Source organism: Streptomyces sp. NPDC018029, assembly GCF_044327655.1.
Lineage (GTDB): Bacteria > Actinomycetota > Actinomycetes > Streptomycetales > Streptomycetaceae > Streptomyces.
In genome coordinates, this window is the sequence record NZ_JBIRFV010000003.1 from 564,193 (window position 1) to 620,001 (window position 55,809).

Sequence of the window (55,809 nt, forward strand, 5' to 3'; positions counted from 1 at the left end):
ACGGACGTACGACAGGGCCTCGTCCAGCGGCCGTCCCGGATCGCCCAGCGGCAGCACGGAGTTGGCGCGCCGCGTGAACCCCGCCGCCGACCGCAGCTGCCACTCGCCGAGCCGCTCGCTCTCCACGGGCCGCCAGGCCCGGGCGGAGACCCGCGCCAGCTCCTCGTACGAGGCGGCGGGCCCCCGGCGGCGTGCGGGCGCGGCCGGCACGACCTTGCCCGCCACCAGGGAGTGTTCCGGAATCCGGACGCTCTCACCGTTCCGTCGTGTGATGAGCACCACACCGTCGTCCCACGATGTGAGAACACCAACCGTGTCGGTGAACTTCTCCGTCGGCGCGGAAGCGCCGCTCAAGCGACGGATCGAGACTCGTTTGCCCACGTCAGCAGGGGTGATGCGGACCTCGAGTCGTCCGCCGCCGGTGATTTCCACAGCTCTGCAAGCCCCTCCTGTTCGGATCATGCCCGGGAACGGAGATACTAGGGGCGGGCATCGACGACGCCGCGCTCCCGCGCGCCAGGCGAGCGGAGCCTGAAGACGGCCCGCCAACGCCCGTATCGAGGAGGAACGACAGCGTGACCTACGTCATCGCGCAGCCTTGTGTCGACGTCAAGGACAAGGCGTGCATCGAGGAGTGCCCGGTCGACTGCATTTACGAGGGCCAGCGGTCCTTGTACATCCACCCGGACGAATGCGTCGACTGTGGAGCCTGCGAACCGGTCTGCCCGGTCGAGGCGATCTTCTACGAGGACGACACTCCTGAGGAGTGGAAGGACTACTACAAGGCGAACGTCGAGTTCTTCGACGAGCTCGGTTCGCCCGGTGGCGCGAGCAAGCTCGGCCTGATCGAGCGCGACCACGCCTTCATCGCCGCCCTGCCGCCGCAGAACCAGTAACGGCAGCCTGAGCGTCGCCCCGGTCCCGTACGGCATCTTCGCCGCACGGGACCGAGGCATACGCAACGACCAGCACCAGCACGGGAGTCAACACGTGTCCGCAGTCTCCGACCGGCTTCCCACCTTCCCCTGGGACAAGCTCGAGCCGTACAAGGCCACGGCGGCCGCCCACCCCGGCGGCATCGTCGACCTGTCGGTCGGCACCCCGGTGGACCCGGTTCCCGAGCTGATCCAGAAAGCGCTGATCGCCGCCGCGGACTCGCCCGGCTATCCGACGGTGTGGGGCACGGCCGAGCTGCGCGACGCGCTCACCGGCTGGTGCGGACGGCGGCTCGGCGCCCGGGACCTCACCCACCGCAACGTCCTGCCGATCGTCGGCTCCAAGGAGCTCGTGGCCTGGCTCCCGACGCAGCTGGGCCTCGGCCCGGGCGACGTGGTGGCCTACCCGCGGCTCGCCTACCCGACGTACGAGGTGGGCGCGCGCCTGGCCCGCGCGGAGTACGTCGCCTATGACGACCCGACCCGGCTGGACCCGACGAACCTCAAGCTCCTCTGGCTCAACTCGCCCTCGAACCCCACCGGTCGCGTCCTGTCGAAGGAAGAGCTGACCCGTACCGTCGCCTGGGCGCGGGAGCACGGCGTGCTGCTCGTCAGCGACGAGTGCTACCTGGAGCTCGGCTGGGAGGCCGATCCGGTCTCCGTCCTGCACCCGGACGTGTGCGGCGGTTCGTACGAGGGCATCGTGGCCGTCCACTCGCTCTCCAAGCGGTCCAACCTGGCGGGGTACCGCGCGGCGTTCGTCGCCGGTGACGCGGACGTCCTCGGGGACCTCCTGCAGATCCGCAAGCACGGCGGCATGATGACCTCCGCGCCGACCCAGGCCGCCGTCGTGGCGGCGCTCGGCGACGACGAGCACGTGCGCGAGCAGCGCGAGCGGTACGCGGCCCGGCGCACGGCCCTGCGCGACGCCCTGGTGAAGCACGGCTTCCGCATCGAGCACAGCGAGGCGAGCCTGTACCTGTGGGCCACCCGCGACGAGTCCTGCTGGGACACCGTCGGCCACCTCGCGGGCCTCGGCATCCTGGTGGCGCCCGGCGACTTCTACGGCCCGGCGGGCGACCGGTTCGTGCGCGTGGCGCTGACGGCGACGGACGAGCGGGTCGCGGCGGCGGTCGAGCGACTGACGTGACGCGGCTGGTGTGACGCGGCTGGTGTGACGCGGCGCTGAACCGTCGCTTCCGAGTACGGCGAAGGGCCCGGAGCCAATGGCTCCGGGCCCTTCGTGCGCATGCCCCGCGATCAGCCCAGCGGCAGGCTCTTGACCGGCAGCTGGTCGGTCGGCAGACCGCCCTTGGTCAGCGAGTCGGTGGGCAGGCCCTGACCCAGCGCGCCGTCGGTCGGCAGCCCGCCCTCGGTGGCCGAGTTCGCGGTCTCGCCGAGCACCTCGCCCGTGCTGCCCGCGACTTCGCCGGCGGCCCTCTGCGCGGCGGGGGTCGCCGTCTTGCCGGCCCGGCCGATGGCCTTGGTCGCGGCCGGGACGGACTTCTTCACGGCCTTGCTGCCGGTGTCGCCCGCGAGGTTGCCGACGTTCTGAGCCGCGTCGTCGACGGTGTTGCCGAGGCTGTCGCCGTCCACGGCGGACACTCCGCCCAGGTCGGGGCCGGCCGGGAGGTCAACGGCGCTCGCGGAGCCGGCCGCACCGACCACGGAAGCTGCACCCGCTGCGCTCAGCAGCGCGGCACGGGCGATCCGGCGGGTCAGGGGGAGGGACATGGTGCTCCTTCAGACGGGAGAGAACGTTGGGTTGTCCGGCCGGATCGGCTCCGGCGTCGCGCCGGACGGCTTCCGGCGATCAGACGCAGTGACTACCGCTCGAAGCCCCCGAAGGTTGCGGTGCGCCAACGTAAAGAGTTGGCAATGCGTCGCATTATCGGCTGCGGAGAAAAGGGGGCAAACGGCTTACGGGCCAATTCGCTGCAGAATCCTTCATCCTCCGCGTCCACAAGGGATTCGGGGATTGTGCGGAGCGTGGGCGGAAAACTCGGACACGGTCTCGCCCCGTCACGCCCGGCGTGCCCCGGACGAGTGAAGCGCCGTACTACTGCCCAGTGACGATTCGAACCTCGCCCGCGGCCCGGCCCGCACCCGCGGCGCCGGCCGCCCGCACCTTCCGCCACTCCCCGGAGCCTCCGGCGCGCCACTCCCTGCCGTCGTACGAGACCCGCTCGATGTGGAGCGCCGAGGACTGCGCCACGGCCCAGTGCGCCAGCTCCCAGCCGCGGCGCGACGCCCGGTCGTCGGCCGGGCGGGCGGGCGCGGGGACCGTCACCGTGCGCCCCTGGCCGCCGCTGGGGCGCACCTCGCGGCCGAAGTCGCGGGCCAGGGCGGCCCGCACCCGCGCCGGGTCCGCGGGGACGGTGCCGGCGGCGGGGCGGCCCTCGCAGCCGAAGGTCGCGGGGCCGCGGCCGGTGAGCGCGGCGGCGAGCAGCGCGGCGTCCGGCTCGTGCTTGGCGTAGGCCTGCGGAAAACCGCTGCGCTGCACGCGCTGCGCGGCGACCGTGAGGGGCAGGCGCGAATAGCCCGGGACGTCGGCCAGATGCTCGTAGAACCGGGCGGCGGAGTACGCCGGGTCCATGATCTGCCGCTCGTCGCCCCAGCCCTGCGAGGGGCGCTGCTGGAAGAGGCCGAGCGAATCCCGGTCCCCGTGCGTGATGTTGCGCAGGCCGGACTCCTGCAGAGCGGTGGCCAGGGCGATGGTCACCGCGCGCTCCGGCATCCCGCGCGAGGTGCCGGCCGCCGCCACCGTCGCGGCGTTCTCCGCCTGTTCGGCCGTGAAGGTGTACGAAGCGCCGTCGCCCTTCCCCGACACGACCGTGCACCGCGGCTCGCGCTTGCCCCCGTACACGTACTGGAGCGCCACATAGCCCACGACGGCGAGCAGCACGGCGGCCGCGGTCCCGATACGCAGGAGACGGCCGTGCCGGAAGAGGGTGGCGGGCTCAAGCACGCGTCCAAGGTACTGGAGACCTCTGACAGGCCCGCGCGCCCGCTGGCGTTAGGGTCGTCGGCATGCCTCAGACACCGCTTGACCTCACGCTCGACGCCGCGGAGCTGACCGCGCGGCTGGTCGACTTCCCGTCCCCGAGCGGCGAGGAGAAGGCGCTCGCCGACGCCATCGAGACGGCCCTGCGCGCCCTGCCGCACCTCACGGTCGACCGGCACGGCAACAACGTGGTGGCCCGCACGAACCTCGGACGCGCGGAGCGGGTCATCCTCGCCGGGCACATCGACACGGTGCCGATCGCGGACAACGTACCGTCCCGCCTCGACGAGAACGGCGTCCTCTGGGGCTGCGGCACCTGCGACATGAAGTCGGGCGCCGCCGTCCAGCTGCGCATCGCCCAGACGGTGCCCGAGCCCAACCGCGACCTCACCTTCGTCTTCTACGACAACGAAGAAGTGGCCGCCCACCTCAACGGCCTCGGGCACGTCGCCGAGGCCCACCCCGACTGGCTGGCGGGCGACTTCGCCGTCCTCCTGGAGCCGACCGACGGCCAGGTCGAGGGCGGCTGCCAGGGCACCCTGCGGGTCCTCCTCAAGACCAAGGGCGTGCGGGCGCACTCCGCGCGCGCGTGGATGGGCTCCAACGCCATCCACGCGGCCACCCCCATCCTCCAGAAGCTCGCCGCGTACGAGCCCCGCAAGCCGATCGTGGAAGGCCTCCAGTTCCACGAGGGCCTCAACGCCGTCCGCATCGAGGGCGGCGTCGCCACCAACGTCATCCCCGACGAGTGCACCGTCACCGTCAACTTCCGCTACGCCCCGGACCGCACCGAGGAAGAGGCCCTCGCCTTCGTCCGCGACTACTTCGCGGACTGCGGCGTCGACGAGTTCGTCGTCGACGACCACACGGGCGCGGCCCGCCCCGGCCTCACCCACCCGGCGGCAGCGGCCTTCATGGCGGCCGTCGGCGGCGAGGCCCGCCCCAAGTTCGGCTGGACGGACGTCTCCCGCTTCAGCGCGCTCGGCGTGCCCGCGGTGAACTACAGCCCCGGCAACCCGCTGCTCGCCCACAAGATCGACGAGCGCGTCGAGGCGTCGCTGATCCCGGTGGCGGAGGAGAAGCTGCGGGCCTGGCTGACGTCGTAGGCCGGTGAAGGCACCCGGTGCCGCTCCTGGTACCGGACATCCCGAGGTCCCTCGGACGTAACCCGCGTAGATCTACGCTGTGGGTCACGTACGCATGGAGGGAGCAGACGATGAGCCACCCCGACAACAGCGCCGAGCGCGCTGCCCACGCTGCCAGGAAGCGTCCTGAGGAGCAGCGGCTCGGCCCGGTGCTGCGCAGGCGGGACAAGGTGCAGGCCGGCACGACCGACCAGCGTCTCCTCGACTCCGACGGTCCCTCCGAGTGGGTGCACACGGACCCCTGGAGAGTCCTGCGCATCCAGTCCGAGTTCATCGAGGGCTTCGGCACCCTCGCGGAACTCCCGCCCGCGATCAGTGTCTTCGGGTCGGCGCGCACGGGGGAGGGCTCTCCGGAGTACGCGGCCGGCGTCGAGATCGGCAAGGCGCTCGTGGAGGCCGGCTTCGCCGTGATCACGGGCGGCGGTCCCGGCGCGATGCAGGCCGCCAACCAGGGCGCCGTCGAGGCGAAGGGCACCTCCGTCGGCCTCGGCATCGAGCTCCCCTTCGAGCAGGGCCTCAACCCGTACGTCGACATCGGCGTGAACTTCCGCTACTTCTTCGTCCGCAAGACGATGTTCGTGAAGTACGCGCAGGGCTTCGTGGTCCTGCCCGGCGGCCTCGGCACGCTGGACGAGCTCTTCGAAGCGCTCACCCTCGTCCAGACCCGCAAGGTCACGCGCTTCCCGATCGTCCTCTTCGGCTCGCAGTACTGGGGCGGCCTGGTCGACTGGCTGAAGAACACGGTCATCGCCCAGGGCAAGGCCTCAGAGGCGGACCTCCTCCTCTTCCACGTCACGGACGACGTGGACGAGGCGATCTCGCTGGTGACGAAGGAAGTCGGGAAGTAGCCCGGAAGTAGAACTCCCCGAAGGGGAGTTCACCGCGCGCGCCTCACGCAAGCCCCCGACGGGCGACCGCCGGGGGCCGGTGTCCGGCGATCGTCGCCACCATGTCCAGCACCTGCTTGGTCTCGGCGACCTCGTGCACGCGGTAGACCTGCGCGCCCAGCCACGCCGACACCGCCGTCGTCGCCAGGGTGCCGAGAACGCGTTCCTTGACCGGCTTGTCGAGGGTCTCGCCCACGAAGTCCTTGTTGGACAGGGAGACCAGGACGGGCCAGCCCGTGTCCACCATCTCGCCGAGCCTGCGGGTGGCCTCCAGGCTGTGGCGGGTGTTCTTGCCGAAGTCGTGGCCAGGGTCGATCATCACGGACTCGCGCGGGACGCCCAGCTCCACCGCGCGTTCGGCCAGGCCGAGCGTCACGCGCAGGATGTCGGCCATCACGTCGTCGTACGTGACGCGGTGCGGCCTGGTGCGCGGCTCGGCGCCGCCCGCGTGCGTGCAGACCAGACCCACCCGGTACCGCGCGGCGACCTCCGCGAGCTTCGGATCGACACCGCCCCAGGCGTCGTTGAGCAGATCGGCGCCCGCCTCGCAGACCGCCTCACCGACGTCGTGCCGCCACGTGTCGACGCTGATCACCACGTCGGGGAACCGCTTGCGGACCTCGGCGACGAAACCGACCGTGCGGCGCGCCTCCTCCTCGGCGGTCACCTCCTCGCCCGGACCCGCCTTGACCCCGCCGATGTCGACGATGGCGGCGCCCTCGGCCACGGCCTGCTCCACGCGCGCGAGCGCGGGTTCGTCGCGGAAGGTGGCCCCCTGGTCGTAGAAGGAGTCCGGGGTCCGGTTGACGATCGCCATGATCACCGGCTCGTGCGCGTCGAACTCGCGCCTGCCAAGCCTGAGCATCCCCTGTGGCCCTCCTGGGTCCTTGTCGCGGTTCGGCCGCCTGCGACCTTAACTGTCACAGGCGCATGGCACGATCGGACCCTGACAGTTTGAGCACGGGCAGTCGAGCGTGAGGGCCTGAAGAGATGGTCTTGTTCTTGTTCCTGGTCATCGCCCTCGTCGTGGTGGTCGGCGCGGTGACCCTCGCCGTGATCGGCGGCGGCGAGAGCGGCGCGCTGCCCGACGCCGCGCCCGAGCGGTTCACCGACCCGCTGCCCCTGGACCGCCCCCTGCGCCGTGCCGACGTCGACGCGGTGCGCTTCCCGATGACCCTGCGCGGCTATCACATGGCGGAGGTGGACGAGGTGCTCGGCCGTCTCGGCGCCGAGCTGGCCGAGCGGGACGCCCGCATCGCCGAGCTGGAGGCGGCCCTGGCCGGCGCGCAGGCCACGGCGGTCGCGGGCCGCTCCCTCTTCGAGGGGTATGAACCACGCGGGCCCGAGGAGAAGAAGGGCGACGACCAGTGAGCACGGAGAGCGGCGCGGTTCCGGGCCCGGACGGCGGCCTCCGCTGCCCCTGGGGCCTGTCCACCGCGGACTACGTGGCGTACCACGACGAGGAATGGGGCCGCCCGGTCCACGGCGACGACGCGCTGTACGAGCGGCTCTGCCTGGAGGCCTTCCAGTCCGGCCTGTCATGGATCACGATCCTGCGCCGCCGCGAGGGGTTCCGCGCCGCCTTCGCCGGCTTCAGGATCGCCTCGGTCGCGGAGTTCACCGACGAGGACCGCGAGCGGCTCCTCGCCGACCCGGGGATCATCCGCAACCGCGCCAAGATCGACGCCACCCTCGCCAACGCGCGCGTGCTCGCCGACTGGCCCGAGGGCGAACTGGACTCCCTGATCTGGTCGTACGCACCGGATCCCGCGACCCGCGAGGCCCCCCGCACCATCGCCGATGTGCCCGCGATCACCGACGAGTCCATGGCTCTGTCGAAGGCCCTCAAGAAGCGCGGCATCCGCTTCGTCGGCCCCACCACGGCGTACGCACTGATGCAGGCCTGCGGTCTGGTCGACGACCACCTCGCGGACTGCGTGGCCCGCGAGGCGGCGTAAGGAGCCGGCTCCCCGGATATCGCGGTCAGCGCCCCAGGTACTTCGGCTTCTCCTTGGCGATGAAGGCCTGCACGGCGATGGCGTGGTCCTCGGACGCGCCCGCCCTCGCCTGCAGCTCGTCCTCCTTGTCCAGCGCCTCGTCCAGGGAGTGGCCCGCCGCGTAGGCGAGGGACTCCTTGAGCGCCGCGTAGGCCAGGGTGGGGCCCTCGGCCAGGGCACGGGCCACCTGCGCGGCCTCGTCGGCGAGGTCGTCGGCGGGCACGATCCGGTTGGCGATGCCCAGCTCGTACGCCTCCTGCGCGGAGATGTTGCGGGGGAAGAGCAGCAGGTCGGCGGCCCGGCCGGGACCGATCACGCGCGGCAGCGTCCAGGAGACCCCGGAGTCGGCGGTCAGGGCGACACCCGCGAACGACGTGTTGAACTTGGCGGTGTCCGCGACCACCCGGTAGTCGGCGGCGAGCGCGAAGCCGAGGCCCGCGCCGGCGGCGACGCCGTTGACCCCCGCCACGACCGGCTTCGGCATGCTCGTCAGCGCCCGCACGATGGGGTTGTAGTGCTCTTTGACCGTGCTCATGGTCTGCCCGGTGCCCGCCTCGCGGTCCGCCGCGAGGGAGCCGATGTGCTCCTTGAGGTCCTGGCCCACGCAGAAGGCACGGCCCGTCGCGGTGAGCAGCACCGCGCGCACGGCCTCGTCGGCGGCGGCAGACCGGACGGCCTCCCGGAGGGCGACCTTGGCCTCGGTGTTCATGGCGTTCATCGCCTCGGGACGGTTGATCGTGATCGTCGCGAGTCCGTCGCTCACCTCGTAGAGCACGCTGTCGGCCATGGTGGTCCCCTCCGCTGGTCCAGTACGTAGAAGCTCAGCATGACGGAGATCATCGGGCTCCGGCATGCGCCCGGTCATGTGACCTGCGTCAAAGAATTTCGGGCCCACGGGGCGTATGGGACGGCGAAGTATCGCAGCCACATCGCCGAAATGAGGGGTTTTGCGGGCGCGCGTTGCCCAAGCGATGCCGACCGATGTTGGTCATCGGGTCCTGCCATGCGGGATAATGACCTGGAAGCAATGTGTTCGATGCCGGTGACACCTGGGTTGTCGGCTGCGATGAGCTGGTTTCAGGAAGGGGAACGAGCATGGCGGCCATGAAGCCGCGGACGGGCGACGGCCCGCTCGAGGTGACCAAGGAGGGGCGGGGCATCGTCATGCGCGTTCCGCTCGAAGGCGGCGGACGACTTGTCGTCGAACTGACTCCGGACGAGGCCGACGCGCTCGGCGACGCCCTGAAGAAGGTCGTCGGCTGACGCGGAAGCGCGCACAATTTTCCACTGCCCCGGCATCGTACGACGAGCCGGGGCAGTGCTGTGTCCGGGCCCCGGGGCCTTTAGGGGGCGGGGAGCTTTTAAGGGGCGCGGGGAACTGCGCGCCCAGCCACAGCGCACCCGCACAAGAAAAACCGCCCAAGCCAGCGCAGCGCAGTGCAGCGCGACGCAGCGCTACCGTTTCACGGCACAGAGGAGACCGTCTCCCACAGGGAGCAACGACGGCACCAGGTCAGGACTCTCCCGCACCGCCCGCAGCAGCTCACGCAGGTGCAGGACCTCGACCGGCTGCGGCCCGGAGTCCACGGTCCTGCCGTCCGCGAAGACGCCCTCGAAGCAGACGAGCCCGCCGGGCCGGAGCAGGCGCAACGATTCAGCGAGATAGTCGAGCGACTCCAGTCGGTCCCCGTCGCAGAAGACGAGGTCGTAGCCGCCGTCCGCGAGGCGAGGCAGGACGTCGAGGGCGCGGCCGGGGATGAACCGGGCGCGGTTGCCCGCGAAGCCGGCCGCGCGGAAGGCCTGACGGGCGAACTGCTGGCGGTCCGGCTCGGGGTCGACGGTGGTCAGTACGCCGTCGGGCCGCATGCCGTGCAGCAGGTGGATGCCCGACACCCCGGTGCCCGTGCCGATTTCGGCCACCGCTTTCGCGTCAGCCGTGGCGGCGAGCATCCGCAGCGCGGCGCCGGTGCCGGGCGACACCGAGGGCAGGCCTGCCTCCCGGGCCCGGTCCCGGGCCCAGCGCAGTGCCTCGTCCTCGGCGACAAAGGCGTCGGCGAACGCCCAGCCCGTCTGCCGGTTGCCGGTAATGGCCCTCTCCTGTCCCCGTGGTTGCCTGGCCGTGACTGTATCCGTTGGGGGCGGGAACCCGCAGATGAGGCCGGGCGTTTATAGGGGGTGGGAGCACAGCGGGGGTAGCGGATGGATCAAGACCTGAAGCGGACGGCTCGCAGGGGCAGGACACCTGCAGAGAAGCCCGTACCAAATTCACGTAAAAACGCTTATCCGGAGCTAACGGGCGAGGTGGTTATGGTAGGGGCTCCACTGGACACCACCAGAGCCGACAGGGGAGGTGCGGCTGCGTCTGCGAATCGGGGAGGAGCGCTCCGGCGTTTTCTCGGATTGGCGGGTGAGCCGAAATCCGTGACCGACACCGCTGACCGCATCCGTGCCAACGACTCCGCTCAGACCGCGACCTTTGCCGCTGACGCGGAATCGCAGGCGTGGACTCCGCCCACCTGGGAGGAGATCGTCAGCACGCACAGCGGCCGCGTGTACCGCCTGGCGTACCGCCTGACCGGCAATCAGCACGACGCCGAGGATCTCACGCAAGAGGTCTTCGTCCGTGTCTTCCGGTCCCTGTCGACCTACACCCCCGGCACGTTCGAGGGCTGGCTGCACCGCATCACCACCAACCTCTTCCTGGACATGGTGCGCCGCAAGCAGCGCATCCGCTTCGACGCGCTCGGGGACGACGCCGCGGAGCGGCTGCCGAGCCGTGAGCCGTCGCCGCAGCAGGTCTTCAACGACACGCACTTCGACGCGGACATCCAGCAGGCACTCGACACCCTCGCGCCGGAGTTCCGCGCCGCGGTGGTCCTCTGCGACATCGAGGGCCTTTCGTACGAGGAGATCGCAGCGACCCTCGGCGTCAAGCTCGGCACGGTCCGCAGCCGTATCCACCGGGGCCGCTCGCAGCTGCGCAAGGCCCTCCAGCACCGCTCTCCCGAGGCCCGCGCCGAGCGTCGCTCGCTCGCGGTCACCGGGGCCGTGGCGCTGGGAGGAGGGGGCGCGACCGCGTGAGTGGATCACGGTCGAATCCTGCCGAACGGCAACTAGCCGAGGCCGAGCAGCACCTGGGGGACCGGCTCGCCGCGCTTGTGGACGGCGAGTTGGGCCATGACGCGCGCGAGCGCGTCCTCGCGCATCTGGCGACCTGTCCGATGTGCAAGACCGAGGCCGACGCGCAGCGTCGCCTGAAGAGCGTCTTCGCGCAGGCGGCCCCGCCGCCGCCCACCGAGAGTTTCCTCGCCCGCCTCCAAGGTCTTCCAGGAGGCGGTTCCGGGCCGTCCGGAGGGCCCGGCGCCGACGACGGATTCGCCACCGGAGCCACCGATTCCGCCGGACTGCCGCGGAACGGGATCTTCGGCGTGAACCGCGACCCCTTCGTGGAGTACGTCCCGGCGGGCGCCCACGCCGCGGTGCTGCCCAGCGAGCACCGGGGCTTCCGCATCCATGACGTCACGCGGCACGACGGAGAGAGACCGACCTGGCGCGGTCGCCGCTTCGCGTTCGCGGCGGCCGGCGCGGTGTCGCTGGCCGCCATCGCGCTGGGCGGGGTCACGGTCGGCGTCCCCGCCGACTCGGGTGACACCCGCGCGGGCGGCTCCGGCAGCAATGTGACACCGCAGCGCTCCCAGGGGTCCGGCACCGCCGTGACCCCCGACTCCGTGCGCCGCCGGGGCAGCGGCAATCCGCTGTCGGTGCAGGGGCAGCGGCCCGGTGTCCTGACGGCACCGGTCGCGCCGACCGAGGTGACGGGACCCCTGCTGCCCGGGGCACCCACCCACCCGATGCGCACCCACGACTCCGTGCACCAGCTGACGGCGCCGATGCTGGCGGGCGCCGCCGCGATCTCCCCGCTGATACGCCCGGCGCCGCCCGGCCGTCACATGGCGGAGGACCGCCTGATGCCGGGAGACGCCGATCCAGTGCGGACCACCGCCGCCCCACCGGGCACCGGACCGCTGCAGGGCACGTCGCAGATGCGCTGACACGACGGTGCCCTCCGCTTTCCCGGGGGAACCTGGTTGAATCCTCGGTGGGCCGTGCCCGCCGAGGAACCGGCGAGCGCGGGGTTGAGCATGCAAACGGCGTCCGCCGCGGGCCAGTTGTGGGGAGAACATGGACGAGGGGAAGCCCACGAAGGCGAATTGGTGGAGCCGCCCCCGGCCCAAAACGCCGGGCACACAGGACCAGCCTTCGGCCCCCCAGCCCCCGACACCGGCCGATCCCGGCGCCCCGGCGCAGGCCTCGGACGCTTCCGCGCAGGGTCCGGACGCTTCCGTACAGGGTCCGGATGCTTCCGCGCAGGGCGCGCTGGCTCCGGGACGGCTTGGGGAGGCTCCGGCCACCTCGGGGCAGCCCGTAGAGGCCCCGGCCGCGCACCAGGCACCCACCGCGGCCCCGCACGGCACCACGCCGGCCGAGCCCGGTGCCCCGGCGCAGGGTCCGGATGCTTCCGTGCAGGGCGCGCTGGCCCCGGGACGGCCCGGGGAGGCCCCGGCCACCTCGGGGCAGCCCGTGGAGGCCCCAGCCGCGCACCAGGCACCTACCGCCGCTGACTCGCACGGCACCATGCCAGTGGCTGAGCCCGGGGCTCCGGCCCAGGGCGCGGACTCCGCGGCCCTGCACGGCACCACGTCGGCCGAGCCCGGGGTCGCTGCTGCCTCGCGCGGAGCGGCGCCGGCTGAGCCCGGTGCCCCGGTGCAGGACACCTCCGCTCCGGGCCCGCACGGCTCGGCGGGCGGGGAGTCCATATCGGTTGGCGGAGGGGACGCTGCGGAGCGGCCTCGGCCGTTGCACGACCCGGATCCGTACGGGACCCCGCCCTACGGTGAGCCCGGTCCCTGGGCGCCCGCGCCTCCGGTGCAGCACCCCGCGGCGACCCCGGCCCACGGCACCTCGTTCTCCACGGCCCCGCAAGGCGGCCCGCACGTCTACGGGACACCTGCTCAAGGAACCCCCGCTCACGGCACCGAAGGCCCAGGGGCCCACCACGGTGGGACGCCTCCGCACGGCACCCCCGGTGCCGCCCAGGCACCCGCACCGGACCCGTACAGCGGGGCCTCCCCGCACCCGGTACCGGGGGAGACCCGGCCGGCGTACGACCCGTGGAACGTGCCGCTGCAGCAGATCGGGTCGTTGCCTCCGGAGACGCAGGAGAAGCGGCAGAAGCGGGGGCGGCGGGTGCTGCTCGTCGGGGTCGCGCTGATCGCTCTCGTGTCCGGGCTCATCGGTGGGGCGACCGGCGCGTATCTGGAGCGGAACGGCACGGGTGACGTCGAGCTCCGGCAGCCGGACGCCGACGAGTCCAAGGACCGCCCCAAGGGCAGCGTCGCGGGCATCGCCTCCGCCGCGCTGCCCGGCGTCGTGACCCTGCACGTCAGCGGCGACTCCGCACAGGGCACCGGCACCGGCTTCGTCCTCGACGGCAAGGGCCACATCCTCACCAACAATCACGTCGTCGAGCCCGCGGGCACCGGCGGCGAGGTGTCGGTCACGTTCAGCGGCGGCGAGACCGCCAAGGCCGAGGTCATCGGCCGCGACTCCGGGTACGACCTCGCGGTCGTCAAGGTGTCCGGCGTCCGCGGCCTGCGTCCCCTGCCCCTCGGCAACTCGGAGAACGTCCAGGTCGGCGACCCCGTCGTGGCCATCGGCGCCCCCTTCGACCTGGAGAACACCGTCACCTCCGGGATCATCAGCGCCAAGGAGCGGCCCATCACCGCCGGCGGCGAGAAGGGCGACGGCAGCGACATCTCGTACGTCGACGCCCTGCAGACCGACGCGCCCATCAACCCCGGCAACTCCGGTGGCCCGCTCGTCGACTCCAAGGCACGCGTCATCGGCATCAACAGCGCCATACGCTCCGCGAACGAAGGCTCGGACGCGGACCGGGGCCAGGCCGGCTCCATCGGCCTCGGCTTCGCCATCCCGATCAACCAGGGCAAGCGCGTCGCCGAAGAGCTGATCAACTTCGGCAGGGCGACGCACCCCGTGATCGGTGTCACGCTCGACACCCGGTTCAACGGCGACGGCGCCCGCATCGCCGACAAGGGCAAGAACGGCGGCCCCGCCGTCAACGAGGACGGCCCCGGCGACCGGGCCGGCCTCAGGCCGGGCGACGTCATCACCGAGGTCGACGGCCGTGCCGTGCACTCCAGCGACGAGCTGATCGTCAAGGTCCGCGCGCACCGCCCGAAGGACCGCCTGCGCCTCACGGTCGAGCGCGACGGCGACGACCGCGAGGTGACCCTGGTGCTCGGCTCGGCGGCCAGTGACTGAGTAAAGGACTGGCCACGGTGGTCCGCGTTGTCGTGCAGCGGCTACCGGACGGACATCCGCGCCGGGTACCGTGGTCACGGTCCAGACCACGGAGGACATCGCAAGGAGCTCTAGGTGTTCAATGACATTGGCGCACTCGAGATAGTGGCGCTGGTCGTCCTCGCCGTGCTCATCTTCGGTCCGGACAAGCTGCCGAAGGTCATTCAGGACATCTCCCGCACGATCCGCAAGATCCGCGAGTTCTCCGACAGCGCGAAGGCGGACATCCGCGAGGAGCTGGGCCCGGAGTTCAAGGACTTCGAGTTCGACGACCTGAACCCGAAGAAGTTCATCCGCAAGCAGCTCGACAACGACGAGCTCGGGCTCAAGGAGATCCGCAACGGCTTCGACCTGAAGAAGGAGATGAACGAGGTCGCGGACGCCGTGCACGGCCGCGACAGCGACTCCTCGGACGGCGGCTCGGCGGCCCGGGCTGCCTCGGGTGGCGGAGCCCGCGTCGACATGCAGAAGAAGTCCGTGGAGGCCGAGAAGCTCGACGTCGGCGACCGTCCGCCGTTCGACGCGGACGCCACCTGAGCCCTCTCCTGAACTGCCGCCGCCAACGGGTGTGGCTATCCTGCCTTGTTGTCCGGCGTGAGGACGCCCGAGGGGGGCGGGCCGCTCCGGACACCCGAGAGCGAGGAGGCGGCCGGGTACATGGAGACGACAAGTCGGGTAGGCGCACAGGTGCAGACCGCGGACGGCGCCGCACAAGCGGTGCCCTCCGCCCGGCGCACGGTCGACGGCTACCTGCTGGCGCCCTTTCCCTGGTACGGCCTCGACGAGGCCTACACGGGGCCGCGCTGGCTGATGCAGGTCGGCGCGTCGGCGGACGGTGCCGTGGAGCACGGTTCGATCGGCCACGGCGACGAGCCGTCGGTCCGTGCCGAGGGCACCCTCGGCAACAGCGACAAGGAGCGCTTCGCGGTCGTGGTGACCGTCGCGGCCAACCCGGTGCGGCGCAGCGCGGACGGCACGGGTGTCCTGGAGGCCACCTCGGTCTCCTCGGCGGCCTGGCTCGCCGGGGTGGGCCTGCTGTCCTTCACCTGGCCGGGCCAGATGGACCACACGCTGCGCGACGACTGGCTGGACCAGCAGACGGAGACGGCCTGGTTCCTCGCCGACGACCTGGAGGGTGACGACTGGTCGTCGCTGTCGCTTCCGGTGGACGGGGTGCCGACGCCGTTCCACTACCGCGAGTCGGAGTACGGCTGGGTGCTCGCGGGCTCCACGAAGGAGGGCGTGCACCTGGGGGCGTACGGGCGCGGCATGAGCGCGTACGGGCTCGGCTTCTCCGTCATCAAGGACATCGGCGCGTACGCCTAGCACTGCGTGGGGCGCGTGGCCGTCTGCGGGCTCGCTGTGGCTGGTCGCGCAGTTCCCCGCGCCCCTGGAGGACGCGCCCCTCACGGGGCGGCCCTCTCAGCGCGTGCTCAGAACTTGTTGCGCGGCGTGATGCCCAGGGACATGCCCGAGAGGCCGCGCTGGCGGCCGCCCAGCTTGCCCGCGATGGCGCGGAGCGCCGCACCCGCAGGGGACTCCGGGTCGGTCAGGACGACCGGCTTGCCCTCGTCGCCGCCCTCGCGCAGGCGGACGTCGATCGGGATGGAGCCGAGGACGGGCACCGTCGCGCCCGTCGTCTTCGTGAGGCCCTCGGCGACCTTCTGGCCGCCGCCCGTGCCGAACACGTCGACCATCTCGTCGCAGTGCGGGCAGGGCAGCCCCGACATGTTCTCGACGACACCGACGATCTTCTGGTGGGTCTGCACGGCGATGGAGCCGGCGCGCTCGGCGACCTCGGCCGCCGCCTGCTGAGGCGTCGTCACGACCAGGATCTCGGCGTTCGGCACCAGCTGCGCCACGGAGATCGCGATGTCGCCGGTGCCCGGCGGCAGGTCGAGCAGCAGCACGTCGAGGTCGCCCCAGAAGACGTCCGCGAGGAACTGCTGGAGCGCGCGGTGCAGCATCGGGCCGCGCCACACGACCGGCGCGTTGCCCGGGGTGAACATGCCGATGGAGATGACCTTCACGCCGTGCGCGGACGGCGGCATGATCATGTTCTCGACCTGGGTGGGCTTGCCGTCGGCGCCCAGCATGCGCGGCACGGAGTGGCCGTAGATGTCGGCGTCGACGACACCGACCTTGAGGCCGTCCGCGGCCATCGCGGCGGCGAGGTTCACCGTCACCGAGGACTTGCCGACGCCGCCCTTGCCGGACGCGACGGCATAGACCCGGGTCAGGGAGCCGGGCTTGGCGAAGGGCACCTCGCGCTCGGCGGTGCCGCCGCGCAGCGCGGCCGCCAGCTCCTTGCGCTGCTCGTCGCTCATCACGTCCAGCGTCACGTCGACGCGCGTGACGCCTTCGACGGCGGCGACCGCGTCGGTCACGTTCTTCGTGATGGTTTCGCGCATCGGGCAGCCGGAGACCGTCAGGTACACGGTGACCGCTACTGCCCCATCGGCGGAGATATCCACCGATTTGACCATTCCCAACTCGGTGATGGGTCGCTGGATCTCGGGGTCGTTCACCGTCGCCAGTGCTTCACGCACCGCGTCTTCCGTAGCCATAGGACCGATAGTACGGCGCGGTAACCCCGCCCCGGAAAGGTCTGTCAGCGGTCGCCTACATCACTCCGGCGCGAGCCGTCCGCCGGGAATACCGCGCGGTGCTCCTCCAACTCCTTGACCAGGTCCTGGAGCTCCGAGCGGATCCAGTCGCGGGTCGCCACCTCGCCGAGGCCCATGCGCAGCGAGGCGATCTCGCGGGTGAGGTACTCGGTGTCCGCGATGGACCGCTCGTTCTGCTTGCGGTCCTGCTCCAGATTGACGCGGTCACGGTCGTCCTGACGGTTCTGCGCGAGGAGGATCAGCGGGGCCGCGTACGACGCCTGCAGCGACAGCATCAGGGTGAGGAAGATGAACGGGTACTGGTCGAAGCGCAGGTGGTCGGGGGCCGTGACGTTCCACACCACCCACAGGATGATGACGACCGTCATCCAGACGATGAACCTGCCGGTGCCCAGGAACCGCGCGATCCGCTCCGAGAGCCGCCCGAAGGCCTCCGGGTCGTAGTCGGGCAGGAGCCTGGGGCGCGGGTTCCTCGGCTGGTCGAGACGGAATCGGGGGCTCCGCGACTCGGCGCGGCTCTCGCGCTCGCGGTCAGCTGCCATGGTCCGCCTCTTCCTCCTCCAAGTGGAACTCCGTCTCGCGCCAGTCGTCGGGCAGCATGTGGTCGAGCACGTCGTCGACGGTGATCGCCCCGAGCAGCGAGCCGCCCTCGTCGACGACGGGCGCCGCCACCATGTCGTACGTCGCGAAGTACCCGGCGACGACGGGCAGTGTGGTGCCGGGCGCGAGCGGCAGCAGATCGTCGTCGAGGATCGAGCCGACCAGGGTGTACGGCGGGTCGCGCAGCAGCCGCTGGAAGTGGACCGTGCCCAGGTACTTGCCCGTCGGCGTCTCGTCCGGCGGGCGGCACACGTACACCTGCGCGGCGAGCGCGGGGGAGAGGTCCTGCTGGCGGACGCGCGCGAGGGCGTCGGCGACCGTCGCGTCGGGCCGCAGCACGATCGGCTCGGTCGTCATCATGCCGCCGGCCGTGCGCTCCTCGTACGCCATCAGACGCCGCACGTCGGCCGCGTCGCTCGGCTGCATCAGGGTGAGCAGCCGTTCCTTGTCGTCCTCGGGCAGCTCGGCGAGGAGGTCGGCGGCGTCGTCGGGGTCCATGGCCTCCAGGACGTCGGCGGCGCGCTCCTCCTTGAGCTTGCCGAGGATCTCGATCTGGTCGTCCTCGGGGAGCTCCTCCAGGACGTCGGCGAGCCGGTCGTCGTCGAGGGCCGCGGCGACCTCGGCCCGGCGCTTGGGGGTGAGGTGGTGCAGGACATTGGCGAGGTCGGCGGGGCGCAGCTGTTCGAAGGTGGCGAGGAGGGTCTCGGCGCCCTGGCCGTGCTCCTCCACGGAGAAGCCGTCGAGGGCGGACCATTCGACGGTGAGGGTCTCCCCCTTGCGGCGGAACGTTCCGCCCTTTCCCTTGCGGGCGAAGACCCGGTCGATCTCCCAGTCGCGGCGGGCGGGGAGCTGCTGGACCGACACGTCGAGGACGGTGACCTCCTCGCCCGTCTCGATGAGCCGCACCCGCCGGTCCAGCATCTCGCCGAGGACGAGCCGCTCGGTGGGCCGCTGCTCGAAGCGCCGCACGTTCAGTACGCCGGTGGTGATGACCTGGCCCGACTCGATGCCGGTGACGCGGGTCATCGGCAGGAAGATGTGGCGCCGGGTGGCGAGCTCGACGACGAGGCCGAGCAGCCGGGGCGGCCGTCTGGCCACCCTGAGCATCGCCACCAGGTCGCGCACCCGGCCCACCTGGTCGCCGTTCGGGTCGAAGACGGGGATGCCGGAGAGGTGCGAGACGAAGACCCTGGGGGCGCCTGCCGCCATGCGCGCGCCTCCTTCTGGTCGTGGTTTACATGCTGGTTCGTCCGTCAATACGGGCTTCAGGCTAGCCCGTCCCGCTCGGACACGCCCCGGCGGAGGGTCCGGAAGGACTGCCGCCGGTTGACTCGGCCGGCACCGGTACGCTGCCGTACTGCCGTAGCCGTAGAGGTCGTCCGCACGAGAGGCAGCGCCACCTGTGACCGCACTTCCCCTGGCCAGCCGCGCCCGCAGGACAGCCTTCGTGAGCGCGATGTGCGCGGGCCTGGTCGCGGCGGCCACGAGTCTGACGGGCTGCAGCAGCGGCGAGGATCCGGACGCGGGCACGAACGGCGTCGGGAAGCTCTCCGCGGCGAAGATCCAGGGCAAGGCGGGCCGGGCGGCCGACGCGGCGTCGGCGGTGCGGCTCTCCGGCACGGTGGTGAGCAAGAACCACACGTACACCCTCGACATGCGCCTCAAGGGCGAGGGCGGCACGGGCTCGGTCACCTCGAAGGGGCAGACGTTCCAGCTGCTGCGCATCGGCGAGGAGCTCTACCTGAAGGCGGGGTCGGAGTTCTGGACGCACGACAGCGGCAAGACCGACGGCAAGCCCGGGCAGTCCGACGAGACGGCCGCGGCCAAGCTGGACGGCAAGTACGTGAAGGTCCCCGAGGGTGACCCCGCCTACCAGCAGCTGAGCGGCTTCACGGACAAGGACAAGCTCCTCGACGGCATGCTCACGCTGCACGGCACGCTCGCCAAGGGCGACCGGGGCACGACGGGCCGGCTCCGCAGCATCAAGATCACCGGCGACGAGGGCGCGGGCGGCACGCTGTCCGTCTCCCTGGAGGGCAAGCCCTACCCCCTGCGCCTGGAGCGCGGCGGCCACGCGGGCACCCTCAAACTCACCGACTGGAACAAGGACTTCCCGCTCCAGGAGCCGGGCAAGGACGAAATGGTCGACTACGGAAAACAACTCCCGACGTCCTGACGAGACCCGCGTGAGGCAAGCCCGGATGAGGCAAGCCCCGAAGGGGCAGCCTCAGGGGCGCGGGGAACTGCGCGAGCAACCACAACGCACCCGCAGAGCAAGGAGACACAAACCTCAACGGCGCTTGCGCTTGAAGAGCAACCGAGGAAGCCCGCCGGGCAACGGCTCACGCGTGGTAGCCCCCGTAGGGAGGGGCGGGGCCGCCAGCGACCCGGAGGGCAGCTCCGTCGTCACCTCACGCGGCGTGAGCCGGACCACCCGACACTCCTCGGCCCACCGCACGGTGACCCGCTCGGCGTCCGGCGCGTTCAACCGCTTGCCCTTCAGCTCACCGACAGCGGCCTCCCACTCCTCGGAGCCGGCCGCCAGCTCGCGCACGTCCGCCGTCCAGGCGACGACCCGCCCGCCCTTGTCCTTGCTGCGCACGGTCACCTCGGCGAGCCCCCCGTCGACGAGCCCGGGCAGCGGCTGCTCGCCGGGCCCGTCGCCGACGAGGTGCACGGCACCCTCGTACCAGACATGCCAGAGCGCCCGGGCGGGCGAACCCTCGCCCCGGACCCAGATGAGGCCGGACTTCTTGGTGGCCTCCTCGACGAGGGCGCGGTCGAGCAGCGGGTCAGCAGTCATGGACGGCAGCCTACCGAGTGGGGGTCACAGCCAGCCGTTGCGCTTCAGGGTCCGGTGGATCGCGAAGCAGACGCCGCCGATGAAGGCGAGCACCATCGGGTAGCCGTACCGCCAGCGCAGCTCGGGCATGTGGTCGAAGTTCATGCCGTAGACCCCGCAGACCGCCGTCGGCACGGCGATGATGGCCGCCCACGAGGTGATCTTGCGCATGTCCTCGTTCTGCGCGACGGCGGCCTGCGCGAGGTTGGCCTGGAGGATCGAGTTGAGCAGCTCGTCGAAGCCGATGACCTGTTCCTGGACGCGCGTGAGGTGGTCGGCGACGTCCCGGAAGTACTTCTGGATGTCGGGGTCGACGAGCCGCATGGGCCGCTCGCTGAGCAGCAGCATGGGCCGCAGCAGCGGCGAGACGGCGCGCTTGAACTCCAGGACCTCGCGCTTGAGCTGGTAGATCCGTCCGGCGTCGACGCCGCGCGAGCTGCCCTTGCCCTTGCTCGGCGCGGAGAACACCTCGCTCTCCACGTCGTCGATGTCGTCCTGCATGGCGTCGGCGACCGCGATGTAGCCGTCGACGACGTGGTCGGCGATGGTGTGCAGGACGGCGGAGGGGCCCTTGGCGAGCAGCTCGGGGTCCTCCTGGAGGCGGCGGCGCAGGGCGCGCAGCGAGCCGTGGCCGCCGTGCCGGACGGTGATGAAGAAGTCCCGGCCGGTGAAGCACATCACCTCGCCGGTCTCGACGACCTCGCTGGTGGCGGTGAGCTCGGCGTGCTCGACGTAGTGGATGGTCTTGAAGACGGTGAACAGCGTGTCGTCGTACCGCTCCAGCTTGGGGCGCTGGTGGGCGTGGACGGCGTCCTCGACGGCGAGCGGGTGCAGCCCGAACTCGGCGGCGATACCGGCGAATTCGGCCTCGGTCGGCTCGTGCAGGCCGATCCAGGCGAAGCCGCCTTGGCGGCGCACCTCCAGCATCGCCTCGTGCGGGCTGAGGGTGTCGGCGCACTCCAGGCGCCGCCCTTCGCGGTAGACGGCGCAGTCGACGACGGCCGACGCGGCGTCACGGGTCGCGTCGTAGGTGTCGTACGAGGCGGGGGAGGAGGGGTAGGCGGTGCCGTCCTTGCGCAGCGAGGGGCGGACGGCGGCACGAAGGTCGCGGATCATCGACATGGGCAGGCTCCTTCGAAGGAGGCCGCCTGCGACGGTTGGAACTGCCCGGAATGGGGACGTCCTACTGCGTAGATGTTTGGCACGTCCACAAAGCGGGGAGCACCGCACCGTCGCGGTGGCAGCTTCGCTACTGACACAGATCAGGAAACTCAGACAGATCAGGTGGGAACGAAGTGCTCTTCCGTCGCACACGGCACGAACAGTGCTCGCCGTGCGTGTGTGTGCTTGCGCAGCTGTCGAGCTGCGAAAATCACCGGGCGGAAGAGCGGGTGGTACTGCACGGTCGACTTCGGTCCATTGCAGCCCCACCTCCTCCGGCCGGTCCCCCGTAAGGGAAGTCCCATGCGCCCTTCACGCCAGTGGCGCAAAGTCAGTGTCTGTCTGCAGGGCTTGAAAGCGACGCTTCTGCGTGCTGCCCTGAGCCAGCGGCCAACACTATCAGCCGACTGAAGTGTCAAGCCCCCGCTTTGCCGTTCCCTGACGAGTTCTATGCTCGCGTCATGGCTGATGTTCTTGCGCTGGTCGAGGCCCGTCTCCGTACTGGCCTGGGGGAACCGGACGCGCGCGCCGCGGTGACCTTCCTCGGGACGGACCGCTTCGAAGTGCTGCGGTTCACGGACGGCGACGTGCTGCGCTATGCGACGCTCGGCATGTCCGCCCAGCCGATGGCCGACCCCACCGCCGTGCTCGCCGATCCGGTCAAGGGCCCGCGCGCCGAGCTGGTGTTGTCGGTACGAGGGGGCCGCGCCGACACGGACAAGGTGCTGCGGCCGCTCGCGGTCCTCGCCGCCTCGCCGCAGGTGGAGGGGCTGATCGTGGCGCCCGGCGCGTCGCTGGACGTGGGCGAACCGCTGTGGCCCGGCGCGCCGTTCACCTCGGTGCTCGTCGCGGAGCCCGGCGGCCTCGTCGAGGATCTCGACCTCGACGCCCCCATGGAGCCGGTGCGGTTCCTGCCGCTGCTCCCCATGACGCCGAACGAGGCGGCGTGGAAGCGGGTGCACGGCGCGGCGGCGCTGCGGGAGCGCTGGCTGAACAGCGGAACGGACCTGCGCGATCCGCTGCGCAAGTCCGTACCCCTGGACTGAAGTCCCTTCTGGGAAGGCTCAGTTGGCGAAGACGCCGACTCCGTCCTCGGTGGCGTGCCGCGGCTCCAGCTCCTCGGCCTGGTGTGTGAGCGAGGCCCTGCGCACCCAGACCACCCCCGCCCCGATCACCGCGGTGACGGCCGCGACCACGAACGGGATGTGGATGTCACTCCATTCCTCGATCTTCGGCGCGAAGAAGGGCGCGGCGGCGGCCGCGAACCACCGCACGAAGTTGTAGCCGGCGCTGGCCACCGGTCGCGGCGCGTCGGAGACCCCGAGGGCGAGCTCGGTGTAGACGGTGTTGTTCACGCCGATGAAGGCGCCGGACAGGATCGTGCAGACGATGGCCGTGGTGTGGTCGCCGTAACCGAGTGTGAGCACGTCGGCGGCGAGCAGCACCAGGGAGCCGCCGAGCACCTTCAGCGAGCCGAGGCGCGCCTGCAGCCGAGGCGCGACGAGCACCGAGAACACCGCGAGCAGCACGCCCCAGGCGAAGAACACCGCGCCCGATTTGTACGGCGACATGTTCAGCACGAACGGCGTGAACGCCAGCACGGTGAAGAACGTGTAGTTGTAGAAGAAGGCGGAGGCGGCCGCGGAGGCGAGCCCGCCGTGGCCGAGCGCCTTGACGGGGTCGAGCAGGGACGTCTTCCGCGCGGGCTTCGGCTGTTCCTTGAGGAACGCGGTGATGCAGAGGAAGCCGATCGCCATCAGGGCCGCGGTGCCGAAGAACGGATAGCGCCAGCTGGCGTCGCCGAGCACCGCGCCGACCAGGGGCCCGCACGCCATGCCGAGGCCGAGCGCCGACTCGTACAGCAGGATCGCGGCGGCGCTGCCGCCGGCCGCGGCGCCGACGATCACGGCGAGGGCGGTCGACACGAAGAGCGCGTTGCCGAGTCCCCAGCCCGCCCGGAAGCCGACCAGCTCGCCGACCGAGCCGGAGGTGCCGGAGAGAGCCGCGAAGACCACGACGAGCGCGAGGCCGAGCAGCAGGGTCTTCTTGCCGCCGATGCGGCTGGAGACGAAGCCGGTGACCAGCATCGCGACGGCGGTGATCAGGAAGTACGAGGTGAAGAGGAGGGAGACCTGGCTGGCGCTCGCGTCCAGGCCCTCGGCGATGGAGGGCAGGATCGGGTCGACGAGCCCGATGCCCATGAAGGCCACGACGGATGCGCCGGCCGTCGCCCATACGGCCTTCGGCTGCCGCAACAGGCTGCCCGCCCCGGCGTCGAACGGGTCCCCTTCGGCGGGACCCCCTGTGCTGCTGTTCATTCAGCCGCTCCTTCACTGCCGTATCCGTGTCCGACGGAGGTCGTTGACGTATACACATATTAAGTTAGCAAGGCTAACTGATGCAAGCTACATCTAATTTTCCCTGGTGACAGGGCCACCGGACGGGTGATCGTCCTTGACGGAGCGGCGGCCGGGGAGGACCGTTGGGCGCTATGAGGGGCGAACCCAGTTGCCCGAAGTGTGGTGGCCGGGTCAGGGCTCCCGGTCTCTTTGCCGACTCCTGGCAGTGCGATGTGCACGGCACCGTGCACCCGCTGCAGCCCGTGATCCCGCCCAGCGTCGAGGCTCTCCAGGTCGTGGTGCACCGGGCGCAGGTCCCGGTGTGGATGCCGTGGCCCCTGCCGGTCGGCTGGCTGTTCACGGGCGTGGCCTGCGCGGGGGACGACAGGAGCGGCGGCCGTGCGACGGCGGTGGCCTGCTCCGGTCCCGCGCCGCTCGGCGGCGTCGGCGAGCTGGTGCTCGTCGCCGAGGAGCTCGGTGTCGGCCTCGGCGCGCGGTACGCCGGCATCGACGGCCCCGACCCGGGCCCCCACATGAGCGTCGAGAAGCCGCCGCAGACCAAGGTCCTCGCCGCGGGCCGGCCGACGCCGCTGTGGCACGTCTCGGGGACGCCGGACGACCGCGCGGTCTTCGCGGGCGAGGCGCGCGGGCTGTGGCTGTGGGCCATCGCGTGGCCGGAGCAGTCGGGTTTGCTGATGTACGACGAGCTGGTCCTCACCGATCTGCGGGACGCGGGCGCGGAAGTGGATCTGCTGCCGTGCGGGGCGCTGTCACCGCGGCTGCTCACGCCGTGAGCGACGCCGGGGGGCGGGGCTCGGAGGCGGGAGTCGGGACAGAGGGACGAGAGGGGCGAGGGGCGCCCGTGCCGTGAGGGACGCCTCTTCGGGGGCGGGCCGAGAAGCGGCCTGCGCCCGTTATCCTTGAGCGTCCCCCTCGTCCGCCCGTCAGAGCACTGGAGCCAGCGTCGTGCGCATCGATCTGCACACCCACTCCACCGCGTCCGACGGCACGGACACCCCGGCCGAGCTGGTCCGCAACGCGGCAGCGGCCGGTCTGGACGTCGTCGCGCTGACCGACCACGACACCACCCGGGGCTACGCCGAGGCGAAGCGGGCCCTGCACGAGCTGCCGACGGGGCTGACCCTCGTGACCGGCGCCGAGCTCTCCTTCAACCTCGACGGCATGGGCCTGCACATGCTGGCCTACCTCTTCGACCCCGAGGAGCCCGAGCTCGCCCGCGAGTGCGAGCTGGTCAGGGACGACCGGGTGCCGCGCGCGAAGGAGATGATCGGCAAGCTCCAGGAGCTGGGCGTGCCGGTGACCTGGGAGCAGGTCGCACGGATCGCGGGCGATGGTTCGGTCGGCCGTCCGCACATCGCCGAGGCGCTCGTCGAGCTGGGCGTCGTGCCCACCGTCTCCGACGCCTTCACGCCCGAGTGGCTCGCCGACGGCGGCCGCGCGTTCGCCGACAAGCACGAGCTCGACCCGTTCGACGCGATCCGCCTGGTCAAGGTGGCCGGCGGCGTCACCGTCTTCGCGCACCCCGGCGCCAGCAAGCGGGGCAGGATCGTCTCCGAGTCCGTCATCGCCGAACTGGCGGCCGCGGGCCTCGACGGCATCGAGGTCGACCACATGGACCACACGCCCGAGACCCGCACGCGGCTGCGCGCGCTCGCGGGGGAGCTGGGCCTGCTGGTCACCGGGTCCAGCGACTACCACGGCAGCCGCAAGACGTGTGTGCTCGGGGAGTTCACGACCGACCCCGAGATCTACGGCGAGATCACGCGCAGGGCGACGGGGGCGTTCCCCGTGCCGGGCGCGGGCGGACGCCCGGCCGCCTAGCGGTCGGTCCCACCGCACTCGACTCCGCGCTCCGCGCACTACACCGCACTCCGCGCCTCTCTTCACCGCGTTCCGCTGCCACTTCACCGCTCCGTGGTGGTGGTCGCCGTGCGCGTGCGTGCACCGCTCACCCCTTCGTACGACTCTCTGCAAGGCCATCACTGTGTTCGACGTCGCCGTTTTCGGATCCCTCTTTCTCACGCTTTTCGTGATTATGGACCCCCCTGGTATCACCCCGATCTTCCTCGGCCTGACCGCGGGCCGGCCCGCCAAGGTGCAGCAGCGGATGGCCTTCCAGGCCGTGTGCGTCGCCTTCGGCGTGATCACGGTCTTCGGCGTCGTGGGTCACCAGATCCTCGACTACCTGCATGTCTCCGTCCCCGCGCTGATGATCGCGGGCGGTCTGCTGCTGCTCCTGATCGCGCTCGACCTGCTCACCGGCAAGACGGACGAGCCGAAGCAGACCAAGGACGTCAACGTCGCGCTGGTGCCGCTCGGCATGCCGCTGCTCGCGGGGCCCGGCGCGATCGTCTCGGTGATCCTGGCCGTCCAGGACGCGGACAGCGTCGGAACGCAGCTCTCCGTCTGGGCGGCGATCGTGGCCATGCACGTGGTGCTGTGGCTGGTGATGCGGTACTCGCTGCTGATCATCCGGGTGATCAAGGACGGCGGCGTGGTGCTCGTGACGCGGCTCGCGGGCATGATGCTCTCCGCGATCGCGGTGCAGCAGATCATCAACGGCGTCACGCAGGTGATCAAGGGCGGCTGAGTGCCGTGAGCGCGGGCTCTCAGGGCCCCGGACGCACGAAGGGCCCCCGTACGGCTTGCGTACGGGGGCCCTGCGACGTCTGCGTTATGAGGCCGAGGTGTCGGCCGGGCGGATGTAGATGCGCTGGCCGATCGCTGCGGCCTGCTGCACGATCCGATTGACGGAGGCGGCGTCCACGACGGTGCTGTCCACGGCGGTGCCGTCGACGTCGTCGAGTCGCATGATTTCGAAGCGCATGAGGGGCTTCTCCCTTCGTCTGGTCATCCTCCTGCAAGGAGAACTGCTGGTTCCTGCGGTGTCTTCCTGACGGGTACAACGAGTTGCCTCGTGCAAACATTCCCTACGCTAAAGAAATTTTTCGAGAACCTAATTACTTGCGAGTAGCGAGAGCAGTTGTGTTCGCAGCGTGACGGGCGGGAGACTGGGAACGATATGAACGACGCCGACCCCAGCGCAACGGATACCGACGCCACGGATATCAGCGCAGCGGACATCAGCGCTCAGTTGGAGCGCACCAACAGCCTGCTCGAGCGCATGCTCGCCGAGGTGGCGAAGACCCCGTCCACGCACGCGATCTTCGTCGACGCCGGGTATCTGTACGCGGCCGCGGGCCGGCTCGTCACCGGAACCACCGAGGACCGCCGGTCCTTCGACGTCGACGCGGAGGGTCTCATCGAGGCGCTCATCGACAAGGCCCGCACGATCTTCGCGGACAGCAGGCTGCTGCGCGTGTACTGGTACGACGGGGCGAGGCGCCGCATCCACACGACCGAACAGCAGTCCATCGCCGAGCTGCCCGACGTCAAGGTCAGGCTCGGCAACCTCAACGCCAACAACCAGCAGAAGGGCGTCGACTCCCTGATCCGGAGCGACCTGGAGTCACTGGCCAGGCACCGCGCCATCAGCGACGCGGCGCTCATCGGCGGCGACGAGGACCTGGTCTCGGCGGTCGAGGCTGCGCAGGGGTACGGCGCGCGGGTCCACCTGTGGGGCATCGAGGCGCCCGACGGCCGCAATCAGGCGGAGGCGCTGCTCTGGGAGGTCGACAGCCAGCGCACGTTCGACCTCGACTTCTTCAAGCCGTACGTCACACGCCGCGTCGTCACGCCGCACGAGGCGGCCACCGCCGCGCACCGCCCCACCCGCGAGGACGTCCGCTTCGTCGGCGCGCAGATCGCCGCGAAGTGGCTCGGAGCGCGGGGCCGCGAGGCGCTGGTGGGCCTGCTGCCCGGCCACCCCTATCTGCCCGGCTCGGTGGACCAGGACCTCCTGGTGGAGGCGGAGCGGCTGTTGCAGTACTCGCTGCGCGGCCAGTCGGATCTGCGGAGGGCGCTGCGGGACGGGTTCTGGGAGCACTTGCAGGCGCAGTACTGAGGTCCGCCTCAGCTCTGCCCCAGTGTCCTCAGTACCGGTTCCAGAAGTCGATCAGGGCTGCCGCCGTCTCCTCGGGGCGGTCGGTGTTGGGGGAGTGCTCGGCGCCGTGGATCACCGTGCGGTGGGCCGCCAGGCGCTCGGCCATGTCGTCCAGGAGAGGGACGGCCCAGGTGTCGTCGCGCTCGCCCGAGATCACGTGCTTGGGCAGCGGCAGCGCGGCGAGCTCGGCCACGCGGTCCGGCTCGGTGGACAGCTGTCTGCCGGTGGCGATGAGCTGGGCGGGGCTGTGCCGCAGCCAGCGGGCCCGCAGAGCCTCACTGTCATCCTCGACGCCCTGCTCGCCCGCCGTGGTCCCGTCCCCCGTCTGCGTGTTCCCCGTCTGCGTGTTCCCTGTCTGCGCGTCCTGCGGGGGCGGCGGCTCCATGGCCTGCATCGCCTGCCACACCTCGTCCATGGACAGCACCGCGACGGCGTCCGCCAGCATCTTGGCGCGCTCCTGCTGTACGGGGGCGATCGCGGCGGGCCCCGAGGACATGAGGGTGAGGGTGGCGAAGGGGCGGGGATCGAGCAGCACGGCGGCCCGGGCGATCTGACCTCCGAGGGAGTGGCCGAGGAGGTGCAGGGTGCGGGGGCGGGAAGGGGGCAAGGGAGGCTCGCTGACTCCGCTGTCCGCCAGGAGCGCCGCCGCCTGGGCCAGGACATCGCGCGCCAACTCGCCCTGGGTGTACGCCGATTGGTCGTCCGGACCGGGCGTCTCGTACTGGCCGCGACCGTCCACGGCCACCGCGCGGTATCCGGCGTCGGCGAGCGGCTCGAGGAGGGCGATGAAGTCCTCCTTGCTGCCGGTGAACCCGGGAAGCAGGAGGACGGTTCCTCTGCGCCGGACGCCCGCCGCCGGCGCCGCGTCGAGCACGGCGAAGTCTCCACGGTCGGTACGGAGGGCGTGCGCGGTCGCACACGGGGGCGGTACGAAGGTCGGGGGCCTGCTCATGAGCCGAGGCTAACGGGTCGGCAGAACCGGACGACAGCGAGTGCGGCGCCGACGGGGGCACGGGCTGAGGTCGGGCGCCGACTTGGGCTTTCCGGGTCGGTGCCCGGTGCCCGGTGGCTGCGGGCCGACTGGCACAGTCCCGTCCGCCGGGGGGCGGTCCCCCCGTTGGGCCGGGGCCTGCTGTCCGGCCGCTTGGCCGCCGCTGGCAGGGCGCCACTCGCTGAGCCCTGCCAGGTGTCGGGTCCTGGCTCACCGTGGGGACCGCTCATGTCCGGCCTGAGGGCTGCGGCAAGGCCGGGCCGGCTTGCCGCTTGGCCGCCGTTGCCGGGGCGGCTGTGGCTCCTGGGCCGGTACCGGGCCCTGCGCGGGTGTCGGGTCTTGGTCGACCGTGGGGTCTGCGTACGTCCGGGCTCGGGGGCTGTGGCAGGCGGGTGCTGGCTGCACACGGGGCGCTCGACCCCGCAGGGGTCCCGGCCCCTCGCCGGGCCGCGCCAGCCGGCGCTGGCTGTCGTCAGGGAGGGGCGGCAGGCGGCTGGTGCGGGTTGCTGGGGGGGGCGGGTGGGGACGCGCGAAGGCCCGCCCCCGAGTGGGGGCGGGCCTTCGGTGTGGGTCGGCTGTGCGTCAGCTGTCCGCTGTCTCCACCGGCTCTGCCTTCTTGCGCGTGCGGCGGCGCGGGGCCGGGGTCTCGGCCTCGGGCGCGTCCACGGAGGTGGCCGCGGCCTTGCGCGTACGACGGCGGGGCTTGGGCTCCTCCGTCGCCTGGGCCGGGATACCGGCCTCGACGGCCTCGACGGTGTCGGCGACCTTGGCCGCCGCCGTCTTGCGGGTCCGGCGCTTCGGCTTCTCGGCCTCGGCCTCGGGTGCGTCGGCCTCGGGGGCCTTCTCCGCTGCCTTGCGGGTGCGGCGCTTCGGCTTTTCGGCCTCAGCCTCCGGCACTGCCGCCTCGGCGACCTTCTCCGCTGCCGTCTTGCGGGTGCGGCGCTTGGGCTTCTCGGCCTCGGCCTCCGGCGCGGGAGCCTCCGCAGCCTCGGGGGCCTTCTCCGCCGTCTTGCGGGTGCGGCGCTTCGGCTTTTCGGCCTCAGCCTCGGGCACTGCCGCCTCGGCGACCTTCTCCGCTGCCGTCTTGCGGGTGCGGCGCTTGGGCTTCTCGGCCTCGGCCTCGGGGGCAGTGGCCTCGGGGGCCTTCTCCGCCGCCTTGCGGGTGCGGCGCTTCGGCTTCTCCGCCTCGGGCGCGACCGTCTCGGGCAGGACAGCCTCGGGGGCAATCGTCTCAGGCACGACTGCCTCGGTTTCGGGCGTCGGCTCCGCGACCTTGCGGGTGCGGCGGCGCGGCTTCGTGGCCGGGGGCTCCACCTCGGCAACAGGGGCCGGGGCCGGAGCCGGGGCCTCCGCCTCGGTCGTCGTGGCCTCGGCCGTCGCCAGGGACTCCGACGCGGCGCCGGCACGCGTCCGCCGACGGCGGCGCGGGGTGCGCGGCTCGGTCGCCTCGGTGGCTACCGGGGCAGCCTCCGTGACCGGGGCGGCCTCGGCCACCGGAGCGGCAGGAGCCGTCGCGGGGGCAGTCGCGGTCGTGGCCGTGTCGAGCGGGGTGCCACCGCGCGTACGGCGGCGACGACGCGGTGTGCGCGCCGGGCGCTCACGCTCGGCGGTCGCCGGGGCCGAACGGTCCCGGTCCCGGCCACGGTCGCGGTCGCGATCCTGCGTACGACCGCCGCCGGAACGGCCACCACGGCCGCGTCCACCGGTCTCGCCGAGGTCCTCGATCTCCTCCGCGCCCAGACCCGCACGGGTCCGCTCGCCACGCGGCAGAACACCCTTCGTGCCCGCCGGGATGTTCATCTCCTCGTACAGGTGAGGGGAGCTGGAGTACGTCTCGACCGGGTCGTTGAAGCCCAGGTCGAGGGCCTTGTTGATCAGCTGCCAGCGCGGGATGTCGTCCCAGTCGACCAGCGTGATCGCGATGCCCTTGGCGCCCGCGCGGCCGGTGCGGCCGATGCGGTGCAGGTACGTCTTCTCGTCCTCGGGGGACTGGTAGTTGATGACGTGCGTGACGCCACCGACGTCGATGCCGCGCGCGGCGACGTCCGTGCAGACGAGCACGTCCACCTTGCCGTTGCGGAACGCGCGCAGCGCCTGCTCGCGGGCGCCCTGGCCGAGGTCACCGTGCACGGCGCCCGAGGCGAACCCGCGCTTCTCCAGCTGCTCGGCGATGTCGGCGGCGGTCCGCTTCGTACGGCAGAAGATCATCGCGAGTCCGCGGCCCTCGGCCTGGAGGATGCGCGAGACCATCTCGGGCTTGTCCATGTTGTGCGCGCGGTACACGAACTGCTTCGTGTTGGCGACGGTCTGGCCCTCGTCGTCCGGCGCGGTGGCGCGGATGTGCGTGGGCTGCGACATGTACCGACGGGCGAGGCCGATGACGGCGCCCGGCATGGTCGCCGAGAACAGCATCGTCTGGCGCTTCGCCGGAAGCATGTTGATGATCTTCTCGACGTCGGGCAGGAAGCCCAGGTCGAGCATCTCGTCGGCCTCGTCGAGGACCAGGCACTTGATCTGCTTGAGGTCGAGCTTGCGCTGACCCGCGAGGTCGAGCAGCCGGCCGGGGGTGCCGACGACCACGTCGACGCCCTTCTTGAGGGCCTCGACCTGCGGCTCGTAGGCACGGCCGCCGTATATGGCGAGCACGCGGACGTTACGCGCCTTGCCGGCGGTCAGGAGGTCGTTCGTCACCTGCTGGCAGAGCTCGCGGGTGGGGACGACGATGAGGGCCTGCGGCGCCTCGGTCAGCTGCTCGGGAGTGGCGCGGCCCGCCTCGACGTCGGCCGGGACGGTCACGCGCTCGAGGATCGGCAGACCGAAGCCGAGCGTCTTGCCGGTGCCGGTCTTGGCCTGGCCGATGACGTCCTTGCCCGAAAGGGCGACGGGGAGCGTCATCTCCTGGATGGGGAAGGGGTTGATGATGCCGACGGCTTCAAGGGCTTCGGCTGTCTCGGAAAGAATCCCGAGCTCTCGGAAAGTCGTAGTCAGGGCTATGCCTCTTCTGTGAGACGCGGCGTGAGGCGAACGCAGGGGGTCGTGACCGTGCCACTACCGCCGGACGCTTGGGGGGCGTGCCGGGGGCGCGGGACCACTGCCGGCGCTCGAGCGCTCTTACCGCTGAGGTTCCCTCCTCGTGCCGTACGCATCCTGTGCGCACCGCCCGGAGGGCTGTCGGGTCGGAGCCGATCGGGCCACCGACCGGGCATCCTCATTCGTACGGCCCGTCGAATATTCGGCGGGCGCATTACCACTGTACCGCTAAATCTCGCATGTGTGTCCGGCGAATTCGTCACATGGTCGTCGTCACAGTCACTGACCAGGGCCTTACGCGTTCCCGCAGGCGGGCTATTGTGCGCTTCATGGAGACGCCTGACACCGCCGCTGAATCCGCCGCCGAACCCACCGGGATCGCCGCCCAGGACTGGGCGAAAGCTTCCGCCGAGCCCCAGTACCGCGCCGCGGTCGTGGACCTCCTCGGCGCGCTCGCCTACGGGGAGCTCGCGGCGTTCGAGCGGCTCGCGGAGGACGCGAAGCTGGCGCCGACGCTCGGCGACAAGGCGGAGCTGGCGAAGATGGCGTCGGCGGAATTCCACCATTTCGAGCAGTTGCGTGACCGTCTTTCGGCGATCGGCGCGGAGCCGACCGAGGCGATGGAGCCGTTCGTCGCCGCGCTCGACGGCTTCCACCGGCAGACCGCGCCGTCCGACTGGCTGGAAGGCCTCGTCAAGGCATACGTCGGCGACTCGATCGCCAGTGACTTCTACCGCGAGGTCGCGGCCCGGCTCGACTCCGATACGCGGGAACTCGTGCTCGGCGTGCTCGACGACACCGGGCACGCGAGCTTCGCCGTGGAGAAGGTGCGCGCCGCGATCGAGGCGGACCCGCGCGTGGGCGGGCGGCTGGCGCTGTGGGCGCGGCGGCTGATGGGCGAGGCGCTCTCGCAGTCGCAGCGGGTGGTCGCGGACCGCGACGCGCTGTCGACCATGCTGGTCGGGGGCGTGGCGGACGGCTTCGACCTGGCCGAGGTCGGGCGGATGTTCTCGCGGATCACCGAGGCGCACACCAAGCGGATGGCTGCGCTGGGCCTGGCGGCGTAGGTCTGCTCGACGGGGCGCTCCTACGCCGTCTCGACGGGACGCTCCTACGCCGTCGCCGAGCGGCGCAGGTGGTTCCGGGTGGGGCGGAGCAGCAGTGACAACAGGGCCGCCGAGACCGCTGTCGCTCCCACGAGCGTCGCCGGGGTGTGGCCGGAACCGAGCGCCATGTGTGTGATGAAGGCGCCGATGAGGGCGCCCGCGGGGCCTGTGGACAGGACCAGGCTGCGCGCGGGCAGCCGGTGGCCGAAGCGGTGCGCGGTGGCCCAGGCCAGCGCCAGGCCGAGCAATGTGGAGCCGAGTGCTTCCAGAATCACGGTGGTGCCCTCCCTCGCGGCCAGGTGCAAATCGGTCGTAGCCGGTGTACCCCGGGCCGCCGGAATGCAACCCTCCATGATCGGGTGACGCCGAAGTCCCCACGTACGGCACACGCGTACAGCGCACACATGAAGCGCATGCACGGCGCACGAGAACGGCCCGGTGGTTGGAGGTCCAACCACCGGGCCGTTCTCTGAAGATCCACCAGAAGCGTCCTACAGGGCGCTGAATCCCACCTTGCGCGCGGTCGGCTCGCCCAGCTCCACGTACGCGAGGCGGTCGGCCGGAACCAGGACCTTGCGGCCGTGGTCGTCCACGAGGCTCAGCAGCGGCGACTTGCCGGTCAGCGCCTCGGACACCGCGTGCTCGACTTCCTCGGCGCTCTGGCCGCTCTCCAGCACGATCTCGCGGGGCGCGTACTGCACGCCGATCTTGACCTCCACGGCTTTGTCCCTCCGACGGTCAGTCTGTGCGCGGCCGTCCGCGCCGTACCCAGCACACATTAGCCCGGTGAGGGGACGGGAACGGACGCGGCCGTGCACGCCGGTAGCGAACACGGCACGGGAACAAAAGCGCGAGGGCTCAGTGGCCTTCCGTGCCGTGCAGCGGGAAGCCGGCGATGCCGCGCCAGGCGAGCGACGTGATCAGCTGGACCGCCTTCTCGCGCGGGACCGTGCTGTCACTGGCCAGCCAGTACCGGGCGACGACCTGGGAGTACCCGCCGAGGCCCACGGCGAGGAGCATCGCCTCGTCCCTGGGCAGGCCGGTGTCCTCCGCGATGACCTCGCAGATCGCCTCCGCGCACTGGAGCGTGACGCGGTCCACGCGCTCGCGCACCGCCGCCTCGTTCGTCAGGTCCGACTCGAAGACCAGGCGGAACGCGCCGCCCTCGTCCTCGACGTACGCGAAATAGGCGTCCATCGTCGCGGCGACGCGGAGCTTGTTGTCCGTGGTGGACGCGAGCGCCGTGCGCACGGACTGCAGGAGCGACTCGCAGTGCTGGTCGAGCAGGGCGAGGTAGAGGTCGAGCTTGCCCGGGAAGTGCTGGTAGAGCACGGGCTTGCTGACGCCGGCGCGCTCGGCGATGTCGTCCATCGCCGCGGAGTGGTACCCCTGCGCGACGAATACTTCCTGGGCCGCCCCCAAGAGCTGGTTGCGTCGGGCACGGCGCGGCAGCCGTGTGCCCCGCGGGCGCGCCGCCTCTGTCTGCTCGATGGCTGTCACGCCGCCTCCCAAATGGTCCGATGTGCGGTGAGCGCCGCGCCGCCATCGTACTTTTCGGTAACAGTGATGTGCGCGGTGCGAACGCAGAATTTCACGGACTGGACGACCGCAGAAGGCCTGTCCAACAGTGCGTAGCCGGGCAAACACGGTCGAGCCGACGGTGCCGCCCCCGGCCGGCTGCCGGGCTCTCTCAGCGGTAGTCGTCCTCGTCGAGTTCCACGACACGGGCCTGTTCCGCCACGTCGGCTTCGTTGGCGACGATCGGATCGACCTCTTCGAGGGCGTCGTCCCGACTGGGGGTGAGATCGGTCTGCTGCTCCGCCGCGTCCGCCTCCGGGGCCTCGACGCCGGGCTCCTGCGGGCTGTCGTCCGTCTCGAAGGTCTCGGGGTCACTCGGGTCGACACTCATCTATGGCTCTCTTCCCTTGCGGTACGTGGTGGCCCTTATGGGGCGAGTGCCCTGTACCCCCGATTCCCATCACTCTTCATGGCGATCTGGTTCGAGCCTAGAAGAGACCCGTACGGGGCGCTACGCGATCCGTGTGCGGTCTGTGACAGCGAACACGTGAACTACCGCGTGATCGTCTCGTAACATTGCCGCATGTCTTCGACCGAGCTGCCGAACCTGCTGGCCTCCGCCGCCGCGCCCAAGCCGGGTGCCGTGGCGGTCGCGGAGGGGGAGCGGCTCGACTCGGTGGCCCTGCCCGGCCTCTCGCTGACCGTGCGTTCCCGGCCCTCGACCGGCCCCGGCCTGCCGCCCGCGCTGTACGTGCACGGGCTCGGCGGCTCCTCGCAGAACTGGTCGGCCCTGATGCCGCAGCTTGCGGACGTCGTCGACTGCGAGGCGATCGACCTGCCGGGTTTCGGGGACTCCCCGCCACCGGACGACGGCGACTACTCCATCACCGGGCACGCCCGCGCGGTCATCCGCTATCTCGACGCGCGCGACCGCGGCCCCGTCCACCTCTTCGGGAACTCGCTGGGCGGCGCCGTCACGACGCGCGTCGCCGCGGTCCGCCCCGACCTGGTCCGCACGCTGACGCTCGTCTCGCCGGCCCTGCCGGAGCTGCGGGTGCAGCGCACGGCGGTGCCGACGGGGCTGCTCGCGGTGCCGGGCGTCGCCGCGCTCTTCACCCGCCTCACCCGGGAGTGGACGGCCGAGCAGCGGGTGCGCGGCGTCCTCGGCCTCTGTTACGGCGACCCGGGCAGGGTCACGCCGGAAGGTTTCAGCGCGGCGGTCCGCGAGATGGAGCGCAGGCTCCAACTCCCCTATTTCTGGGACGCGATGAGCCGCACTGCGCGCGGCATCGTGAACGCGTACACGCTGGGCGGCCAGCACGGACTGTGGCGGCAGGCGGAGCGGGTGCTCGCGCCGACTCTGCTCATCTACGGCGGGCGCGATCTGCTCGTCTCCTTCCGCATGGCCCGCAGGGCGGCCGCCGCGTTCCGCGACTCGCGGCTGCTCACGCTGCCCGACGCGGGTCATGTGGCGATGATGGAGTATCCGGAGAGCGTGGCGCTCGCGTTCCGTGAACTGCTCGTCGACACCGGTGAGTTGAGCGGCCTGGGCCGCGGTGGCTCACGCACGGGTTCGGGGAGCTGAGGCGGCGCGTGGGACGTCACAGCCGCCGCGGTCCGGCAGACACGACTGACAACACCAGCACCTCGGGCACACCGGCTTCGCACGGTGTGGGACCTCAGGCCACGCCCGGTACGGGGCGGCGGCGCCGACGGGAGGCGCCGGACGGCACGCCTCCGCACGGCATCCCCGCTGCGGACGGCACCCCTGCGCACGGCATCCCCGCTGCAGATGGCACCCCTCCGCACGGCACCCCCGCCGACGGAGTGCCGCACGTTCGCGGCGGGCACCCCGAGCAGCGTGAGCCCGGTGGCGGCTGGGGTGATGTCACCGGCAGCGGTGGCGGGCCCGTGATCCGAGGCGGGCACGGTGTGCCGGGGCCCCGCCAGGACTACATGGCCGCGTTCCCCGACGACGAGGGCGACTTCGGTGCCGCGGGCGAGCAGAAGCAGGCCCCGCAGCCGCCCCCTCCCCGCGACCCGTACGCCTCCGTCACCGACTGGGACGCCGTTCCCGAACCCGCCGACGGCGGCGACGGTGACCGCGACGGCAAGAAGCGCGGCCGGAACCGCGCGCTCGCCGGCGTCGCGGCCGCCGCGATGACCACCGTCCTCGCGGTCGTCGTGGCGGGCCAGGTCGCAGGCGGCGCGAAGGGTTCCGACACGCGGACCAAGGCCGCCCCGGGCGGCGCCCGCGACACGGACGACCCCGCATCCCGCTCGGACCGCCGTCCGACGCCCGCCGAGGCGAAGGACGAGCCCCCGGCGACGTACGAGCAGAAAATGGGCCAGAAGAACCCGATGGACGCGAAACTGAAGGCGTCCGGCGACTTCGCGGCGATCTCCGGGTTCGAGAAAGCGCCCGGCAAGGGACAGCTGTTCCGCTATCGCGTCGACGTGGAGGAGGGCCTCGGCCTGGACGGCGAGCTCTTCGCGCAGGCCGTACAGAAAACCCTGAACGACAACCGGAGTTGGGCCCACGACGGGGCCCGCACCTTCGAGCGCATTTCCTCGGGGAAGCCCGATTTCGTCGTCACGCTGGCGAGCCCGGGAACGACCGCCGCCTGGTGCGCGAAATCCGGTCTCGACACGACCCAGGACAATGTGTCGTGCGATTCCGCGGCGACGGAACGCGTGATGATCAATGCCTATCGGTGGGCGCAGGGCGCGAAGACCTACGGCGACGCCGTCCAGAAGGAGTTCGGCAGCGCGATCTTCCCGTACCGGCAGATGCTGATCAATCACGAGGTCGGGCACCGGCTCGGCTTCAACCACACGGACTGCACGAAGGACGGCGGCCTCGCGCCGGTCATGCAGCAGCAGACGAAGTTCCTGAACCACGACGGCATCAAGTGCAAGGCCAACCCCTGGGCCTTTCCGAAGGGTTGAGGCCCTGCGGTGAGGTCCTCCGGAGTCCGTCACTCCGGTGGCCGCTTTGACATCTGTCGGAAGTTCGTTCATATTTCTCCGCATGTCGAACAGTCACGCCCCGTCGAGCGCCGCCATTGAGCTGGCGCTGTTCGGCGTGACCGCGCTCTGCGTGGCTGACATCCACTGTTGCTGACGCCCGCCCCGGCGAGTGCGTCGCTTTTTCCCGGCTTTCGGCTGACATCGTCCTGAGCATCCGTATGCCGTCGTGTCCCGCACCTTTCCCGGGGTGAGCTCTGTCGCTCCCATTTCGCCTTTGCGTCCCCGAGAGGTCTCTTTCCGATGCGTCGATCGTCCGTCATATCCCGCCGCGTGGCAGCGGCATCCGTCAGCCTGGTCCTGGCCTCGGGCGTCGTCGCCTGCGCGGGCCCGAAGGACAACGACGCCGGGAGCGGCGGTGACGGCAAGCCCGCCAAGGGCGGCACGCTCACCGTCCTCAACCGCGACCCGCAGACCGACTTCGACCCCGCGCGGCTCTACACCTCCGGCGGCGGCAACGTGCCGAGCCTCGTCTTCCGCACGCTGACCACCCGCAACCGCGAGGACGGCGCCAAGGGCACGGAGGTCGTCCCCGACCTCGCCACGGGCCTCGGCAAGCCGAGCAAGAACGCCACCGTGTGGACGTACACCCTGAAGAAGGGGCTCAAGTACGAGGACGGCTCGCCGATCACGACCGCCGACATCAAGTACGGCATCGAGCGGTCCTTCGCCGCCGAACTGTCCGGCGGCGCGCCCTTCTTGAGGGACTGGCTGATCGGAGGCGCCGACTACGAAGGGCCGTACAAGAGCAAGGGCGGCCTGGACTCGGTCGAGACGCCGGACGAGCGGACGATCGTCTTCCATCTGAACAAGCCCGTGGGCGATTTCGACTACGTGGCCACCCAGACGTCGTTCGCGCCCGTGCCGAAGGCCAAGGACAAGGGCACCAAGTACGAGGAGCACCCGATCTCGTCCGGCCCCTACAAGGTCGTCGAGAACCAGAACGACGGAGAGCGGCTCCGCCTGGAGCGCAACCCGCACTGGTCCGCGAAGAACGACACCGAGCGGAAGGCCTACCCCGACGTCATCGACGTACGGTCCGGGCTCGACTCGTCCGTCATCAACCAGCGGCTCTCCGCGAGCCAGGGCGCGGACGCCGCCGCCGTCACCACCGACACCAACCTCGGCCCTGCCGAGCTCGCCAAGGTCACCGGCGACAAGGAACTCGCCTCGCACGTCGGCACCGGCCACTTCGGCTACACGAACTACCTCGCCTTCAACCCGAAGGTGAAGCCGTTCGACGACCCGAAGGTGCGCCAGGCCATCTCGTACGCCGTGGACCGCTCGTCGGTCGTCAACGCGGCGGGCGGCTCCTCGCTCGCCGAGCCCGCCACCACGTACCTGCCGAACCAGAAGTCCTTCGGATACACGAAATACGACCACTTCCCGGCAGGCCCGTCCGGCAACCCGAAGAAGGCCAGGGAGCTCCTGAAGGAAGCCGGTCACAAGGACGGGCTCACCATCACGCTCACGCACTCCAACGCCAAGGACTTCGAGACCAGCCCCGAGATCGCCACCGCGATCCAGGACGCGCTCAAGAAGGCCGGCATCACCGTCAAGCTCCAGGGCCTCGAGGACAACGACTACAAGGACAAGACCCACAGCGCCAAGAACGAGCCCGGCCTCTTCCTCGCCCACTGGGGCGCCGACTGGCCCTCCGGCGGCCCCTTCCTCGCCCCGATCTTCGACGGCCGGCAGATCGTGAAGGACGGCGCCAACTTCAACTCCGGCTTCCTGAACGACAAGTCCGTCAACGACGAGATCGACGAGATCAACAAGCTGACCGACCTGAAGGCCGCCGCGAAGCGCTGGGGCGCCCTCGACAAGAAGATCGGCGAGAAGGCGCTGACCGTGCCGCTCTTCCACCCGGTCTACAAGCGGCTGTACGGCAAGGACGTCAAGAACGTCGTCATCAGCGACTGGACCGGCGTCCTCGACGTCTCCCAAGTCGCGGTGGAGTCGTCGTGACGGTCCGCACGCTCTTCTGGAGGCGGCTGCGCGAGCAGCGCGCCGCCCTCGTCGCGGCGGGCTTCGTCGCGCTGCTCGTCCTCGTGGCGCTCGCCGCGCCGCTGCTCACCGCCCTGGAGGGGCAGGACCCCACCACGTACCACCCGGACCTCGTCGACTCGGCGCGCGGCGGCGTGCCGGTCGGCCCCCTCGGCGGGATCAGCGGCGAGCACTGGCTCGGCGTCGAGCCGCAGACCGGGCGCGACCTCTTCGCGCGGCTCGTGTACGGCGCCCGGGTCTCGCTCGGTGTCGCGCTCGCCGCGACCGTCGTCCAGGTGTTCATCGGGGTCGCGGTCGGGATCGCCGCCGGATTCGGCAGCCGCTGGGTCGACCAGGTGCTCAGCAGGGCCACCGACGTCATCGTGGCGCTGCCGCTCATGGTCCTCGCGCTCGCGCTGATGGCGGTCGTGCCCAGCGGCTTCCCGCGGCCCGTGCTCGTCGCCCTCGTCATCGGCCTCGTCGCCTGGGGCAGCATGGCCAAGCTCGTGCGCGCCCAGACCGTCACGCTCAAGGAACTCGACCACGTGGCCGCCGCGCGGCTCAGCGGCTGGAGCTCCCTGCGGATCGCCCGCAGGGAACTGCTGCCCGCACTCGCCGCACCCGTCATCACCTACGCCGCGCTCCTCGTCCCCGGCAACATCACGGTCGAGGCCGCGCTCTCCTTCCTCGGCGTCGGCGTGCAGCCGCCGACGCCGTCGTGGGGACAGATGCTCACCGCCGCGGACGTCTGGTACCAGGCGGCACCGCAGTACCTGCTGTACCCGGCGAGCGCGCTGTTCGTGACCGTGCTCGCGCTCACCGTCCTCGGCGACGGCGTGCGCAGGGCGCTCGACCCGCGGGCCGGCTCGCGGCTGCGGATCGGGACGGGCCGGAAGCAGGAGGCCCGGGCATGACCAGCTCCTCCCGCTTCTCTGGTTTCTCCCGGTTCTCCGGGTTCTCCGGTTTCTCTGGGTTCTCCGGGTTCTCCGGCCTCTCAGGGTTTCTGCTGCGGCGCTTCGTCGGCGCGGCCGTCACGCTCCTCGCCATCTCCGTGATCATTTACGTGGTGTTCTACGCCGCGCCGGGCGACGTCGCCCAGATCACCTGCGGCCCCCGCTGCTCACCCGCCCAAATCCAGCAGGTCGCCGAGCAGTTGCGGCTCGACGACCCGCTGTACGCGCGCTACTGGGACTTCCTCCAGGGCATCGTCGTCGGCCACGACTACTCGACCGGCACCGGCACCGAGCACTGCGCCGCGCCCTGCCTCGGCGTCTCCTACCAGAGCGACCAGCAGGTCACCGCGCTGATCCTGGCGAAGCTGCCGGTCACCGGGTCGCTCGCGCTGGGCGCCATGGTGCTGTGGCTCGCCCTCGGCGTCGGCACCGGCGTGCTCTCCGCCTGGCGGCGCGGCAGGATCGGCGAGCGCGTGCTGACCGCCGTCACGCTCGCGGGCACCGCCACACCCGTCTTCGTCATCGGCCTGCTGCTGATGATCGTGGTCTGCGGCCAGCTGCAGTGGCTGCCCTTCCCGCAGTACGTCGCCTTCGCGGACGACCCGACGCAGTGGGCGTGGAACCTGCTCCTGCCGTGGCTGTCGCTCGCCCTGATCGAGGCGGCCAAGTACGCGCGCCTGACCCGCTCCTCGATGCTGGAGACGCTCGCCGACGACCACGTGCGCACCTTTCGCGCGTACGGCGTGGGGGAGCGGTCGATCATCGGGAAGCACGCGCTGCGCGGCGCCGTCGCACCCGTCATCGCCCTGACCGCCAACGACTTCGGGTCGATGTTCGGGGGTGCCGTGCTCAGCGAGACGCTGTTCGGCCTGCCCGGCATCGGGCGCGAGCTCGTGCACGCGGTCAAGGTCGTCGACCTGCCGGTGGTCGTCGGGATGGTCATGGTCACCGGCTTCTTCGTGGTGCTCGCCAATGCCGTCGCGGACGTCCTGTACGCGGTGGCCGACCGACGGGTGGTGCTGTCGTGAGTCTCGTCCAAGTCACCGATCTGACCGTTGAGTTCGGGTCCGGCGCGGGTGCGGGCGCGGGTTCCGGGGTGCGCGCGGTCGACGGGCTCTCCTTCACGCTGGAGGCGGGCGGCGCGCTCGCCCTCGTCGGCGAGTCGGGGTCGGGCAAGTCCACCGTGGCGTCCGCGCTGCTCGGCCTCCACCGGGGCACGGGCGCGCGGGTCGGCGGGACCGTGCGGGTCGACGGTGTCGACGTACAGGAAGCGTCCGACGCCGAACTGCGGCGGCTGCGCGGCGGCAAGGCCGCGATGGTCTTCCAGGACCCGCTCTCCTCCCTCGACCCGTACTACGCGGTGGGCGACCAGATCGCCGAGGTGTACCGCGTGCACACGGGTGCGTCCCGGCGTGCGGCACGCGCGCGTGCCGTGCAGGTGCTCGACCGGGTCGGCATCCCCGACGCGGCACGCCGCTCCCGCTCGCGCCCGCACGAGTTCAGCGGCGGCATGCGCCAACGGACGCTCATCGCCATGGCGTTGGCGTGCGAGCCCGCGCTGCTGGTCGCCGACGAGCCGACCACCGCGCTCGACGTCACCGTCCAGGCGCAGATCCTCGACCTGCTCCACACGCTGCGCCACGAGACCGGCATGGGACTGCTCCTGGTCACCCACGACGTGGGCGTCGCCGCGGAGAGCGTCGACGAGATCCTGGTCATGCGGGGCGGACGGGTGGTGGAACGCGGGGCGGTCCGTGAGGTGCTCGGGGCGCCCCGGGAGGCGTACACGCAGGAGCTGCTCAAGGCCGTGCCGCGAGTGGACTCGCCGCTGGCGCCCTCGCACGGGGGCGAGGGAGACGGCGAGGTCGTTATCGAAGCGGTCGGGCTGCGGCGGGAGTTCGGGCGCGGCAAGCGTGCCGTCACCGCCGTCGACGACGTCTCCCTCACCGTCCGCCGCGGGGAGACCCTCGGCGTGGTCGGCGAGAGCGGCAGCGGCAAGACCACGCTCGGGCGGATGCTGGTGGGACTCCTGGAACCGACCGCGGGGCAGCTCCGCCACGGGGGCGTGGAGAAGCCCGGCGGCCGGGTGGTGCCCGGGGTGCAGATGGTGTTCCAGGACCCCGTCTCCTCGCTCAATCCGCGGCGGTCCATCGGTGAGTCCGTCGCCGATCCGCTGCGCGCGCGGGGCGAGAGCGACTCCTTCGTACGGAGGAGAGTGCGCGAACTCCTGGAGCGCGTCGGCCTCGACCCCGCGCACTACGACCGCTACCCGCACGAGTTCAGCGGCGGACAGCGCCAGCGCGTCGGCATCGCGCGGGCGCTCGCCGCCGAGCCGCGGCTCATCGTGTGCGACGAGCCGGTGTCGGCACTCGACGTGACGACCCAGGCGCAGGTGACCGCGTTGCTCGCCGAGCTGCAGCGGGAGCTGGGAATCGCACTGGTCTTCGTCGCGCACGACCTGGCCATGGTGCGGCAGGTCAGCGACCGGGTCGCGGTGATGCGGCAGGGAAGGATCGTCGAACACGGGCCCGTGGACGAGGTCTACGGCTCGCCGCGGCACCCGTACACGCGACGGCTGCTCGCCGCCGTGCCCGCGCTCGACCCGGAGGCGGCGGCGCGGCGCAGGGAGGCCCGCAGGGAGCTGGCCGCAGCCTGACCGTCCGTGACGAAAGGGGGCTTCCGGGCCTCTATAGCGCGACAGAACGCTACCGGCGCGAGAAAGTTACTGCCGTTCACCCCTTCTGGTGGCGCGACGGACAACCGTCCGTCGCGCCACCTGCATGACCGCATACGTTCGTCCCGCTGCAAGCCGCCGGTCCAACGGCGGCTCACCGAACGGGAGATCGGGGGTGCGCTCGTGCGCGTCGGACTGCTTACGGAGGGTGGCTATCCGTATGTGAGCGGTGAGACGAGGCTCTGGTGCGACCGGCTCGTACGTGGGCTCGGGCAGCACGAGTTCGACATCTACGCGCTCAGCCGCAGCGAGCGGCAGGAGGCGGAGGGCTGGGTCGCACTCCCGCCCCAGGTCGGCCGGGTGCGCACGGCGCCGCTGTGGACCGCCGCCGACGAGGCGCTCCGTGCCGCGGGGCCGCGCGGGGGGCGCGGACGGCGCGCGCGGCGGAGGTTCGCCGAGTGCTTCGGGGAGCTGGCAGGGGCGGTGTGCTGTGGGGGAGCGGGAGGCTCGGGAGACGGCCCCGGCGATGTGGCGGACCGTTTCAGCAACGCTCTGTACGGGCTCGCCGAACTCGCCAGCGACGAGGGCGGACTGGTCGGCGCACTGCGTTCCGAGTCCGCCGTCCGCACGCTGGAGAGCGCGTGCCGCGCGCCCGGCGCGCTGCGCGCCGCCCACGCCGCGCGGGTGCCCGACCTGCTCACCGTCGCGGGCCTGATGGAGCGCGCGCTGAGGCCGCTCTCCCTCGACTGGTACGGCGCGGACGGCCTCGGCGCCGTCGACCTCTGCCACGCCACGTCCGGCGGCCCCGCGGCGCTGCCGGGGCTGCTGGCCGGGCACTTCGCCGGCGTGCCGTTACTCGTCACCGAGTACGGCGCGCAGCTTCGGGCGCGCCATCTCCCCGCGGGCGACACGGACCTCGGCGCGCCGGCCCGGGCGCTCCTCGCCTCCTTCCACGGCCTCCTCGCCGCCGAGGTCTACCGCGGGGCCACGCTCGTCACCCCCGGCGACAGCCACGCCCGGCGCTGGCAGGAGCGCTGCGGCGCCGACCGCGCCAAGCTGCGCACCGTCCACCCCGGCATGGAGGCCGACCGCTTCTCGGAGATCGGGGAGCGGGGTTACGACGACTTCGCCGCCGGTCCCGAGACCCTCCTGTGGGCCGGCCGTGTCGAGCCCGCCAAGGACCTGGTCTCGCTGCTCCACGCCTTCCGGGAGATCCGCCAGGAGGTGCCGGGGGCGCGCCTGCGGATCGTCGGGCCCCCCGCGGAAGGGCCCGATGCCCGGGCGTATCTCGCGCACTGCCGGGCCCTCGCCGCCGAGCTTTTCCCCGACGAGGCGGCGAGCGCGCACTCCGCGGGCGACAACCCCGTCTCCTTCGAGGAGGCCGGAGGGCCCGACGCACCGAGAGTCGCGGAGGCGTACGCCGCCGCGGGCGTCGTCGTCCTGTCGAGCGTCGCCGAGGGCTTTCCGGCCGGCCTGGTCGAGGCCATGTTCTGCGGGCGCGCGACCGTCTCGACGGACGTCGGAGCGGTGGTGGAGGTCATCGGCGGCACGGGGCTCGTCGTGCCGCCGCGCGATCCGCGGGCGCTCGCGGAGGCGTGCGTGACGCTGCTGCGCGACCCCGAGCGCTGTGCGCGCCTGGGCGCGGCGGCGCGGGCGCGAGCCCTCGAACTCTTCACCGTCGAGCAGAACGTCACAGCGTTCCGAAGCATTTACCTGGAGATCGTCTCGCACTGCCCGGTGCGCAGGGACGCGGTGGACGAGGCGGGCGAGCCGGTGCCGTTCGCGAACCCGGCGGAGGCGTATCTCCCGGGGCGCTGGGCGGTCGCGGCGGGCAGGACGCCCGCTGCGGAGCCGGGGGCCGAGGGTGGCGGGGTGCCGAGGTGGGCCGCGGTGGAAGAGGCGGCAACGCACGCGGAGTTGAGGGAGGCCGCCGTATGAGCCGCACGCAGCGACAAGAGGGTGTTAGGGCGTTCAGCGACAGTGCAGCCGGTTCCGACAGCGCAGTCGGTTCCGGCAGCGCAGCCCGTTCCGGGGGCGCCCTCAGTGGTGACGACGGCGACAGCGGCTGGGACGCGCGCGGCAAGCCCCCGCGCCGCGCTACCGCCGACCCCGTGAAGGCCCTCCTGCACCACCACCGCGAGCTGTGCGAACGCGCCGTCGACCCGCTGGAGATCGCCGCGGGCCTGGAGGCGCACGGCATCACCGACCGGGCGGCCGCGCGCTTCCGGCACCGGGACGTGTTCGCGCTGGCCGAGGAGATGTACGCGCGCGTGCCTCATGCGGACGCCGGGGGCGCGACCACCGGGGGTGCGACCACCGGGGGCGTGACCTCTAGGGGCACGGATACGGATACGGGTACGGGCAGCGGCCCGCGCCGCCTACCCGAAGTGCCGCCCGGCTGGGCCCTGTTCGCCCTGCTGCCCGGCACCGTGTGCGCGGCAGCCGTGGTCGCACTCGGCATCGGTGAGGGAAGCGCGCGGTTCGTGATCGCGCCCCTCGGCGCACTCGCCGTAGGGGTGGCCCTGCGCATCGCCCTGCGGTACGGGCCGTTGCGGGCCGTCGGCCGCCAACCGAGGGCCACGCGCGCGTGGATGTGCTGGCTTCTCGCGTACGCCCTGCTCGGTGACGGCCTCCTTGCGGGTGTCGTCGCGGGTGGACAGGGCGGACCGGGCGGGCCTGGTGGGCCCGGTGACCTCTGGGACCCGGCGGTCGCCGCGCTCCTGGGCCTCGCCCTGGCCGTCGCGCCCGCGATCTGGTGCGCCCGCCTCTTCGCGGTACGGGCCGCGGGACGGCTCGCCGCCAGCCGCGGGCTCGATGAGTTCGCCGCCTCCGTGAGGCCGCTGCTGTGCGGCGTGTTCGCACTCTTCCTGGGGGCGCTCGTGGCGCTGCTCGCGCTGGCGTACGCGCTGCTCGGCGAGGCCGAGGGCGGGGCGGGCGCCGGCCTGAGCGCCGGTCTTAGTTCTGGTCTCAGCGCAGACCTGAGCGCCGGCCCGGACGGCGGGGCGGTGACCCTCGTCGGGGCCGCCGCCCTCGGCGCGCTGCTGCTGCTCGCGCGGCTGCTCGGCGTCTACGGCTTCCGCCGCGCCCCCGCCCTCCTGCTCGGCGCCGCCGGTGCCTCCGAAGCGGCCGCCCTGGCCCTGGTGTTCGCGGGCCGACTGCCCGGCTGCGACGCGCTGGCCGTGCCGGTCGCGGGCGCCGTCGACGCGTGGGGACCCGGCGTCGTACCGGCCGTCGCCTGCGGTGGCGCCGCCCTCGTCCTCCTGGTCCACGCGGCCAGGACCCTGACCCTGGCCTCCGCGCACGCCGGCGCCCGTGATGCGCCGTGAGCGCCGCCCACAGACCGGCACACCCGGCACGACTGGCACGCCCGGCACGACCGGCGAGACCACCAGGGCCTCAACCACCACTCAGGCCCCCCGAGACCACCAGGACCACTCTCCCGCGGGGCCGACACCGCGGGCCCGACCCCGTGCACCACGGCAACCCTCCCGAAGGAGAAAGACAGATGACCACCCGCAGCCGTCTCCGCCGCCGAGCGGCCACCCCGGGAGGCGCCCGATGAGGGTGCTGCTGATCGGAGCCAACGGATACCTCGGCCGGTTCGTCGCCGACCGGCTGCTCGCCGACCCGGCGGTGCAGCTCACCGCACTCGGCCGCGGCGACGACTCGGACGTACGGTTCGACCTCGCCAGCGGAAGCCCCGGCGCGCTCACGCGCTTCCTGGACGCCGTGCACCCGGGCGTCGTCATCAACTGCGCCGGCGCGACCAGGGGCGGCGCCCGCGACCTGACCCGGCACAACACCGTCGCCGTCGCCACCATCTGCGAGGCCCTGCGGCGCAGCGGCTGCGGGGCGCGCCTCGTGCAGCTCGGCTGCGGCGCGGAGTACGGGCCGAGCCAGCCGGGCTCCTCGACGGCCGAGGACGCGGTGCCGCGGCCCGGCGGGCCCTACGGCGTCAGCAAGCTGGCGGCCACCGAGCTGGTGCTCGGCTCCGGCCTCGACGCCGTCGTCCTGCGGGTCTTCTCGCCCGCCGGACCCGGCACGCCCGCCGGATCGCCGCTCGGCCGGCTCGCGGAAGCCATGCGGCGCGCGATGCAGGCGGGGGACGGCGAGCTGAAACTCGGCGGGCTCGGCGTGCAACGGGACTTCGTCGACGTACGCGACGTGGCGCGCGCCGTGCACGCCGCCTCGCTCTCCGCCGCGCAGGGCGTCGTGAACATCGGCGCGGGCCGGGCCGTACGCCTGCGGGACGCGGCCGCCGTGCTGGCCCGCGTCGCCGGGTACGGCGGAGCGCTCCACGAGCTCGACCAAGTGCCCCTGCGGACATCCATCGGCCACCCCCGCGGCGAATCCGAGCACGGACTGCCGGCCGCCGCCGCGTACCCCTACCCGGACGGCTGCGGCAGCTGGCAGCAGGCCGACGTGCGCACCGCACGCGACCGGCTCGGCTGGCGGCCCCGCATCAACCTCGAAGAGTCACTCGCCGACATCTGGATGGAGGCCGCATGCCGCATCTGACCAGAACCAGCAGGCACACCGCGAGCACCGAGGTACGCGTCGGCTTCGGCATCCCCGGCTTCGCCCACCCGCTCGTCGCCCCCGGCGAATGGTCCCGGCTCGCCCGGCCCGGCACCCCTTTGAAGTGGGTTGTACTGAATGTGGCGAACGGTCCGGGCGAGCGGCCCGACCCGCACTGCCTGGAGGCGGCGGGCCGACTGCGGAACGCGGGCGTCCGGGTGCTCGGCCACCTCGACACGACGTACGGGGCCCGCGCCTTCGGAGAGCTGGTCTCCGACGCCCACCGCTACCTCGACTGGTACCAGGTCGACGGCTTCTCCCTGGACCGCTGCCCGACCGAACGGGCCGCGCTCCCGGAGGTGCGCAGGACCGTCACGACCCTGCGCGCCCTGATCGACGACGCGCACATCGTGCTCGGCCACGGCACCCATCCGTACCCCGGATACGCCGAGACGGGCGACCAGTTGGTGACCTTCTCCGGCCCGTGGAGCGACTACCGCTGGTCACAGGTGGCCGAGTGGACCGCCGACTATCCGCCCGAGCACTTCTGCCACTTCGTGCACGGCATGCCGCGCGGCCACCTCGACGAGGCGCTGCGCATCGCGCGCTGGCAGGGCGCCTCGACGATCTACTTCACGGACCGCGTGGACGGCGGCTGCCCGGGCGACCCCTGGGAGTCCATGCCCGGTTACTGGGACGAAATCGTCTCGCGTATCGGAACGGGTGTCTCGGAATGAAGAAGGGCGTGGCAGTGTTACTTGCAGAACAACCGTTCCGCATTACCGACCAACGGAGTCCCCGTGTCGCTGCCACCCCTGGTCGAGCCCGCATCCGAGCTCACCGTCGATGAGGTTCGCAGGTACTCCCGCCACCTGATCATCCCCGACGTCGGGATGGACGGGCAGAAGCGGCTGAAGAACGCCAAGGTGCTGTGTGTCGGCGCCGGTGGCCTCGGGTCGCCGGCGCTGATGTACCTGGCCGCGGCCGGTGTGGGCACGCTCGGCATCGTCGAGTTCGACGAGGTCGACGAGTCCAACCTGCAGCGCCAGATCATCCACAGCCAGGCGGACATCGGCCGCTCCAAGGCGGAGTCCGCGAAGGACTCGGTCCTCGGCATCAACCCGTACGTGAACGTGGTCCTGCACGAAGAGCGGCTCGAGGCCGACAACGTGATGGACATCTTCGCCCAGTACGACCTGATCGTCGACGGCACGGACAACTTCGCGACCCGCTACCTGGTCAACGACGCGTGCGTGCTCCTCAACAAGCCGTACGTGTGGGGTTCCATCTACCGCTTCGACGGCCAGGCGTCCGTCTTCTGGAGCGAGCACGGTCCGTGCTACCGCTGCCTCTACCCGGAGCCCCCGCCGCCCGGCATGGTGCCCTCCTGCGCCGAGGGCGGCGTGCTCGGCGTGCTGTGCGCGTCGATCGGCTCCATCCAGGTCAACGAAGCCATCAAGCTCCTGGCGGGCATCGGTGAGCCGCTCGTCGGCCGCCTGATGATCTACGACGCCCTGGAGATGCAGTACCGCCAGGTCAAGGTCCGCAAGGACCCCGACTGCGCGGTCTGCGGCGAGAACCCCACCGTCACCGAGCTCATCGACTACGAGGCCTTCTGCGGCGTCGTGTCCGAGGAGGCCCAGGAGGCGGCGGCCGGTTCGACGATCACTCCCAAGCAGCTCAAGGAGTGGATCGACGCGGACGAGAAGATCGAGATCATCGACGTCCGCGAGCAGAACGAGTACGAGATCGTCTCGATCCCCGGCGCCAAGCTGATCCCGAAGAACGAGTTCCTGATGGGCACCGCCCTCCAGGACCTGCCCCAGGACAAGAAGATCGTCTTGCATTGCAAGACGGGTGTCCGCAGTGCGGAAGTCCTCGCGGTGCTGAAGTCCGCGGGCTTCGCGGACGCGGTGCACGTGGGCGGCGGCGTGATCGGCTGGGTCCACCAGATCGAGCCCGAGAAGCCGGTCTACTGACCTGTTGAAAAGGCCCCGCTCACCCTCGGTGAGCGGGGCCTTTTCTCATGAGCAGACCTTGCCGTCCTTCGGGGCCTTGCCGTCCAGCAGATACGTGTCGATCGCGCCGTCCACGCAGGAGCTGCCGTTCCCGTACGCCCCGTGGCCCTCGCCCTTCCACGTCAGGTGGACGCCGACGCCCTTGCCGAGCTCGTCCGCCATCTTGCGGGCGCCCTCGTAAGGGGTCGCCGGGTCGCCGGTGTTGCCGACGACGAGGATCGGGGCGGCGCCGGGCGCGCTCACCTCGGGGGAGTCGTGCAGCCCGGCCACCGGCCACTCGTGGCACCAGCCCGCCGTGTCCCAGCCCAGGAACTCCCCGAAGACCGGCGATATCCCGCGGAACCGGTCCAGGCGCTTCTTCGCCTCCTCCGGAGTGGTCCGTGCCTTGGCGTCCAGGCAGGAGATCGCCCGCTGGGAGTGGCCCTGGGTGCTGTAGCGGCCCGAGGCGTCGCGTTCGTTGTACGCGTCGGCGAGCTGGAGCAGGGCCGAACCGTCGCCCTTCTCGGCGTCCTCCAGGCCGCGGGTGAGCGCGGGCCAGGTCTGCTTGCTGTAGAGGGTGACCAGGATGCCGGTGTGCGCGAGGGACTCGGTGAGCTTCCGGTCGCCCGAGGTCCGCATCGGCTCGGCGTCCAGGCGCTCGAACAGCTTCTCTATCTTCGCGGAGCCCGCCTTCGGGTCCTGGCCGCGCGACTTGAAGTAGTTGTCGAGGGCGCGCTGGAAGCCCCTCGCCTGGTTCTCCGCGTGACCGATCGAGTCCGCGCTCGGGTCGACGACCGCGTCGAAGACGGCCCGGCCCACCTTCTTCGGGAACAAGTGTGCGTAGACACCGCCGAGTTCGGTGCCGTACGAGACGCCGAAGTAGTGCAGCTTGTCGTCGCCGAGGACCTGGCGCATGACGTCCATGTCACGGGCCGCGTCCTCCGTCGAGATGTGCCCGATGAGCTTCTTCGAGCCCTGCGCGCAGCCCGCGCCGAAGTCCGCCGCGTCCTTGAAGTAGGCCTTCTCCTCGGCCGGGGTGTCCGGTGTGAGGTCGACCTTCTTCTCGGCTGCCTGGGTCGCCTTGTCGTCACGGCAGCGCACGCCCTCGCTCGCCGCGACCCCGCGCGGGTCGAAGCTCACCAGGTCGTACCGCTTGCGCAGCGCGTCGTACGAGTCGGCGAAGGACGGGAGCCCGGAGACGCCGGAACCGCCGGGGCCGCCGAAGTTGAAGAGGAGGGAGCCGATGCGGTCGCCCTTGCCCGTGCTCCTGGCGCGGATCAGGGCGATGCCGATGGTCTCGCCGTCCGGCTTGGCGTAGTCCAGCGGGACCTTGAGCGTCGAGCACTGCCACTCGGCTCCCGGCGCGCTGCCTCCCTCGGGCGCCTCGCAGCGGCCCCAGTCCAGCTTCTGGGAGGTCACCGAGGCGGGCAGGGTCGAGGAGGGATCCGGCTTCGGCCGTGGCTCGGGAGCGGTCGCCGAGGGGCCCTTTCCGTCGCTCCGGTCCCCGTCGCCGTCGCCGTCGTCGGACGACCCACACCCGGCGGCCAGGCCCGCCACCAGCACTCCGGCGGCGGCCAGGGCCGCGGACCGTACAAAACGCTGCATAGAAGCGCTTCCCCCCTCGGAAGACAGTTCAGGCCATAGTAGGTGGGGCCTCTGACAGCGGTTCGAGCCGGTCAGGAGCAGACCGTCCCCGCCTTCGGGACCGTGCCCTTCAGCAGATAGCCGTCCACGGCGTCCCGCACGCACTTGTTCTTGCTGTCGTACGCGCCGTGTCCCTGGCCCTTGTACGTCAGCTCGACGCCGACGCCCTTGCCGAGCGCCTGCGCCATCTTGCGGGCGCCCTCGTACGGCGTGGCAGGGTCGCCGGTGTTGCCGATGACGACGACGGGCGGCGCGCCCTCGGCGCTCACGTCGGGGTGGTCGGCCTGGCCCTCGACCGCCCAGTCGGTGCAGCCGACCATGCCCCAGGCCAGGTAGTCGCCGAACAGCGGTGAGGCCTTGCGGAACTCGGGCAGCCTCTTCTCGACGTACTCCGTGGAGTAACGCGCCTTGTCGTCCGCGCAGTTGATGGAGACGTTTGCGGACTGGATGTTGTTGTACTCGCCGTCCTCGTTGCGTCCGTTCATCGAGTCGGAGAGTGCCATCAGGATCTTGCCGTCACCCTCGTAGGCCTCTTCGAGGCCCTGGGTGAGGTACGGCCAGAAGTCCTTGGAGTACAGCGACTGCGCGATGCCGTTGGTCGCGGCGGTCTGCGTCAGTTCGCGGGGCGGCAGGCCGGTGATCGGCTTGCTGTCCAGGTCCTTCAGGAGCTTCGCGATCCGGTCCTTGACGTCCTGCTCGGTGTCGCCGACCGGGCAGTCCGCCTCCTGGGAGGTGCAGTCCTTCGCGAAGTTGTCGAGCGCCAGCTGGAACCCCTCGGCCTGGCCGAGCGAGCCCTGTTCGGCGTTCTGCGTGGGGTCGACGACCGCGTCGAAGACGGCCCGGCCCACCTTCTTCGGGAACAAGTGTGCGTAGACGCCGCCGAGTTCGGTGCCGTACGAGATGCCGAAGTAGTGCAGCTTGTCGTCGCCGAGGACCTGGCGCATCAGGTCCATGTCGCGGGCCGCGTCGGTGGTGCGGACGTGCGGGAGGGTGTCGCCGGCGTTCTTCGCGCAGCCGTTATTGAAGCTCTTCACGTTGTCGATGAGCTTCTTCTTCTCGGCCTCGTCGTCCGGCGTGGAGTCCTGTTGGAAGTATGTGTCGAGCGCGTCGTCGTCCTCGCACTCGATGCCCGCGCTGCGGCCGACGCCGCGCGGGTCGAAGCTCACCAGGTCGTAGCGGGTGCGCAGCTTGGCGTACTCCGCACCGAAGGCGGGCAGCGTGGTGATGCCCGAGCCGCCCGGGCCACCGAAGTTGAAGACGAGGGATCCGATGCGGTCCTTCTTGTCGCCGCTCGTCGCCGCCTTGATCAGCGCGATGTCGATCGTGTCGCCCTTGGGCTTCGCCCAGTCGAGAGGCGCCTTCATAGTGGCGCACTGCCACTCGGCGCCGCCCGGCAGCGGCGACGGGGCGTCACCGCCGCCCTCGGAGGCGGCGGGCGCGGGGCAGTCCTTCCAGCTCAGCTTCTGAGCCGACAGGTCCTCGTCCTTGGAGTCGCTGCCGCCGCACGCCGCGAGCGTGGCGGACAGAAGCAGGGTGGCGGCGGCCAGAGCGCTGGCGCGCGGCTGGGACAGTGTGGGCATGTGCTCATCCTGAAGGGGGACCCGACGGGACGCTCGGGGCGCGGGCCGTGTGGGTGAGAAATCGGCCACAGGCCCGGAGCCCCCGACATGCCTCAAGGCGCCTCAGAGACGCCTCAGAGCAGTCCCTTCCTTGTCAGGTGGTTGAAGAACAGCCACCCCGGGAGCACCGGCAGCCACAGCGTCAGGAGCCGGTAGAGCAGCACCGCGGGCGCCGCCACGTCCTTGGGCACACCCACCGCGATCAGGCCGAGGGTCAGGGTCGCCTCGACCGCGCCCACACCGCCGGGCGTCGGTGCCGCCGATCCCAGGGCGTTGCCCGCGAGGAAGACGACCGCGACGCTGGCGAGGCTCAGCGACGTCATCTGTTCGTTGCCGAAGGCCCGCACCGAAGCGTCCAGACAGAGCACGAACATCAGGGTGAGCAGCAGCATCCCGCCGATGCCGGTGAGCAGCTTCTGCGGCCGCTGCAGCACGTCCAGCATGCGCGGCACGACACCGGCGAAAAGCGACCTCACGCGCGTGACGACGAATTTTCGCAGGAACGGGATGGCCGTCACCACGAGGACCAGCACCGCGACCGACAGCAGCCCTGCGATGACGGTGCGGGACGGCGTGAACGACGGCGTTTTCTCCGTCCCCGTCAGATAGCCGAAGACCAGCAGCAGCAGGATGTGTGAACCGAGCCCGAAGAGCTGCGAGGCGCCGACGCTCGCCACCGCGAGCCCCGAGCGCACTCCGGACCGCTGCAGGAACCGGGTGTTCAGCGCGACACCGCCGACCGCCGCGGGCGCCACGATCTTCACGAACGAGCCGGCGACCTGCGCCGCCACCGCCCGCAGGAACGGCACCCGCTCCGGCACGAAGCCGAGCAGACTCATCGCCGCCGCGAAGTAGCTCAGCGCGGAGAAGCCCACGGCCGCCGCCACCCAGCCCCACTCGGCCTCCTGGAAGAGGGTGCCGAATTCGACGTGCGTGAGCTGCGACAGCAGGAAGTACGCGCCGATGGCACCGGCGATGAAACTGATCAGAGTGCGCGGCCTGATCCGCTCCAGCTGCGCGGGCTCGACCGGTGCCGTCGGGCGGATGAGCAGCACCTGGTGCCGGATCTGGGTGAGCAGATCCTCCTCGCGGGCCTGCTCCAGGGCGTCGTCTATGGCCTGTTTCTCGGCCTGCCGCTCCTGCTTGGCCGCCTGCTTCTCCTGCTTCTGGGCCTGCTTGTCCGTCCGGCCGTCCGCGGCCACCTGCGCGCGCACGCTCTGCCGGGACTTGCGGGAGGCCTCCAGGACGGCCTCGCGCTCGCGCTGTGACCGCTCCCTGGCCAGCCTGGCCAGCGTGGAGCGGGTGGAGCGGGTGAGGGCGATGGGCTGGAGCAGCGGCAGGCAGTCGGCCACCGCGTCCGGGCCGAGGATCTCGACGGCGGCGGCGACCGCGCGCTCGGCGCCCACCCGCAGGCCGAGGGCGGTCAGGAGCTGGGCGATGTCGATGCGCAGGACCAGGTCGCCCGCGGCGATCTCGCCGCCGCGCAGATCCGTGAGGATCACGGTGCCGGAACGATCCACCAGAATCGCGTCGCCCGCGAGTCTGCGGTGCGCGATACGGCGGGACTGCAGCGCCTGCACCTGCCGCCAGGTTTCGCACAGCAGTTCGTCGGTGATGGCCTCGTCCGGCAGGGAGTCCAGGGAGCGGCCGCCCGTGTGCTCGTAGACGAGCATCACGGCGTCGGGGCCGAGCTCGGAGGTGGCGATCAGCTTGGGCGCGTTCGCACCGGCCGCGATGGCCGCGTACGCGAGCAGGGCCTCCTGCTCCAGGGCCTGGCGCAGCGATTGCAGGCTGCGCCGCTGGGTGATGCCCCGCAGGGTGAGCCTGCGCCAGACGCGGTAGAAGAAGCCCTGCGCCTGCTGCTCACGGTCGATGACCGTGACGTCCAGGGGCGGGCCGTCCTCCAGGGTGACGAAATAGCGGCGGCCGCGGTCGCCGTGCTCGCTGTCCGGTGCCTCCTCGCGGGCGGCGCTCACGGGGTGGAAGCCGACGTGCCGCAGGCCCACGAGCAGGGTCTGCCCGGTCGGCCGTACGTTCGGCGAGCCGACCGCGTAGAGCGTTCCGTACGCCACGGCCCAGCCGATGAGCACCGTGAGGATGATCGAGAACGGCGTCGTGTAGCCGGTCACGAGCATCGTGAACGCGTCGAGCAGCAGCACCACGAACAGCACCAGGCGCCAGCGCGGCCTGCGGGACATGCCCACGGCCGTCATGTACGCGATGACGGGCGCGAGATAGCCGTGCACCGGATCGGTGAACGCGTGGAGGTCCGCCGGGGACGGCTTGGTCAGCGCGTCCTGGATGGAGCCGGGGGCGGCCTTCGCGACCCAGAGGTCCGTGGCCAGCGTCACACCGTGCGCGAGCACGGCGGCCAGCACGCCGTCCGCGATGCGGAGCCCGTCCCGTTTGATCAGCCGTTCGATCGCGAACGCGACAGGGACGAGCAGCACACCGATGCTGGCGACCAGGCCCGCGACCTTGATCAGCAGATCGGGCGCCTGCTCCGTGCCCTTGTCGATGTCCTGTTCGAGCCCGGACGTCGTGCCATGTGCGAACGCGGCGATGGCCAGGAGCACCGCGATGGCGAGGACGCCGACGAGGAGCCGCATGAGGTCGGAGGGGCGGTGCACGCGCGCGGCGAGGAGCGGTTCGTCCCCGGCGACGCGGTCGGTGTGCGCCCCGGATTCGGCGCAGTCGGACCCCTGGCCGAGGCCGTGGCCCGCGTCGTTCTCGACGTCCTGCTTTTGCTCGTTCTCGCTGGTCAATGCGGGTTCACCGGTGTCCGGGTGTGACTCGGACGCAGA

At 71.4% G+C, this 55,809-nt stretch carries 53 protein-coding genes (2 of these 53 cut by a window edge); 31 read left to right on the top strand and 22 right to left on the bottom strand.

From position 1 onward, the window contains the following. Positions 1–432: the 5' portion of a GNAT family N-acetyltransferase gene (locus tag ACH4D5_RS11205; RefSeq protein ID WP_398300863.1), read on the bottom strand. The gene continues 570 nt to the left of window position 1, outside the view; only the first 432 of its 1,002 coding nucleotides appear in the window; the start codon lies at positions 430–432; its stop codon lies off the left edge, out of view. A gap of 143 nt (positions 433–575) precedes the next feature. Between ACH4D5_RS11205 and fdxA the strand changes: the two genes are divergently transcribed. Beyond that, a complete protein-coding gene (gene fdxA / locus ACH4D5_RS11210) occupies positions 576–896 on the top strand; it encodes a ferredoxin (protein WP_362917932.1) in 321 nt (106 codons plus the stop codon). Positions 897–990: 94 nt separating this feature from the next. Further along, the gene (locus tag ACH4D5_RS11215) at positions 991–2,085 is read left to right on the top strand and encodes a bifunctional succinyldiaminopimelate transaminase/glutamate-prephenate aminotransferase (RefSeq protein ID WP_398300865.1); all 1,095 of its coding nucleotides are present in this window, start codon (positions 991–993) and stop codon (positions 2,083–2,085) included. Between the two features lie 110 nt (positions 2,086–2,195). Here the strand turns inward: ACH4D5_RS11215 and ACH4D5_RS11220 are convergent, their stop codons facing one another. Together ACH4D5_RS11220 and ACH4D5_RS11225 are read right to left on the bottom strand one after the other, a co-directional pair. Then, positions 2,196–2,669, bottom strand: a complete 474-nt coding sequence (locus ACH4D5_RS11220) for an ATP-binding protein (RefSeq protein WP_398300866.1) — start codon at positions 2,667–2,669, stop codon at positions 2,196–2,198. Positions 2,670–2,994: 325 nt separating this feature from the next. Continuing rightward, entirely contained in the window at positions 2,995–3,903 is a 909-nt protein-coding gene (locus ACH4D5_RS11225; protein WP_398300868.1) for a heavy metal transporter, read from the bottom strand. 62 nt (positions 3,904–3,965) lie between these two features. Between ACH4D5_RS11225 and dapE the strand changes: the two genes are divergently transcribed. Together dapE and ACH4D5_RS11235 are read left to right on the top strand one after the other, a co-directional pair. After that, on the top strand, positions 3,966–5,045 hold the full coding sequence (gene dapE, locus ACH4D5_RS11230; protein WP_398300870.1) for a succinyl-diaminopimelate desuccinylase: 1,080 nt from the start codon (positions 3,966–3,968) through the stop codon (positions 5,043–5,045). Positions 5,046–5,155: 110 nt separating this feature from the next. Continuing rightward, a complete protein-coding gene (locus tag ACH4D5_RS11235) occupies positions 5,156–5,932 on the top strand; it encodes a TIGR00730 family Rossman fold protein (protein WP_398300872.1) in 777 nt (258 codons plus the stop codon). Positions 5,933–5,975: 43 nt separating this feature from the next. Here the strand turns inward: ACH4D5_RS11235 and folP are convergent, their stop codons facing one another. Next, positions 5,976–6,836: a dihydropteroate synthase gene (gene folP, locus ACH4D5_RS11240; protein WP_398300874.1), complete on the bottom strand. Its 861-nt coding sequence runs from the start codon at positions 6,834–6,836 to the stop codon at positions 5,976–5,978. Between the two features lie 125 nt (positions 6,837–6,961). Between folP and ACH4D5_RS11245 the strand changes: the two genes are divergently transcribed. Continuing rightward, positions 6,962–7,342, top strand: a complete 381-nt coding sequence (locus ACH4D5_RS11245) for a DivIVA domain-containing protein (RefSeq protein WP_398300876.1) — start codon at positions 6,962–6,964, stop codon at positions 7,340–7,342. Then, entirely contained in the window at positions 7,339–7,929 is a 591-nt protein-coding gene (locus ACH4D5_RS11250) for a DNA-3-methyladenine glycosylase I (RefSeq protein WP_398300878.1), read from the top strand. The genes ACH4D5_RS11245 and ACH4D5_RS11250 overlap by 4 nt, the downstream gene beginning before the upstream one ends. A 25-nt stretch (positions 7,930–7,954) precedes the next feature. Here ACH4D5_RS11250 and ACH4D5_RS11255 read toward each other — a convergent pair whose 3' ends face one another. Beyond that, positions 7,955–8,755: an enoyl-CoA hydratase/isomerase family protein gene (locus ACH4D5_RS11255; RefSeq protein WP_398300880.1), complete on the bottom strand. Its 801-nt coding sequence runs from the start codon at positions 8,753–8,755 to the stop codon at positions 7,955–7,957. Between the two features lie 308 nt (positions 8,756–9,063). Here ACH4D5_RS11255 and ACH4D5_RS11260 point away from each other — a divergent pair, with 308 nt between their 5' ends. After that, the gene (locus tag ACH4D5_RS11260; protein ID WP_003966491.1) at positions 9,064–9,231 is read left to right on the top strand and encodes a DUF3117 domain-containing protein; all 168 of its coding nucleotides are present in this window, start codon (positions 9,064–9,066) and stop codon (positions 9,229–9,231) included. A 192-nt stretch (positions 9,232–9,423) separates the two neighbouring features. Here the strand turns inward: ACH4D5_RS11260 and ACH4D5_RS11265 are convergent, their stop codons facing one another. Next, complete coding sequence (locus tag ACH4D5_RS11265; protein WP_398301434.1) at positions 9,424–10,122, bottom strand: O-methyltransferase; 699 nt, start codon at positions 10,120–10,122, stop codon at positions 9,424–9,426. 153 nt (positions 10,123–10,275) lie between these two features. On the opposite strand from ACH4D5_RS11265, the gene sigE reads away from it, so the two are divergent. From sigE to ACH4D5_RS11290, 5 genes are all read left to right on the top strand, one after another. Further along, a complete protein-coding gene (gene sigE / locus ACH4D5_RS11270; protein WP_398300882.1) occupies positions 10,276–11,049 on the top strand; it encodes an RNA polymerase sigma factor SigE in 774 nt (257 codons plus the stop codon). Beyond that, entirely contained in the window at positions 11,046–12,020 is a 975-nt protein-coding gene (locus ACH4D5_RS11275) for an anti-sigma factor family protein (protein WP_398300884.1), read from the top strand. Before sigE ends, ACH4D5_RS11275 begins: the two co-directional genes overlap by 4 nt. Positions 12,021–12,603: 583 nt before the next feature. After that, positions 12,604–14,310 (top strand): trypsin-like peptidase domain-containing protein, encoded by a 1,707-nt coding sequence (locus tag ACH4D5_RS11280; RefSeq protein ID WP_398300886.1) that lies wholly within the window; start codon positions 12,604–12,606, stop codon positions 14,308–14,310. A gap of 114 nt (positions 14,311–14,424) precedes the next feature. Then, entirely contained in the window at positions 14,425–14,886 is a 462-nt protein-coding gene (locus ACH4D5_RS11285; protein WP_398300888.1) for a sec-independent translocase, read from the top strand. A 120-nt stretch (positions 14,887–15,006) separates the two neighbouring features. Further along, complete coding sequence (locus tag ACH4D5_RS11290) at positions 15,007–15,675, top strand: hypothetical protein (RefSeq protein WP_398300889.1); 669 nt, start codon at positions 15,007–15,009, stop codon at positions 15,673–15,675. A 107-nt stretch (positions 15,676–15,782) separates the two neighbouring features. On the opposite strand, the gene ACH4D5_RS11295 is transcribed toward ACH4D5_RS11290, so the two are convergent. Genes ACH4D5_RS11295 through ACH4D5_RS11305 form a run of 3 tightly spaced genes read right to left on the bottom strand, consistent with a single transcriptional unit; the run spans position 15,783 to position 18,785 of the window. Further along, on the bottom strand, positions 15,783–16,916 hold the full coding sequence (locus ACH4D5_RS11295) for an Mrp/NBP35 family ATP-binding protein (RefSeq protein ID WP_398300891.1): 1,134 nt from the start codon (positions 16,914–16,916) through the stop codon (positions 15,783–15,785). Between the two features lie 44 nt (positions 16,917–16,960). Continuing rightward, a complete protein-coding gene (locus tag ACH4D5_RS11300; protein WP_398300893.1) occupies positions 16,961–17,518 on the bottom strand; it encodes a DUF1003 domain-containing protein in 558 nt (185 codons plus the stop codon). Continuing rightward, a complete protein-coding gene (locus tag ACH4D5_RS11305; RefSeq protein ID WP_398300895.1) occupies positions 17,508–18,785 on the bottom strand; it encodes a magnesium transporter MgtE N-terminal domain-containing protein in 1,278 nt (425 codons plus the stop codon). Before ACH4D5_RS11305 ends, ACH4D5_RS11300 begins: the two co-directional genes overlap by 11 nt. Positions 18,786–18,978: 193 nt before the next feature. Between ACH4D5_RS11305 and ACH4D5_RS11310 the strand changes: the two genes are divergently transcribed. After that, positions 18,979–19,752 (top strand): hypothetical protein, encoded by a 774-nt coding sequence (locus tag ACH4D5_RS11310; protein ID WP_398300897.1) that lies wholly within the window; start codon positions 18,979–18,981, stop codon positions 19,750–19,752. Between the two features lie 114 nt (positions 19,753–19,866). On the opposite strand, the gene ACH4D5_RS11315 is transcribed toward ACH4D5_RS11310, so the two are convergent. Then, positions 19,867–20,379, bottom strand: a complete 513-nt coding sequence (locus tag ACH4D5_RS11315) for a hypothetical protein (protein ID WP_398300899.1) — start codon at positions 20,377–20,379, stop codon at positions 19,867–19,869. Between the two features lie 24 nt (positions 20,380–20,403). Then, the gene (locus tag ACH4D5_RS11320) at positions 20,404–21,540 is read right to left on the bottom strand and encodes a magnesium and cobalt transport protein CorA (RefSeq protein ID WP_398300901.1); all 1,137 of its coding nucleotides are present in this window, start codon (positions 21,538–21,540) and stop codon (positions 20,404–20,406) included. 500 nt (positions 21,541–22,040) lie between these two features. Between ACH4D5_RS11320 and ACH4D5_RS11325 the strand changes: the two genes are divergently transcribed. Next, complete coding sequence (locus tag ACH4D5_RS11325) at positions 22,041–22,625, top strand: suppressor of fused domain protein (RefSeq protein WP_398300903.1); 585 nt, start codon at positions 22,041–22,043, stop codon at positions 22,623–22,625. A gap of 18 nt (positions 22,626–22,643) precedes the next feature. Here the strand turns inward: ACH4D5_RS11325 and ACH4D5_RS11330 are convergent, their stop codons facing one another. Further along, entirely contained in the window at positions 22,644–23,897 is a 1,254-nt protein-coding gene (locus ACH4D5_RS11330) for an MFS transporter (protein ID WP_398300905.1), read from the bottom strand. A gap of 173 nt (positions 23,898–24,070) precedes the next feature. Here ACH4D5_RS11330 and ACH4D5_RS11335 point away from each other — a divergent pair, with 173 nt between their 5' ends. The 3 genes from ACH4D5_RS11335 to ACH4D5_RS11345 all read left to right on the top strand — a co-directional run bounded on the left by ACH4D5_RS11335 (position 24,071) and on the right by ACH4D5_RS11345 (position 26,529). Then, entirely contained in the window at positions 24,071–24,712 is a 642-nt protein-coding gene (locus tag ACH4D5_RS11335) for a DUF6758 family protein (RefSeq protein ID WP_398300906.1), read from the top strand. 172 nt (positions 24,713–24,884) lie between these two features. After that, positions 24,885–25,760 (top strand): PHP domain-containing protein, encoded by an 876-nt coding sequence (locus tag ACH4D5_RS11340; RefSeq protein WP_398300907.1) that lies wholly within the window; start codon positions 24,885–24,887, stop codon positions 25,758–25,760. Between the two features lie 163 nt (positions 25,761–25,923). Then, positions 25,924–26,529, top strand: a complete 606-nt coding sequence (locus ACH4D5_RS11345) for a MarC family protein (RefSeq protein WP_398300908.1) — start codon at positions 25,924–25,926, stop codon at positions 26,527–26,529. 84 nt (positions 26,530–26,613) lie between these two features. On the opposite strand, the gene ACH4D5_RS11350 is transcribed toward ACH4D5_RS11345, so the two are convergent. Beyond that, complete coding sequence (locus ACH4D5_RS11350; RefSeq protein ID WP_167359504.1) at positions 26,614–26,766, bottom strand: hypothetical protein; 153 nt, start codon at positions 26,764–26,766, stop codon at positions 26,614–26,616. Positions 26,767–26,961: 195 nt separating this feature from the next. Between ACH4D5_RS11350 and ACH4D5_RS11355 the strand changes: the two genes are divergently transcribed. Beyond that, a complete protein-coding gene (locus tag ACH4D5_RS11355; protein WP_398300910.1) occupies positions 26,962–27,903 on the top strand; it encodes an NYN domain-containing protein in 942 nt (313 codons plus the stop codon). Positions 27,904–27,931: 28 nt separating this feature from the next. Here the strand turns inward: ACH4D5_RS11355 and ACH4D5_RS11360 are convergent, their stop codons facing one another. Both ACH4D5_RS11360 and ACH4D5_RS11365 read right to left on the bottom strand, forming a co-directional pair. After that, positions 27,932–28,894, bottom strand: a complete 963-nt coding sequence (locus tag ACH4D5_RS11360; protein ID WP_398300912.1) for an alpha/beta fold hydrolase — start codon at positions 28,892–28,894, stop codon at positions 27,932–27,934. A gap of 621 nt (positions 28,895–29,515) precedes the next feature. Continuing rightward, a complete protein-coding gene (locus ACH4D5_RS11365) occupies positions 29,516–31,828 on the bottom strand; it encodes a DEAD/DEAH box helicase (RefSeq protein ID WP_398300914.1) in 2,313 nt (770 codons plus the stop codon). A 464-nt stretch (positions 31,829–32,292) separates the two neighbouring features. Between ACH4D5_RS11365 and ACH4D5_RS11370 the strand changes: the two genes are divergently transcribed. After that, positions 32,293–33,030: a ferritin-like fold-containing protein gene (locus ACH4D5_RS11370; protein ID WP_398300916.1), complete on the top strand. Its 738-nt coding sequence runs from the start codon at positions 32,293–32,295 to the stop codon at positions 33,028–33,030. Positions 33,031–33,074: 44 nt separating this feature from the next. Here the strand turns inward: ACH4D5_RS11370 and ACH4D5_RS11375 are convergent, their stop codons facing one another. The 4 genes from ACH4D5_RS11375 to ACH4D5_RS11390 form a co-directional block, all read right to left on the bottom strand. Further along, entirely contained in the window at positions 33,075–33,344 is a 270-nt protein-coding gene (locus tag ACH4D5_RS11375; RefSeq protein ID WP_398300918.1) for a hypothetical protein, read from the bottom strand. A 216-nt stretch (positions 33,345–33,560) separates the two neighbouring features. Further along, positions 33,561–33,788 carry a DUF3107 domain-containing protein gene (locus tag ACH4D5_RS11380; protein WP_055565193.1) on the bottom strand — a complete coding sequence of 76 codons (228 nt, stop codon included), beginning with the start codon at positions 33,786–33,788 and terminating at the stop codon, positions 33,561–33,563. Between the two features lie 139 nt (positions 33,789–33,927). After that, the gene (locus tag ACH4D5_RS11385; protein WP_362999487.1) at positions 33,928–34,569 is read right to left on the bottom strand and encodes a TetR/AcrR family transcriptional regulator; all 642 of its coding nucleotides are present in this window, start codon (positions 34,567–34,569) and stop codon (positions 33,928–33,930) included. A 190-nt stretch (positions 34,570–34,759) separates the two neighbouring features. Next, the gene (locus tag ACH4D5_RS11390) at positions 34,760–34,978 is read right to left on the bottom strand and encodes a hypothetical protein (RefSeq protein WP_398300920.1); all 219 of its coding nucleotides are present in this window, start codon (positions 34,976–34,978) and stop codon (positions 34,760–34,762) included. Positions 34,979–35,170: 192 nt separating this feature from the next. Between ACH4D5_RS11390 and ACH4D5_RS11395 the strand changes: the two genes are divergently transcribed. The 12 genes from ACH4D5_RS11395 (at position 35,171) to moeZ (ending at position 49,724) form a co-directional block, all read left to right on the top strand. Next, positions 35,171–36,172: an alpha/beta fold hydrolase gene (locus ACH4D5_RS11395; protein WP_398300922.1), complete on the top strand. Its 1,002-nt coding sequence runs from the start codon at positions 35,171–35,173 to the stop codon at positions 36,170–36,172. Between the two features lie 242 nt (positions 36,173–36,414). Further along, positions 36,415–37,536, top strand: coding sequence for a DUF3152 domain-containing protein (locus ACH4D5_RS11400; protein ID WP_398300923.1), 1,122 nt, complete (start codon positions 36,415–36,417; stop codon positions 37,534–37,536). Positions 37,537–37,618: 82 nt separating this feature from the next. Beyond that, positions 37,619–37,711 (top strand): Ms4533A family Cys-rich leader peptide, encoded by a 93-nt coding sequence (locus tag ACH4D5_RS11405; protein ID WP_317987152.1) that lies wholly within the window; start codon positions 37,619–37,621, stop codon positions 37,709–37,711. 146 nt (positions 37,712–37,857) lie between these two features. Continuing rightward, on the top strand, positions 37,858–39,582 hold the full coding sequence (locus ACH4D5_RS11410; RefSeq protein ID WP_398300924.1) for an ABC transporter substrate-binding protein: 1,725 nt from the start codon (positions 37,858–37,860) through the stop codon (positions 39,580–39,582). Then, on the top strand, positions 39,579–40,514 hold the full coding sequence (locus ACH4D5_RS11415; protein WP_398300926.1) for an ABC transporter permease: 936 nt from the start codon (positions 39,579–39,581) through the stop codon (positions 40,512–40,514). The genes ACH4D5_RS11410 and ACH4D5_RS11415 overlap by 4 nt, the downstream gene beginning before the upstream one ends. After that, positions 40,511–41,581, top strand: a complete 1,071-nt coding sequence (locus ACH4D5_RS11420) for an ABC transporter permease (RefSeq protein ID WP_398300928.1) — start codon at positions 40,511–40,513, stop codon at positions 41,579–41,581. Before ACH4D5_RS11415 ends, ACH4D5_RS11420 begins: the two co-directional genes overlap by 4 nt. Further along, a complete protein-coding gene (locus tag ACH4D5_RS11425; RefSeq protein ID WP_398300930.1) occupies positions 41,578–43,209 on the top strand; it encodes a dipeptide ABC transporter ATP-binding protein in 1,632 nt (543 codons plus the stop codon). The genes ACH4D5_RS11420 and ACH4D5_RS11425 overlap by 4 nt, the downstream gene beginning before the upstream one ends. 201 nt (positions 43,210–43,410) lie before the next feature. Beyond that, positions 43,411–45,165, top strand: a complete 1,755-nt coding sequence (locus tag ACH4D5_RS11430) for a DUF3492 domain-containing protein (protein WP_398300932.1) — start codon at positions 43,411–43,413, stop codon at positions 45,163–45,165. Further along, positions 45,162–46,553 carry a hypothetical protein gene (locus ACH4D5_RS11435; protein WP_398300934.1) on the top strand — a complete coding sequence of 464 codons (1,392 nt, stop codon included), beginning with the start codon at positions 45,162–45,164 and terminating at the stop codon, positions 46,551–46,553. The genes ACH4D5_RS11430 and ACH4D5_RS11435 overlap by 4 nt, the downstream gene beginning before the upstream one ends. 232 nt (positions 46,554–46,785) lie before the next feature. Further along, complete coding sequence (locus ACH4D5_RS11440; protein WP_398300936.1) at positions 46,786–47,745, top strand: NAD-dependent epimerase/dehydratase family protein; 960 nt, start codon at positions 46,786–46,788, stop codon at positions 47,743–47,745. Beyond that, positions 47,733–48,482, top strand: coding sequence for a spherulation-specific family 4 protein (locus ACH4D5_RS11445; RefSeq protein WP_398300938.1), 750 nt, complete (start codon positions 47,733–47,735; stop codon positions 48,480–48,482). The genes ACH4D5_RS11440 and ACH4D5_RS11445 overlap by 13 nt, the downstream gene beginning before the upstream one ends. A 63-nt stretch (positions 48,483–48,545) precedes the next feature. After that, the gene (gene moeZ, locus ACH4D5_RS11450) at positions 48,546–49,724 is read left to right on the top strand and encodes an adenylyltransferase/sulfurtransferase MoeZ (protein ID WP_398300939.1); all 1,179 of its coding nucleotides are present in this window, start codon (positions 48,546–48,548) and stop codon (positions 49,722–49,724) included. 45 nt (positions 49,725–49,769) lie between these two features. On the opposite strand, the gene ACH4D5_RS11455 is transcribed toward moeZ, so the two are convergent. The 3 genes from ACH4D5_RS11455 to ACH4D5_RS11465 all read right to left on the bottom strand — a co-directional run. Further along, the gene (locus tag ACH4D5_RS11455) at positions 49,770–51,347 is read right to left on the bottom strand and encodes an alpha/beta hydrolase (RefSeq protein WP_398300940.1); all 1,578 of its coding nucleotides are present in this window, start codon (positions 51,345–51,347) and stop codon (positions 49,770–49,772) included. A gap of 71 nt (positions 51,348–51,418) precedes the next feature. Next, a complete protein-coding gene (locus tag ACH4D5_RS11460; protein WP_398300942.1) occupies positions 51,419–52,966 on the bottom strand; it encodes an alpha/beta hydrolase in 1,548 nt (515 codons plus the stop codon). A 113-nt stretch (positions 52,967–53,079) separates the two neighbouring features. Continuing rightward, positions 53,080–55,809: the 3' portion of a lysylphosphatidylglycerol synthase domain-containing protein gene (locus ACH4D5_RS11465; RefSeq protein WP_398300944.1), read on the bottom strand. It continues 66 nt past the right edge of the window; only the last 2,730 of its 2,796 coding nucleotides appear in the window; the start codon falls outside the window, past its right edge; the stop codon is at positions 53,080–53,082.

What these genes read in the sequence shown, in the direction of transcription:
- ACH4D5_RS11320 (WP_398300901.1), bottom strand. Translation starts at nt 21,540, where the DNA reads ATGTCGATGATCCGCGACCTTCGTGCCGCCGTCCGCCCCTCGCTGCGC.
- ACH4D5_RS11455 (WP_398300940.1), bottom strand. Translation starts at nt 51,347, where the DNA reads ATGCAGCGTTTTGTACGGTCCGCGGCCCTGGCCGCCGCCGGAGTGCTG.
- ACH4D5_RS11420 (WP_398300928.1), top strand. Translation starts at nt 40,511, where the DNA reads ATGACCAGCTCCTCCCGCTTCTCTGGTTTCTCCCGGTTCTCCGGGTTC.
- ACH4D5_RS11360 (WP_398300912.1), bottom strand. Translation starts at nt 28,894, where the DNA reads ATGAGCAGGCCCCCGACCTTCGTACCGCCCCCGTGTGCGACCGCGCAC.
- ACH4D5_RS11280 (WP_398300886.1), top strand. Translation starts at nt 12,604, where the DNA reads ATGCCAGTGGCTGAGCCCGGGGCTCCGGCCCAGGGCGCGGACTCCGCG.
- ACH4D5_RS11435 (WP_398300934.1), top strand. Translation starts at nt 45,162, where the DNA reads ATGAGCCGCACGCAGCGACAAGAGGGTGTTAGGGCGTTCAGCGACAGT.
- ACH4D5_RS11335 (WP_398300906.1), top strand. Translation starts at nt 24,071, where the DNA reads ATGAGGGGCGAACCCAGTTGCCCGAAGTGTGGTGGCCGGGTCAGGGCT.
- ACH4D5_RS11325 (WP_398300903.1), top strand. Translation starts at nt 22,041, where the DNA reads ATGGCTGATGTTCTTGCGCTGGTCGAGGCCCGTCTCCGTACTGGCCTG.
- ACH4D5_RS11220 (WP_398300866.1), bottom strand. Translation starts at nt 2,669, where the DNA reads ATGTCCCTCCCCCTGACCCGCCGGATCGCCCGTGCCGCGCTGCTGAGC.
- ACH4D5_RS11440 (WP_398300936.1), top strand. Translation starts at nt 46,786, where the DNA reads ATGAGGGTGCTGCTGATCGGAGCCAACGGATACCTCGGCCGGTTCGTC.
- ACH4D5_RS11405 (WP_317987152.1), top strand. Translation starts at nt 37,619, where the DNA reads ATGTCGAACAGTCACGCCCCGTCGAGCGCCGCCATTGAGCTGGCGCTG.
- ACH4D5_RS11330 (WP_398300905.1), bottom strand. Translation starts at nt 23,897, where the DNA reads ATGAACAGCAGCACAGGGGGTCCCGCCGAAGGGGACCCGTTCGACGCC.
- ACH4D5_RS11460 (WP_398300942.1), bottom strand. Translation starts at nt 52,966, where the DNA reads ATGCCCACACTGTCCCAGCCGCGCGCCAGCGCTCTGGCCGCCGCCACC.
- ACH4D5_RS11290 (WP_398300889.1), top strand. Translation starts at nt 15,007, where the DNA reads ATGGAGACGACAAGTCGGGTAGGCGCACAGGTGCAGACCGCGGACGGC.
- ACH4D5_RS11395 (WP_398300922.1), top strand. Translation starts at nt 35,171, where the DNA reads ATGTCTTCGACCGAGCTGCCGAACCTGCTGGCCTCCGCCGCCGCGCCC.
- ACH4D5_RS11350 (WP_167359504.1), bottom strand. Translation starts at nt 26,766, where the DNA reads ATGCGCTTCGAAATCATGCGACTCGACGACGTCGACGGCACCGCCGTG.
- dapE (WP_398300870.1), top strand. Translation starts at nt 3,966, where the DNA reads ATGCCTCAGACACCGCTTGACCTCACGCTCGACGCCGCGGAGCTGACC.
- ACH4D5_RS11235 (WP_398300872.1), top strand. Translation starts at nt 5,156, where the DNA reads ATGAGCCACCCCGACAACAGCGCCGAGCGCGCTGCCCACGCTGCCAGG.
- ACH4D5_RS11370 (WP_398300916.1), top strand. Translation starts at nt 32,293, where the DNA reads ATGGAGACGCCTGACACCGCCGCTGAATCCGCCGCCGAACCCACCGGG.
- sigE (WP_398300882.1), top strand. Translation starts at nt 10,276, where the DNA reads ATGGTAGGGGCTCCACTGGACACCACCAGAGCCGACAGGGGAGGTGCG.
- ACH4D5_RS11390 (WP_398300920.1), bottom strand. Translation starts at nt 34,978, where the DNA reads ATGAGTGTCGACCCGAGTGACCCCGAGACCTTCGAGACGGACGACAGC.
- ACH4D5_RS11445 (WP_398300938.1), top strand. Translation starts at nt 47,733, where the DNA reads ATGCCGCATCTGACCAGAACCAGCAGGCACACCGCGAGCACCGAGGTA.
- ACH4D5_RS11255 (WP_398300880.1), bottom strand. Translation starts at nt 8,755, where the DNA reads ATGGCCGACAGCGTGCTCTACGAGGTGAGCGACGGACTCGCGACGATC.
- ACH4D5_RS11295 (WP_398300891.1), bottom strand. Translation starts at nt 16,916, where the DNA reads ATGGCTACGGAAGACGCGGTGCGTGAAGCACTGGCGACGGTGAACGAC.
- ACH4D5_RS11245 (WP_398300876.1), top strand. Translation starts at nt 6,962, where the DNA reads ATGGTCTTGTTCTTGTTCCTGGTCATCGCCCTCGTCGTGGTGGTCGGC.
- ACH4D5_RS11315 (WP_398300899.1), bottom strand. Translation starts at nt 20,379, where the DNA reads ATGACTGCTGACCCGCTGCTCGACCGCGCCCTCGTCGAGGAGGCCACC.
- ACH4D5_RS11260 (WP_003966491.1), top strand. Translation starts at nt 9,064, where the DNA reads ATGGCGGCCATGAAGCCGCGGACGGGCGACGGCCCGCTCGAGGTGACC.
- ACH4D5_RS11410 (WP_398300924.1), top strand. Translation starts at nt 37,858, where the DNA reads ATGCGTCGATCGTCCGTCATATCCCGCCGCGTGGCAGCGGCATCCGTC.
- ACH4D5_RS11300 (WP_398300893.1), bottom strand. Translation starts at nt 17,518, where the DNA reads ATGGCAGCTGACCGCGAGCGCGAGAGCCGCGCCGAGTCGCGGAGCCCC.
- ACH4D5_RS11305 (WP_398300895.1), bottom strand. Translation starts at nt 18,785, where the DNA reads ATGGCGGCAGGCGCCCCCAGGGTCTTCGTCTCGCACCTCTCCGGCATC.
- ACH4D5_RS11365 (WP_398300914.1), bottom strand. Translation starts at nt 31,828, where the DNA reads ATGACGCTCCCCGTCGCCCTTTCGGGCAAGGACGTCATCGGCCAGGCC.
- folP (WP_398300874.1), bottom strand. Translation starts at nt 6,836, where the DNA reads ATGCTCAGGCTTGGCAGGCGCGAGTTCGACGCGCACGAGCCGGTGATC.
- ACH4D5_RS11355 (WP_398300910.1), top strand. Translation starts at nt 26,962, where the DNA reads ATGAACGACGCCGACCCCAGCGCAACGGATACCGACGCCACGGATATC.